General features: G+C 57.0%; 50 protein-coding genes. 16 read left to right on the top strand and 34 right to left on the bottom strand.

Going from position 1 to position 49081, the window contains the following annotated elements:
- From HQL76_13380 to HQL76_13465, 18 genes are all read right to left on the bottom strand, one after another.
- Positions 1-1486: PriCT-2 domain-containing protein (locus HQL76_13380; GenBank protein MBF0110156.1), on the bottom strand; the 1486-nt coding region annotated here is incomplete at its 3' end.
- A gap of 11 nt (positions 1487-1497) precedes the next feature.
- Positions 1498-1803 carry a helix-turn-helix domain-containing protein gene (locus tag HQL76_13385; GenBank protein ID MBF0110157.1) on the bottom strand — a complete coding sequence of 102 codons (306 nt, stop codon included), beginning with the start codon at positions 1801-1803 and terminating at the stop codon, positions 1498-1500.
- 123 nt (positions 1804-1926) lie between these two features.
- Entirely contained in the window at positions 1927-2640 is a 714-nt protein-coding gene (locus HQL76_13390; GenBank protein MBF0110158.1) for a hypothetical protein, read from the bottom strand.
- A gap of 83 nt (positions 2641-2723) precedes the next feature.
- Positions 2724-3011, bottom strand: coding sequence for a HigA family addiction module antidote protein (locus HQL76_13395; GenBank protein MBF0110159.1), 288 nt, complete (start codon positions 3009-3011; stop codon positions 2724-2726).
- Positions 3008-3298, bottom strand: a complete 291-nt coding sequence (locus HQL76_13400) for a type II toxin-antitoxin system RelE/ParE family toxin (GenBank protein MBF0110160.1) — start codon at positions 3296-3298, stop codon at positions 3008-3010. Before HQL76_13400 ends, HQL76_13395 begins: the two co-directional genes overlap by 4 nt.
- Positions 3299-3428: 130 nt before the next feature.
- Positions 3429-3869: a type II toxin-antitoxin system MqsA family antitoxin gene (locus tag HQL76_13405; protein MBF0110161.1), complete on the bottom strand. Its 441-nt coding sequence runs from the start codon at positions 3867-3869 to the stop codon at positions 3429-3431.
- Positions 3866-4177, bottom strand: a complete 312-nt coding sequence (locus tag HQL76_13410; protein ID MBF0110162.1) for a type II toxin-antitoxin system MqsR family toxin — start codon at positions 4175-4177, stop codon at positions 3866-3868. The genes HQL76_13405 and HQL76_13410 overlap by 4 nt, the downstream gene beginning before the upstream one ends.
- Positions 4178-4210: 33 nt before the next feature.
- Entirely contained in the window at positions 4211-5050 is an 840-nt protein-coding gene (locus tag HQL76_13415; GenBank protein MBF0110163.1) for a site-specific integrase, read from the bottom strand.
- Between the two features lie 147 nt (positions 5051-5197).
- Positions 5198-7345 (bottom strand): urea transporter, encoded by a 2148-nt coding sequence (locus tag HQL76_13420; protein MBF0110164.1) that lies wholly within the window; start codon positions 7343-7345, stop codon positions 5198-5200.
- Positions 7346-7347: 2 nt separating this feature from the next.
- Positions 7348-8757 carry an alanine racemase gene (locus HQL76_13425; GenBank protein MBF0110165.1) on the bottom strand — a complete coding sequence of 470 codons (1410 nt, stop codon included), beginning with the start codon at positions 8755-8757 and terminating at the stop codon, positions 7348-7350.
- A gap of 14 nt (positions 8758-8771) precedes the next feature.
- Positions 8772-9863, bottom strand: a complete 1092-nt coding sequence (locus tag HQL76_13430; GenBank protein MBF0110166.1) for an ATP-grasp domain-containing protein — start codon at positions 9861-9863, stop codon at positions 8772-8774.
- Positions 9860-10135: a PqqD family protein gene (locus tag HQL76_13435; GenBank protein MBF0110167.1), complete on the bottom strand. Its 276-nt coding sequence runs from the start codon at positions 10133-10135 to the stop codon at positions 9860-9862. Before HQL76_13435 ends, HQL76_13430 begins: the two co-directional genes overlap by 4 nt.
- A 120-nt stretch (positions 10136-10255) precedes the next feature.
- On the bottom strand, positions 10256-11215 hold the full coding sequence (locus HQL76_13440) for an Rpn family recombination-promoting nuclease/putative transposase (GenBank protein ID MBF0110168.1): 960 nt from the start codon (positions 11213-11215) through the stop codon (positions 10256-10258).
- 56 nt (positions 11216-11271) lie between these two features.
- Complete coding sequence (locus HQL76_13445) at positions 11272-11934, bottom strand: tetratricopeptide repeat protein (protein ID MBF0110169.1); 663 nt, start codon at positions 11932-11934, stop codon at positions 11272-11274.
- A gap of 4 nt (positions 11935-11938) precedes the next feature.
- Positions 11939-12853, bottom strand: coding sequence for a hypothetical protein (locus HQL76_13450; protein ID MBF0110170.1), 915 nt, complete (start codon positions 12851-12853; stop codon positions 11939-11941).
- Positions 12854-13003: 150 nt separating this feature from the next.
- Entirely contained in the window at positions 13004-13636 is a 633-nt protein-coding gene (locus HQL76_13455) for an arylesterase (protein MBF0110171.1), read from the bottom strand.
- 44 nt (positions 13637-13680) lie between these two features.
- Complete coding sequence (locus HQL76_13460; protein ID MBF0110172.1) at positions 13681-14154, bottom strand: chemotaxis protein CheD; 474 nt, start codon at positions 14152-14154, stop codon at positions 13681-13683.
- Positions 14155-14156: 2 nt separating this feature from the next.
- On the bottom strand, positions 14157-15059 hold the full coding sequence (locus HQL76_13465) for a HAMP domain-containing histidine kinase (protein ID MBF0110173.1): 903 nt from the start codon (positions 15057-15059) through the stop codon (positions 14157-14159).
- A gap of 162 nt (positions 15060-15221) precedes the next feature.
- Between HQL76_13465 and HQL76_13470 the strand changes: the two genes are divergently transcribed.
- The 6 genes from HQL76_13470 (at position 15222) to HQL76_13495 (ending at position 19671) form a co-directional block, all read left to right on the top strand.
- On the top strand, positions 15222-15779 hold the full coding sequence (locus tag HQL76_13470) for a putative molybdenum carrier protein (protein ID MBF0110174.1): 558 nt from the start codon (positions 15222-15224) through the stop codon (positions 15777-15779).
- Positions 15780-15841: 62 nt separating this feature from the next.
- Positions 15842-16645, top strand: a complete 804-nt coding sequence (locus HQL76_13475; protein MBF0110175.1) for a class I SAM-dependent methyltransferase — start codon at positions 15842-15844, stop codon at positions 16643-16645.
- Between the two features lie 14 nt (positions 16646-16659).
- Positions 16660-17628: an acetoin utilization protein AcuC gene (locus HQL76_13480; GenBank protein MBF0110176.1), complete on the top strand. Its 969-nt coding sequence runs from the start codon at positions 16660-16662 to the stop codon at positions 17626-17628.
- 54 nt (positions 17629-17682) lie between these two features.
- Positions 17683-18111, top strand: a complete 429-nt coding sequence (locus tag HQL76_13485; GenBank protein ID MBF0110177.1) for a hemerythrin family protein — start codon at positions 17683-17685, stop codon at positions 18109-18111.
- A 122-nt stretch (positions 18112-18233) separates the two neighbouring features.
- Complete coding sequence (gene cobA / locus HQL76_13490) at positions 18234-19115, top strand: uroporphyrinogen-III C-methyltransferase (GenBank protein ID MBF0110178.1); 882 nt, start codon at positions 18234-18236, stop codon at positions 19113-19115.
- A gap of 289 nt (positions 19116-19404) precedes the next feature.
- Positions 19405-19671, top strand: a complete 267-nt coding sequence (locus tag HQL76_13495; GenBank protein ID MBF0110179.1) for a DUF1640 domain-containing protein — start codon at positions 19405-19407, stop codon at positions 19669-19671.
- Positions 19672-19681: 10 nt separating this feature from the next.
- Here HQL76_13495 and HQL76_13500 read toward each other — a convergent pair whose 3' ends face one another.
- From HQL76_13500 to HQL76_13550, 11 genes are all read right to left on the bottom strand, one after another.
- On the bottom strand, positions 19682-19984 hold the full coding sequence (locus HQL76_13500; GenBank protein MBF0110180.1) for a hypothetical protein: 303 nt from the start codon (positions 19982-19984) through the stop codon (positions 19682-19684).
- 3 nt (positions 19985-19987) lie between these two features.
- Positions 19988-21655 (bottom strand): GAF domain-containing protein, encoded by a 1668-nt coding sequence (locus tag HQL76_13505; protein MBF0110181.1) that lies wholly within the window; start codon positions 21653-21655, stop codon positions 19988-19990.
- A gap of 96 nt (positions 21656-21751) precedes the next feature.
- The gene (locus HQL76_13510) at positions 21752-22132 is read right to left on the bottom strand and encodes a response regulator (protein ID MBF0110182.1); all 381 of its coding nucleotides are present in this window, start codon (positions 22130-22132) and stop codon (positions 21752-21754) included.
- 110 nt (positions 22133-22242) lie between these two features.
- The gene (locus HQL76_13515; GenBank protein MBF0110183.1) at positions 22243-24690 is read right to left on the bottom strand and encodes a hybrid sensor histidine kinase/response regulator; all 2448 of its coding nucleotides are present in this window, start codon (positions 24688-24690) and stop codon (positions 22243-22245) included.
- Positions 24691-24712: 22 nt separating this feature from the next.
- Complete coding sequence (locus HQL76_13520) at positions 24713-26098, bottom strand: protein-glutamate O-methyltransferase CheR (protein ID MBF0110184.1); 1386 nt, start codon at positions 26096-26098, stop codon at positions 24713-24715.
- Positions 26086-27570 (bottom strand): hypothetical protein, encoded by a 1485-nt coding sequence (locus tag HQL76_13525; protein ID MBF0110185.1) that lies wholly within the window; start codon positions 27568-27570, stop codon positions 26086-26088. Before HQL76_13525 ends, HQL76_13520 begins: the two co-directional genes overlap by 13 nt.
- Positions 27571-27618: 48 nt before the next feature.
- A complete protein-coding gene (locus HQL76_13530; GenBank protein ID MBF0110186.1) occupies positions 27619-30072 on the bottom strand; it encodes a bacteriohemerythrin in 2454 nt (817 codons plus the stop codon).
- Positions 30073-30159: 87 nt separating this feature from the next.
- Positions 30160-30702, bottom strand: a complete 543-nt coding sequence (locus tag HQL76_13535) for a hypothetical protein (GenBank protein ID MBF0110187.1) — start codon at positions 30700-30702, stop codon at positions 30160-30162.
- A gap of 5 nt (positions 30703-30707) precedes the next feature.
- Positions 30708-31244, bottom strand: coding sequence for a purine-binding chemotaxis protein CheW (locus HQL76_13540; GenBank protein ID MBF0110188.1), 537 nt, complete (start codon positions 31242-31244; stop codon positions 30708-30710).
- Between the two features lie 381 nt (positions 31245-31625).
- Positions 31626-31898 carry a hypothetical protein gene (locus tag HQL76_13545; protein MBF0110189.1) on the bottom strand — a complete coding sequence of 91 codons (273 nt, stop codon included), beginning with the start codon at positions 31896-31898 and terminating at the stop codon, positions 31626-31628.
- 164 nt (positions 31899-32062) lie between these two features.
- The gene (locus HQL76_13550; protein MBF0110190.1) at positions 32063-33082 is read right to left on the bottom strand and encodes a threonine-phosphate decarboxylase; all 1020 of its coding nucleotides are present in this window, start codon (positions 33080-33082) and stop codon (positions 32063-32065) included.
- Positions 33083-33267: 185 nt separating this feature from the next.
- Here HQL76_13550 and HQL76_13555 point away from each other — a divergent pair, with 185 nt between their 5' ends.
- From HQL76_13555 to HQL76_13565, 3 genes are all read left to right on the top strand, one after another.
- A complete protein-coding gene (locus HQL76_13555; protein ID MBF0110191.1) occupies positions 33268-34614 on the top strand; it encodes a cobyrinate a,c-diamide synthase in 1347 nt (448 codons plus the stop codon).
- Positions 34607-35380, top strand: a complete 774-nt coding sequence (gene cobM / locus HQL76_13560; protein MBF0110192.1) for a precorrin-4 C(11)-methyltransferase — start codon at positions 34607-34609, stop codon at positions 35378-35380. The genes HQL76_13555 and cobM overlap by 8 nt, the downstream gene beginning before the upstream one ends.
- Before the next feature lie 78 nt (positions 35381-35458).
- Positions 35459-35695, top strand: coding sequence for a hypothetical protein (locus tag HQL76_13565; GenBank protein ID MBF0110193.1), 237 nt, complete (start codon positions 35459-35461; stop codon positions 35693-35695).
- A 133-nt stretch (positions 35696-35828) separates the two neighbouring features.
- On the opposite strand, the gene HQL76_13570 is transcribed toward HQL76_13565, so the two are convergent.
- Entirely contained in the window at positions 35829-36185 is a 357-nt protein-coding gene (locus HQL76_13570; protein ID MBF0110194.1) for an H-NS histone family protein, read from the bottom strand.
- Positions 36186-36480: 295 nt separating this feature from the next.
- On the opposite strand from HQL76_13570, the gene HQL76_13575 reads away from it, so the two are divergent.
- Positions 36481-38727 carry an NADP-dependent isocitrate dehydrogenase gene (locus tag HQL76_13575; protein MBF0110195.1) on the top strand — a complete coding sequence of 749 codons (2247 nt, stop codon included), beginning with the start codon at positions 36481-36483 and terminating at the stop codon, positions 38725-38727.
- A 102-nt stretch (positions 38728-38829) separates the two neighbouring features.
- On the opposite strand, the gene HQL76_13580 is transcribed toward HQL76_13575, so the two are convergent.
- The 3 genes from HQL76_13580 to HQL76_13590 form a co-directional block, all read right to left on the bottom strand.
- Entirely contained in the window at positions 38830-39036 is a 207-nt protein-coding gene (locus tag HQL76_13580) for a hypothetical protein (GenBank protein MBF0110196.1), read from the bottom strand.
- Positions 39037-39081: 45 nt separating this feature from the next.
- Positions 39082-39327 (bottom strand): hypothetical protein, encoded by a 246-nt coding sequence (locus tag HQL76_13585; GenBank protein MBF0110197.1) that lies wholly within the window; start codon positions 39325-39327, stop codon positions 39082-39084.
- Positions 39328-39903: 576 nt separating this feature from the next.
- Complete coding sequence (locus tag HQL76_13590; GenBank protein ID MBF0110198.1) at positions 39904-41034, bottom strand: FAD-dependent oxidoreductase; 1131 nt, start codon at positions 41032-41034, stop codon at positions 39904-39906.
- Between the two features lie 201 nt (positions 41035-41235).
- Here HQL76_13590 and hrcA point away from each other — a divergent pair, with 201 nt between their 5' ends.
- The 6 genes from hrcA to HQL76_13620 all read left to right on the top strand — a co-directional run bounded on the left by hrcA (position 41236) and on the right by HQL76_13620 (position 47678).
- Positions 41236-42336, top strand: coding sequence for a heat-inducible transcription repressor HrcA (hrcA, locus tag HQL76_13595; protein ID MBF0110199.1), 1101 nt, complete (start codon positions 41236-41238; stop codon positions 42334-42336).
- 81 nt (positions 42337-42417) lie between these two features.
- Entirely contained in the window at positions 42418-43074 is a 657-nt protein-coding gene (gene grpE, locus HQL76_13600) for a nucleotide exchange factor GrpE (protein MBF0110200.1), read from the top strand.
- Between the two features lie 195 nt (positions 43075-43269).
- Positions 43270-45183: a molecular chaperone DnaK gene (gene dnaK, locus HQL76_13605; protein ID MBF0110201.1), complete on the top strand. Its 1914-nt coding sequence runs from the start codon at positions 43270-43272 to the stop codon at positions 45181-45183.
- Between the two features lie 7 nt (positions 45184-45190).
- On the top strand, positions 45191-46333 hold the full coding sequence (dnaJ, locus tag HQL76_13610; GenBank protein ID MBF0110202.1) for a molecular chaperone DnaJ: 1143 nt from the start codon (positions 45191-45193) through the stop codon (positions 46331-46333).
- Positions 46334-46423: 90 nt separating this feature from the next.
- On the top strand, positions 46424-47248 hold the full coding sequence (dapB, locus tag HQL76_13615) for a 4-hydroxy-tetrahydrodipicolinate reductase (GenBank protein MBF0110203.1): 825 nt from the start codon (positions 46424-46426) through the stop codon (positions 47246-47248).
- A gap of 79 nt (positions 47249-47327) precedes the next feature.
- Positions 47328-47678, top strand: a complete 351-nt coding sequence (locus tag HQL76_13620) for a hypothetical protein (GenBank protein ID MBF0110204.1) — start codon at positions 47328-47330, stop codon at positions 47676-47678.
- A 231-nt stretch (positions 47679-47909) separates the two neighbouring features.
- Here HQL76_13620 and HQL76_13625 read toward each other — a convergent pair whose 3' ends face one another.
- The gene (locus HQL76_13625; protein MBF0110205.1) at positions 47910-48587 is read right to left on the bottom strand and encodes a helix-turn-helix domain-containing protein; all 678 of its coding nucleotides are present in this window, start codon (positions 48585-48587) and stop codon (positions 47910-47912) included.
- Positions 48588-49081: the final 494 nt, after the last annotated feature.

Here is a 49081-nt window from a genome sequence, read left to right on the forward strand (position 1 = left end):
TGCCGATATCAAGACCGGACCGAAGGGACGCGCCATCGTGACCGGCGGGGAAGGAACGGCAACCCGTTGTATGGGACACCCGGTTTTGCAAACGACGCTGGTGATCCTCCATGCTGACGTAAAGAGCGTCTCCCCGCTCGGCCCACAACGAGCCGAGCGCATTTTGGCCGTAGGCGACAGACAGACCCAGGTGAAGCGCCAGCCAGGACTTGCCGACCTTCGGCTTGCCCGCCAGGATGAAAACACCTTGCGGCAACAGGTCACGCACCGTCCAGGAAACCGGGTCGAAGTGCTGTGCCATCAGGTCCGACATGCTGAAGGTGGCTGGTGCTTTCTCCTGGTTGGCAGCCTGTTGGCTCGGCCCAGGATCGGCCTCCACTTTCCGCGCCTTGGAGATACACTCCTTGACCGCCTCCGACCCATGAAGCCGCGCTAAATCGTTGAAATCGTTGGCTCCATCTGGCCGATCCGGTCCGAAGTCCGGGACGGCCAACCGTGCGCCGATGGCCCGTGCCGCTTCGGTGGCGAGCCTGTCGGGTTCCCCCGTGGTTTTATCCAGGTCGGCCAGGAGGACGATTCTTGCTTCCGGATCGTGCCTTCTCATATTTTTTGCGACAGCCAGGAGGTTGCCATTCGAGAAGGTTGCCACCCCAATCGCTCCAGGAACGGCCTGCGCCGCGCTTAACACCGTGGCAACCCCTTCCCCCACCGCGAAGACAAGCCCCGGCAAATCGCCCTCTGGAAGGACTTGTGTGGCCCAATACCCGCCCGCTTTCCGGCCCCCCGCCAGGGAAGACTTTCGACCTTCACCGTCGATCATCTCGATGGAAGCCAAAACGCCATCCGCCTTGATCGGGACGACCAGGATCCGGTTACCTTGAAGCGGTCCGGACTTGCCCCTCGGCGAGTAACCGATGATCCGCTTCAGTTCGGAAAGGGAAATTTCCTGCAAAGTTTGAGTGGAAGAGACGGATTTCCGAACCAGGTAAGGATTGTCGTCCGCCGCCGGGTCTGCTCCGTCCAAAATCAAACGAGCCATTTCGGCTGCCTGCCGGTGGCGGTCGGCATCTCCCTGGGGAAGGGCCGCTTTGCCCGGCCGCGCCCCGGTGATCGGGCGTAGTCTTTCGGCCTCGTTTCCGGCCCCACGCCACCCGACATTCCGCGCCATGCGGAAAAGGGTTTTGATCGTGATGCCGCCATCTGGTTTGATCGAACGCCACACGTCGCGGGTATCCGCCGGGTTGTAGGACGCCCCATTGGAAGACCAGGAATCGAAAACTTGAAAGCCTTCGTCTCCAAGCCCGGCTTTCAGAGCCATGCCGATCCGCACCCACTCGTCCCGGTCAACATTTGGCGTCAAAGCGGATAAGGCGCTTTTGATTTCTTCCAGGGAAGATTTTTGATCGTGCTGTGTTTTTGCGGTAGTATGGGGCCTGAAATTGTTTTGATTGCCCGCTGCCCCCAGAGGGCTTTTTTGTGGGTTCATGGCGGCCCCGCTCAACCAGCCACCTGAAGCCGCTTCGGTGGTCTGCCACGCCGCTTGCCGGACGGGGTGGTTCCGCTCGTTGCTGGTTGTGACGGAATGTTTGCCGCCAGACGCGAACGCAAGCTGTCGGCCTCAGACGTGCTTCCAACCAACCGCGCCGTCGCCCATTCGTGCAAACTGGATGTCGGGTAGAGAACACGCGATCCCAGCTTGCAAAACTTCGGCCCCTGTCCAAGAAGGCGATATTTTTCCAGCGTGGACGCGCCAAGACCAAGGAATTCCGCCGCTTTTGCCGTGTTCAACAACATCTCTGTCATTTTTCTTCTCCTGTCGTAAGAACGATGGCTGCCGGGGGATCAGTCCGAAAGCCGAAAACGTTACGTAACGCTGGAGAACATGTAGCTTGAGAAAAAAAACAGTTTCAACTACCCGAAATGTCCTCAGACACGATTATTTCGGGGGAAGGATGGGTGTGTGTTTTTCAATTCGCGGTAAAGATTACGCAAGGCGTTTTCGATGGTTTTCGGGGTAGGCGTTTGTTTGCCGGGGAACTGTACCTCTGCCCATTCGGACAGGTAGCGAGCCTCTCCCTCCAGGGTAAGAATCATTTCTTTACACTTGGCACGACGTTCCATCTCTTGTTTAACAGCGGCTATCAGGGAGCGGCGGCCCGGAAAGGAGGCGCCAGTTTCCGGGGGCGTCATCGGTGGAGGGGAGGTTATGAGTGAGAATACCAATCCAGCATAAAGAATATTTTTCTGGTAATCATATACTGCATTCTTTTCGTAATCGATGTTGGAGAAGGCCCATACGGAAGGAGGGATCATTTCACGTTCTTTACTTTGAGGGTTGGGAAACCCATACCCTACAATGTCACATCCACTCGTCAGAACGTTTCTCAATAACGAATATCCCTGATTTAGAATTTCATTCCTTAGATCATTCATTATCCCGATATTTGCCTGATGTCGTTTTTCCTCTTCCAGGGTATACCCTTCATAATGTAATGAATCGATATGGAAGCAGTCTTCTATGTATATTCCTTCCTCAGCGCGATTCATTTTCTCACCCAATGTTGTTCCATCCACAAGTTTGGAAGCATTGAGTAGAGAATTCAACAGATCGTTCACTGTTGGCCATTCGGGTTTGGTCACGGCATTACCCCTTCTGGAAGGTAACCCGGCCAGGGGGTGAAGGATTCCCCTTTTTCCGCCGTCGCGGTAGACTGGGTGTCTCGTTAAGCGGTCAGCGCGCAGACATCCCGCTCTATCTCATTGCCGATCTTCTGTAACACCACGGAAAGGTCATACTGTGTCTGCATATTTAGCCAGAACTCCGGCGTTGTACCGAAAAACCGGGCCAGACGGATGGCGGTATCGGCAGTGATTCCACGCTGTCCGTGAATGATGGCCCCGATGCGCGTTGTTGGAACCCGCAAACGCATGGCCAGCGCATTGGCATTCAGATTGTGGGGAACCATAAATTCTTCACGCAGTACCTCCCCAGGATGAGTTTTGATTCTCATGGCTTACCTCCGTGGTAGTCCACAATCTCGACATTGAAGGCGTGGCCATCACGCCATTCGAAACAGATGCGGAATTGATCGTTGATGCGGATGCTGAACTGCCCTCGTCTATCCCCCTTCAGAGCCTCCAGGCGATTGTTCGGCGGTTGCCGCAAATCCTCCAGGGAGTGCGCAGAGGCCAACATGTCCAGCTTGCGCAACGCTACCTTGCGGACGGCTTCAAACCGTGCTACGTGATCGCCGTCGTTGAACTGCTCAGTCGGTTTGCCCCGGAAGCTCTTTATCATACGCTTACCGTACAACGCTGCTCAATCAACAGCAAGCGCAAACTGAATTCACCCTCGGCTTGCTTTCCGGCCAGGGGGTGAAAGGTGTCCCCTTTTCCGTTGGCCGACGTAGGCCGGGCGTTCGGTGGGCTTACCTCAAGGCAAGCGCCGGTTCGTGATCCATGACACGGGGTTCATCCCGCAGCAAAGCCAGTTGTCCGGGATTGGCTTCCAGCAGTCGCAGCAGATTGGAAACGGCACGACTTACCAGAACGTCTCCCTGTTCATATTTGTGGAAGGCGTTGGGACCGCCACCGATCATCTGACTTGCCTTGCGTTGCGACAGCCCCAATTTTTCCCGAATGGCCCGAATGCGTGCAGGTTCAAGCAAACCCTCAGCGCGAGCCTTCAGGAGATTCAAGGCGCGGTCGGAAACGTTCATGTCCTTGCCGGAATGGACACTCTCACCGCATGCGCAATACCACCCTGGCAGGTCCAGCGAGATGGACTGCTCCTTGTAGCTCAACGCCACCGGGCGTGACGCTCTGGTCATGCTCTGTCCGCATTCGTGACATTTCATCAAGTCGTTCATTTGTTTCGCTCCTTGAAGGAGAGCAACCGGAATTCCGTTACCACGTCGGCAGTGAATTTCAGGTAGACCACCACAGCGCCACGGGGAACATGGTAGACATCCTGCCAGGTCCGATAATCCGTGTGGGATGTCATGGATTTCACAAAATGTCTGCGCTTCATGGTCTGGATGGTGGCCACGATTTCATCCCGTCCGCATCCCATGGCCGCCGCCGTCCGCAAGGCGGTTCCGGTCACGCTCAAACGCCCCGCCATGGCGAATACCCTTTTGAAGGCATCCAAATCATAGGTGGGGGTTCGTTTGTCCATGGGCTTTAAGATACAACCATTATGGTTGCATAGCTATAGGGGTTGCGCTTTTTTGATCAGCACTACATCGGCCTTGGGAGTGCCATTCAATGCGGCGGCAATCTGCCCGGAAATCTTGTCGGCGGCAATCTTGAGGGGATCGGCGGACAAGTGGGCATATCGGGCGGTCACGGTTGGGGTCTTATGGCCCAGCAATGCGCCCACGATAGGCAACCCCATGCCAGAGATTACCCCCACCGACGCGAACCCGTGGCGGGTGTCGTGAATGCGCACGTCGGACAACCCGGCCCGTTCCCGGATTTTGCGCCAGATACGCGGAAGCCCCACCAGGGATTGACCATCGACGGCACCGGGAAAGCAATACGAGTTCCCCTGGATGCGTGGCAGACTGGACAAAAGTTCCAAGGCTGCTGCTCCCAGGTGGACCACCTTGAATCCGGTCTTGGAGTCGGGCAACCGCAGGCATCCACGCTCGAAATCCACATGGGACCATTCCAGGGTCAAAACCTCCCCCCTCCGCATGCCGGTCAACAGCAACAACCGAAGCGATGCAATGGCAACCGGGTTCACTCCTTCTTGCTCCATCTCCTGCATGACCTCCCCCAAGCGGGTCAACTCTTCCCCGGTCAGGAACCGTTCCCGCCGTTGCCCGGCATATTTCCTTACCCCATGCACGGGGTTGTCCTCCCGCAAGCCGCGTTCCACGGCAAAGCTGAAGATGGCCCCCAGGAGTCCCATACAACGGGTTGCCGTTCCTTCCCCGCCGGTCACGATGGCGCGTCCCTTCGGTCCGGTCTTGATATCGGCAGCCGTCTTGCCCGCAGCCACGTCGATCATAAACCGTTGCACGTCGGCACGGGTGATTTGATCCATCCGCTTGCGCCCCATCAATGGCACGATATGCCGGGCAATCCTCCGGCTTGCTTTCCGGCCAGGGGGTGAAAGGTGTCCCCTTTTCCGTTGGCCGACGTAGGCCGGGCGTTCAGTGGGCTTACCTCGATGAGGGTAGGATCATTTCCGTCAATCGCCAATCTTTTTTTCCCACCCCACGATACCGTGGTCCGATTGCATGCCATGGCGGACGAGCGTTCCCTGCATGGTTTCCCGGGGGGTGACGAGGGAAAGTCGGAGCCACCCCAGGCTTTCCGACAGGTCGGCTTGGCCGTGACACGACCACAGGCTTTTTCCCATCCAGGTGACCCGATGTTCCACCCGTTGTTCCCAACAAAGACCGAGGGGCTGCCAGAGGCGGTCGTACAGGCTTTCTTCCTTGAGAAATCCCGGAAACAACCAGTTCAGGGTCCGAAGCCACCACGGCAGGGGCAACCAGTGGACGGGAATGGAATCGTGCCAATGAATCGCTTCCTCGCATAGCGGCGTCAGGGCAGTCGTCAGCAGCAGGGCGTCAAGGCGGGGGTCGCCCTTGTCACGTTGGTAGAAGGCAATCAGCGTATCGGTTTGGACAAAGGCGACACGAGTCCGTTGGTTGACGACAAGCCAGGTTTCACCGGCAAGATCGATCGCGACGGTCATCTTGAGTGGGGCATGACGCCCCGAAAAGGCATAGGTGAAGGAACGACCGACGGCACGGTACAGGGAATGGGCGAGCAGTGGGCCGGGGCGTGGATGTCCAACGGTGGTTCCTTCCGTGGGGATGTGGTCGAGGCTGTAGCAGGGACTTGGCTCCATGGGGATCAGGGTATGGGTCAGGTGGAAGGGTCGGGTGGGGTTGCCCAGCCAGGGGCCTGTCTGCACATGCATGTGGAGATGAGGTTGCACCGACCGGCCCGAGTTGCCGCATCGGGCCAGGATCTGGCCCGGGGTGACGGTCGTCTGGGGGCTGATGGTCAGGCTTCCCTGACGCAGGTGCGAAAGCAGCAGGTGATCGGTTCCCGACAGGGCGATGAGGATGAAATTGCCCCAATTGTTGTTGGTGTCCATGGTCCCGGGAGGGGTATCGGGAAGGTCATCGCGGCAGGCGACGACCAGACCGGTCACCGGGGAACAAATGGCTGCGTTGAAGCAGTGATAATCGGTGCATTGCCGGCCATCCCCCCTGTAGGCCAAACCATCGACGACCTGATGAAAATCGAGGGCATGGCGCCATTCTCCCTGATGGGTATGGGCGCCGTCGAATCCCTGGTAGATCTGCCAGGCACCAAAAAAAGGGAGTCGCAGGCCAATGCTCCCCTCGGCGACACCTCGGGCCTCGGCAAGGGCGGTGGACGCTGCCACCGCCTCGGGAATCCGCGGTGTATCGAGCCAGTAACGGCTCCAAGGTTCGCCTGAAATGGGGCTCAGGGCGACCATGATGAACCAGGTGGTCGCGACGAAAGGGAGCGACAGGGGCGGCAGTCCCAGGAAATAAAATATATTGAAGGCGGCAAGTGACAGGAGGCCGGCAATGGCCGCACCCATGCCCGCCACAAGAAAGGGTCGATTTCCGGGGCGGGCGAACACTCCTCCGGTCATCAGGGCTGTCAGCATGGCGGCGGTACTGGCGAGGGACAGCGGCAACGAATAGGGCGTCACGCCAAAAAGCGCAAGCTCCGTTCGGACGACGACATAAGCCGAAAGAATGATGAGAAACAGACGCCGCGAGGAGAGAAAAATAGCCAATCCTACCAGGATTCCACCGACGGGAGTCGGAGAAAAATAGATCTGTCCCGTGGCGATGAGCCAGGAAAGAACCGGGGTGGGCAACCATTGGTAAAGCCAGAGATCGACAGGATTGGCCGCAGGGGCAACGGCCCAGGGAAGGGCCAGGGCGCGACCGAAGGCATAGACGGGAAGGCCGGCGAGAAACAGGGGTGCGGACAGAATCGGAAGTCCCTTGGGGATGCTGACCAGCGCATGGATCAATCGGCTCGCCAGCGTGGCCAGCAGACCGGAAAGGGTCGCCAGGGCGAAACTTTCCGGAGTCGCCGCAAAAAAAGTGCCGACCATCAATCCGAGGAGGACACCGTTGACCACATCCAGATCGTAGACCTGATTCGGGAGCGCCAATCCCTTGCGGCAGGACAGGCTGACGATGCCGCCCCAGAGGCCCAGGATTCCCACCGCCGGGTTGACGAGGGTCGCCGCAACCAGAAGCCAGTGGGCCTCGGGGGATCGGAAATAGAGAAACGAGCCGTAGGCCTTGAGGAGTGTGTGAAAAAAAGGTCCCAAGATCACTCTTTCGCGGGTTGGGGCACGGACGACCAGGGACCGGTGTTTGCGTTGAGGTGGTGGGGCATGCGTTCGTGTACGCACAGGGAGGCGAGCGTTTCGCCCTGGCGGATCACCTCGTGCGTTCCATGGGGACCGACCAGAATGATCGGTGGACGCAGTTCGATGAATTGCAGCCATTGGGTGTTGTTGTAGGCCCCGACCGGATTGAAGACCAGACGGTCCCCGACCGCCAGTGGCGGAAGACTGACCAATTGTCGCATGACATCGATGTTCATGCACAGGGGGCCGAACAAGACCGTTTCCGCAAGAGGGCCATCCTTTGGCCGGACCAGTCGTACCGGATGATGATACCACAGGCCGGTCAACATCAGGTTGATGCCTGCATCCAGGATGACCCCGCGGCGACCATCGACAAGTCGCTTGGTGCCAACGACCGTGGCGACCAGGGACTGGGCATCATCGACCACCGCCCGTCCGCTTTCGAAAATCAGGAGCGGCTCTGGCCCCGATCGTCCTGCCAATCCCTGGTGCAATGCCGTTCCGATCGCTTCGGCGTATTCCTCGATCGGGGGAACCGCCTGTTCGGGGGGGGCATAGATGCCCTGGAGGGCGTTGCGTGAGGGAAAACCGCCGCCAATATCGAGCGACTGAATGCGCGTCACGCCATCGGTTTCAACTTCCTTCATGAAGTCGGTCATCAGACGAACCTGCTGTCCGTAGGCCCGGGGGTCGAGAATGAAGGTTCCCAGGTGGTTGTGCAATCCGTTCAGTGTCAGGTGCCGGCTGCATCGGATCCGCACCGCCGCTTCATGGGCCTGGCCATTTTCCAGATTGAATCCGAATCGGCTCCAGGGTTCGGTATGACCGGTATTGAAGTTGAGCCGCAGCGTGACCGGGACCTTCCGACCGGTCTCCTGGGCAATTGTTTCGATCAGGGTCAACTCATCCAGATGATCGACATGGATATGGGCCTCCTCGGCGATGGCCCGTTCCAGGATCGGACGCGGTTTGCAGGGACCGTTGAAAAGAATCCTCTCGCCGGGAACACCAAGAAGACGGGCCTTTTCATATTCCGAACGGGAGACCACCTCGGCCCAGGATCCTTCCTGGTGCAGGATGCGGCAAATGGCGCTCGTGATGTTGGTCTTGTAGGACCATCCATGCACGACATGGGAATGATGGCGTTCCAACGCCTTTCGGATGGTGCGGATGTTGTGCCGCAAACGTTGTTCGGAGGTGATGAAAAGCGGCGAGCCGTAGAGATTGACAAGGTCGTCGATTGGAATGCCGTCGATTTCCGCCCGCGCGGTCTCGCTGCGGCGATGACCGAATTTATTGACCGTTCCATGATGAAGGGGTTGAATCATGGGCGGTTCCCAGACGGGTGGGGTCGCTTCGGGTTTGTTCATGTCATGATGCTCGATCAGGCTCGGGGGTGGCGCTGGGGGTGGGTGCCGGTGGTGGACATGGCGGCAAGTCGTTCCAGATCGACGATGACCTCCTGGGCGTGGCGGATGAACAAGGTACCGGTTCGGGGCGTTGGCGCGAATGGCAATCTTTCACCGGCCATCAACGACAGCAGTAAAGCTGGAAGATTGCGTTGGACGCCATGGCTGAGATAGATCCATGATGGAAAACGGGGGTTGAGTTCCACCAGATACAGCCGTCCATCTTCGCCGCGAAGGGCTTCCACCTCCAGGGGACCCCGCCATGTCAGATGGGTGCTCAAGGTCTGCGCCATGGCTCGAAGTTCATCGTCATCGATGGTGATTCCGGCCCAGGCCTTGCCTTTGTCGGTAATCGCCCGTTTGCGCATCATCACCGGCGCCAACAGGGTTCCGGAATCGTCGCAAACCGCCGTCAGATTGATTTCGTGTCCCGGAACAAACTGTTGTACCAGGATCGGATATCCCCACTGACCGGCGATCCGGTGCGTGACCATCCGCGCCTCGGCGGGATGATGAACCACCTGGGCGTCATAATACAGTCCCTTGATCATCAAAGGAAAAGACCAGCCAGAATCCTGGCAGGAATCGAAAAAGCCGGGATCATTGATCGCACGTGTTTCCGGAGTCGCCATACCCGTGGCTGCGCACAGGGAAGGGAGTCGATCCTTGCCACGCGCCGCCAGACTCCGGTGGCTGGGAAGAAGGGTTGCAATCCCCCAGGAGTCCAGGGCCGGCAGGAGGCGCTGAAAATTGGTCAATTCCGAATCAAGGCACGGGATGATGGCATCGATGGGGCAGAGGCCCTGGATCTCTTCGAGCCGGTCGCGCAGGGATTCCTCACCCATCGAGGGATAGGGTAGAAGATGGGATTGGTCACACGAATCATCATACAGACCGGCATCGAGCGCATCATACCCCAGGCCGATCAAACGACCGCGAAACCCGGAATATTCTCTCAGGCAGCGGGCGACCGCCATTCCCGGACCCGGATTGTCGGGGCGGGCATTCATGCCGGTGATGGCTATGGTCCAGTGACGCCAGTCGGTGGCGCGATCTCCCGATTTCATGCCAGATTCCGTGCCAATTGCCGGATGAAGCCTTCCACCGACCCCAGGGCAACTTCACGGGCGACGCCGTAACTTCGTGACAGTGCCATGGCGGTATCCTCGGCGGTAGCTCCTCCCTGGAGAAGTTCCAGCGCCATCAGTCCGGTAGCGTTGACGGTAAAGCTTTGGCCACTCTTCGGATCGAAAACGTAGCCGTTGCGGCTGATGGCCAGATTTTCCAATCGGACTGGATCCATGGGCGGCGCAAGGGTGGATGGACCGGGATTGAACATGGGATTCTCGTTGAAGGTTGCCGATTTTCAAATTCTACTTTGTCACATTCAATATTTTAATCTGCTTCATATATTGATATAATTGCATATTTTTTTATAATGCGGATAATAGAATAAATTTTAGTGACAAACGTCGTGCGGCGAGTCGGCCTTGAAGATGTTGCCAACCCAGGCGGTCAATTCGTCCAGAGTGGCAGTGGCCACTTTCCGATGGATGGATTCCGGCACCGATCCGAAACGTGCCTGAAGTAATTGGAGTAGCGCCTCGGCCTTGCCTTCCTGTTTGCCTTCCTGTTTGCCTTCCTGTTTGCCTTCCTGTCGGCCTTTCTGCGCGCCCTCGATCAACCCTGCGCCATAGGTGGATTCCACCATGCTTGCCTGGAAGTGCAGATCCTCCTGATAGCGTTCGTAGGCCAGCCGTTCCGCCTCTGGCAGGTTCAGGAGGTCGAACAGCTCCTTGGCTTTGAGTAGACCCTGCGCTGAAAACTCATCCCGGATGTCACCCGTCTTGAGAAAGTAGACCCACTCGTCCAGACTGGTCCGTGCCACTTCGTTAAAGCGGTTGACCTTGATCAGATAGAACTCCGGGAAAATTTCTTGCACGGTTTTACGGCGGAACAAACTTTTCTGCCCTTCATTGAGTTGCAGTTCGTCCTGGAGGTGCATACCGTGGAACGAAGTCGTGCCATGATAAATATAATCCATACCTTGGCCAAGATCGAAATACAAGATACTGATTGATATGATTCTTGGAATTTTTGCATAGGCATCGCCAGCCTGCAAATGCTCCGTGACCGCCTTGGACGAAGCATAGACAAGACGCTGCAGGTAGTCGTGTTCCCGTTCGAATTGCAGCTCGATCAGGATCAGTTCACCCTGGCTGGTCCTGACTTTCATATCGACGCGATTGTACTTATCGAGCGGGCCATCCTGATTGCTTTCACTTTCGAGGATTTCGAGGATTTGCACGTCGGTCATGAGCAACTCGCACAACAGCCCTTCCAGCACGTCAAAATTGGCCTTGCTGCGCAACAACCGTTTCAAGGCCCAGTCGAAGGTGATCAGACGGCGTTGTTTCATTTCCGGGACACCATGATTTCGGTAGGGTCATTGTGTGGCGCATGGTATTGCCAAGGTCATTTTCCGTTAAGGTATGCGTTTGCCTCGATATGGTTGGGAATCCGGTTGAGCACGTTCAGATAGGCCTCCCGTGCCTGTTTGGGCTGATTGAGCCACAGGTGTGCCCGGGCCATGTAGACCAGGGCGTTGGTGTCGGAGGGGTAATGGGTTGCCAGGGTGGTGGCGTGTGTCAGAAGGTCGTTCCAGAGTTTTTGTCCCTCGTCGGCGACAAGAAGACGTTGCAGAGCGGTCTGGTTGAGGTGAGACAAGGTGAGGACCGACTCGGCGAAGGCGCCTGCCTCACGATGGCGTTGCTGGGCCAGAAGGGGCAGGGTGATGCCCAACAGCGCATCGATGGAGCGGCTGTTGGCGCGGATCGCCAGACGGTAGAAATGGATGGCATCATTGTGTTTTCCCTGAAGATAATGCAACCATCCCAGGCGCAGGAGAACCAGCTCCCGATCACTGCCCCGGGTATCCTGGAGGGGCAGCAGTATTTCGGCGGCATCGGCAAATCGGGAAGCGGTTTCCAGGGTGTAGGACTTGGCGAAAATATTTGCGGTGGTTACCCCTTCACGGGAACCTCCGGATGGCGTCGTGGCGGCTCCATGGGCCTCCGGGAACTGCCATGAGAAAAGAAAACCGACAAGAGCCGTGACGAGGATCAGGGATCGGATCATGGAATCACCAGTTGAGGGAATAGGAAAGATAGAGGGAGTTGCTGCTGTATTTATCGGCGATCGATTTGTTTTCGTAGGCTTCGTGCCCCCCCATGAGAAGGAGGCGCGCCTGAGTGCCGATGCGCCATTCCAGTCCCAGCGATGCCCCTCCCTGATGGGCATCGGCCAGATTATAGACCGAAGCCCCATCAAGATCGACACCGAAGATTTTCTCTCCCACCATGCCGCCAACTTTCAGGTTGTCGAGTCGCAGAAGGTTGTCCGGGCCAAACCAGTGATTCCATTTGATGTCCAGGGCCTGGGCATCTTCGAGACCCTGGGCGCGGGTGGGGTTGGAGACATCGATCAAGGTGGGTCTCAGCGAGATCCAGTCCAATTTTTCGTTGAAGGCCATGCCAATTGCGGGTGATACCTGCCAAACTTCAAGGTCTCCGTAATAATCGCTGAAGGCAACGGCGGCTTCTACATGCCAGGTCTGATCGAACGGTGTGAAGGAAATGACGGGGGCTGCGACCTTGACATCATCGGTGTCATGGGTTGCGTCGTCATTGTCGATCAGATGTCCATCGAGGCGGACGCCCAGGCGACCATGCCACAAGTCGGGCGTCAGGTTGATGCGGGCGCTGGCGAAGAACGCATCCTGCTCGATGTCCTGGGTCGGGGAGACGAATGTGACCGAGGTATGATTGTATCCCAGGGTCATGCCGTAGCGTTCGAACCAGTCGGTGGAGAAAAACAATCCTTCACTGAGGAAGCGTTCCCGCATACTCGAACCCGAGTAATCACCCGCCACTCCCTGGACCGTGAATCCGGGATACCAGTTTTTTTCGCCGGAGTTTCCTTCCCTCGCCATCAATGACCATGAGGAAAGAAAACAGAAGAGGGTCAGGGTGACCGGGAAGCATGAAGGATGGCGCACGGGAAAAACTCCGATCCGTAAAAAGTGAACACCGATGGCGGTTCCATCCGCCCCGTGTCCGTATGAGCGGTTTTTGTGTCGGGTGATGGTGGATCCGCTTAAGTCCTCGGATACGTCACTATAATTTCAAATGATGGCTATATCAAGCAATCATGTCGTCTGGGCAAGGGTTGCCATAGGGGCGTCGGGTCCTGGGGCGGGAGGGGCTGGGGATATGGTTTGGGGATGGAGGAGGGGGTGAATGATGGTCCACGCATGATCGAGGACCCGTCGATAGCCTGCTTCATTGGGGTGGATATTGTCCCATTGATTGAACCTGGGATTTTCAAAGATCCCTTCGAGGAAAAAGGGGATCCGGTGGATTGGATGCCTTTCGGCCAGAGCGGGGACGATCGCGGCGAATTCTTGTCGTTTTTTCCGGGGAAAATCGCTGGGAAGTTCGAGCCCTCCCAGAACGACCGGGATGAGACGCGGCTGTAATTTCTGGATGATGCGTTCCATAGTGTCGTGGATGACCTCCATCGAAACGCCCATGAAGGCATCGTTCAGACCGATGGTGACGATGGCCATGGCGATGGGGGTGCGCAGCAGAGGGTCCAGGCGCCGCAACACGCCCTGGGTGGTGTCTCCCGATATTCCGGCGTTGATGACCCGATGGGGAAATTCGAACTCGATCAAACGCCGTTGCAACAACGCAGGATACGAATGTTCCCGGGAAACGCCAAACCCTTCGGTAAGACTGTCGCCGAGGCAGAGGATGAACAGGGGCGTGGTTGGATTCATGGCATGGCCGGGGGGCGTTTTGGACTGGGATGAAAAAAAATGGCCTATTGTGGGGCCGCCTTTTTCATCAAAATACTGCCATCGACGGTATTGAAAATCACTTTTCGGCTTTGCGTGCCGCCAATATCGGAAGCGGCGATCGGAATCCGCGCCTGGGCCAGATAGTCCCGGGCGACCTCGATGTTGCGTTCGCCGACATTGAGTAAACCGCTGGAACTCTGGATGACGGCGGCCCCGCCGAACACCTTGGCAATCAGATTGCGTTGCTGGCAACCGATCTCCAACAGGTTTTCGATCAATTTCTCGATGGCGATGTTGCCGAACTTGGGCGAGGGGAGCCCGTCGCCGTTCCAGAGTGGCAGTTTATAGTGGTTCATTCCGCCTTTCTTCAGGGTTCGGTCCCACAGGCAGACGGCAATGCACGACCCGAGAACGGTGGTGATGATGTAGTCGCCATTTTTCGCGAACAGGGCCCCGGGCAATAAAAACGGCTTGTTGTCTTTGTCCCCGCTTTGCATGACTAGAAAGCCTTGACCTCTTCGTCGTCAAAAAAGAATTCATTGCCATCGACGGAAAAGGCATCCGCTTCCGTGTTGGTTTCCACTTCAGGGATTGAAATGGAAAAGATGGTACCTTTGCCTTTGGCGACCGAATCCACCGTGATGTTGCCCTCCATCATTTCCACCAGGGCCTGGACGATGCTCAAGCCCAGACCATGCCCCTTGTGACTTTTGCGCGCCCCTGATTCCAGTTGGACGAACCGGTCGAAAATGGTGTGTATTTTTTCGGGATCGATACCGGGTCCGGTGTCGCCAACGGTGACGTTCAGGCGACCGTTGACGATGTGGGCGTTGATGTCGATGGCGCCGTTCTCATGGTTGAATTCAACGGCGTTGGACACAAGATTGCTGAGAATCAGGCTGAGTTTCTCGGTATCGGTCTTGAAAAGAAGCGGTTGGTTTTCATCCTCCTGATCGGGAACCGTGACCGAAAGATTCTTGTCGGCGATCAGGTGCTTGAAGGAATCGATGCTGTCGCGGACGAGGGTGCCGACATCGGTCAGGGAAATCTGCAATTGGGTTTCGCCCGATTCCATTTCGGCGGCGGCGAAAATGTTGCGTAATTGAAAGTCGAGGCTGAAGGCCTCGGAATGGATCGATGTGGCGATGGACTGAATCAGTTCCTCGGGAATGGCCCCTGATTTGAGTTGTTCGGAAAGCCCCAGGATCGAGGTTAGAGGGTTGTTGATCTCATTCTTCATATGAGATATAAAGTTGCTTTTGATCTGTTCCGAGGCTTGAAGTTTTTTATTGACCTCTTCCAGTTTGCTGGTCACCATCTTGACGTCATAAAGGGCCTGCTTGGTGGCATCGAATCGTTTTTTCAGTTCCTGGATGAGTTCTTCGTCCGACAATCTGGCCATTGTGTTCGCTCCCGAAGTTGGCCTGCCCTGGTATGTTGGGACGCATGCTACATGATGCGGTTTCGACAATCCATGGATGATTTTTTCGTTGAAAAAAAATGAAATCGATGATCATAATCATCGACGAGGATAAAAATTTATGAACGGAGGCTGGTGACGATCATGGTTGTCAAGATCATATCGGGAGGTCAGACCGGGGTGGACCGTGCGGCGTTGGATTTCGCCATGGCAAGGGGGCTCACGGCGGGTGGATGGTGTCCGAAGGGGCGACGGGCGGAGGATGGGGTCATTCCCCGACACTATCCCTTGATGGAAACTCATCGGGAAGATTATCCGTATCGTACCATTCTCAACGTCAAGGATTCGGACGGGACGCTGATTCTGTTCACCGGGACGTTGCGTGGTGGCAGCGCTCTGACCGATCGGTTCGCCCGGGAAAACAAGGTTCCCTGCCTGTCGATCGATCTTTCCGGGGAACACGATCCTTCCCTGGTCGCGGACTGGGTCTGTACAAACCGCATCCAGGTGCTTAACATCGCCGGACCTCGGGAAAGCGAGAACCGGGGGATTCATGGGGCAGCATTTCGGTTTCTCGATTGTTGGTGGCGGCGTCAAACCGATAAACTTGCCGTCACCGCCATCGGGTTTCCCCGACCGGTGGGCAATGAGGGTGCGATTGCCCGGACCAAAGACCACATTTCCTTGTTTTTTTCCCGTTGATCCATTAGTGTGCCCCTCATTGTCGGTTCATCACCCATTTCGACAGACAACGGGAGTGGTTCATGGAAAAAGCCTCGGCAGCGGAAGTTACGGGCTCCTGCGCCGCCTTGGAGGAGAACGCCACCGCGTTTTTTCCCGATTCGGCCCGTTCATCCGCCGCCACCAGGGACTTCTCTTCTTTTTCCTCCAGGGTCGATCCCGACATCCCGGCGTATCTCCAGGAAACCTACTGGTGGGCCTATCTGCATCCGGTCGGCGTCCGTGTCTTCGAACGACAGTGGATCGTCAACTTCATTCTGTGGGGTAACTTTGCCCGCCTTCGCGACGAGGTTTTGCGTGAACTGGGTGGAACCATTTCCGGGCGCATCCTTCAGGTCGCCTGCGTTTATGGCGATTTCACCCCTTCGGTGGCGGCCAGACTCGCCTCCGGCAGCCGTTTCGATGTCGTCGATGTCGCCCCGGTGCAACTGGAGAATGTCGCCAAAAAGCTCCACTCCTTCACCAATGTCACGCTTCATCGTCAGGATTCGACCCGACTTGAATTCGAAGAGGGACTGTTCGACCATGTGGTGGTGTTCTTTCTTCTTCATGAACAGCCTATGGAAGCACGCAGAGAAACGGTTCGGGAGGCGCTGCGGGTTGCCAAACCGGGGGGGAAGGTGATCTTTACCGACTACCATCGACCCGGACCGCTCAATCCGTTTCGCTACATCATGACTCCGGTCCTCCTGACCCTGGAACCTTTTGCCATGGATCTGTGGCAGCACGAAATCATCGACTGGATTCCCGAGGGGATGACTGTCCGATCGGTGCGCAAGGAATTGTTCTTCGGAGGACTCTACCAGAAAGTGGTCATCACCCGCTAGTATTGGAGGGAACCATGGCAAGAACCGCCAGCGTCTATGTGGGCAAGGAAATCGGCGACTATGGCTTTGGTGGAGGCCATCCTTTCGGGCCCCACCGCATGGAGGCGTTCTGGTCCGAGGCGAAGACTCAGGGTTTGGATCGCAGGGCCCTGGTGCAGCGTCCGGTTCTGGCGGGTCGGGAGCTGCTGGAAAAGTTTCATACCAGGGAATATGTCGATCTGGTCGAGGAACGGTCCAAGACCGGCGAGGGATACCTTGATTACGGCGACACTCCGGCCTTTCCGGGCATCTTCGAGGCCGCCTCCCATGTGGTTGGGTGTACCGTCGATGCCACCCGGCGAATCATGAGGGGGGAGTTTTCGAGCGCCTTCATCCCGATTGCCGGACTGCACCACGCCCGTCGCGATCGGGCGGGCGGGTTTTGCGTTTTCAACGATGTCGGGGTTGCCATCCACTGTCTTCGTGACGAATTCGGAATCCGGAAAATTGCTTATGTCGATATCGACGCCCATCATGGCGATGGAGTGTTCTACGGTTTCGAATCCGATCCCGATCTCCTGATCGTCGATCTCCATCAGGATGGGCGTTCCCTTTATCCGGGGACCGGGCATGCCCATGAGACGGGAAAAGGGGCAGCGGCGGGGACCAAGATGAACATTCCACTCCCTCCGGGTACGGGCGACACCCTGTTCTTCCAGTCCTGGCCCAAGGTGGCTCAGTTTCTGACCGATGGAAAACCGGAGTTTATTTTCTTTCAATGTGGTGCCGACTCCATTGCCGGCGACCCGATTACCAACATGCGCCTTTCTCCCACGGCCCATTATCATGTCGCCTTGCGGTTGGCGCAGATTGCCGAGGCCCTTGGTCATGGCCGGATTGTGGGGGTGGGTGGAGGAGGTTACAATTCGGTCAATATCGGTCATGGATGGTGTGGGGTTCTTCGGGCGTTCATCGAGCACGCCGAATCGGGAAAAACAGCTTGAGTCCACGAGTCACAATCCAATGAACCGGGTGCGACGACGGTCGGGTGCAAGGGTATGACATCGCAATCTTCAACACGATCGGAGCGGTTGATCTGGGATGAAAACCTTCTCATCGGCATTCAGATGCCTGATCGGGATCACGAACAGATTGTTTTCTTGATCAATCGGGTCCTGGATGCCATGGCCGAATCCAGGCCCCAGAGTGAACTGTCCCATATCCTCGATTCATTGATCGCCTTTGCCCAGGAACATTTCCGCAGGGAAGAGGAACTCATGGAACGGTATGGTTATCCGGAACTTCAGCCTCATCGGGAGGTGCATCGCTTCCTGGAGAAGAAAATCATGGCCTACAAGACCGATTTCCTGACCGGTGGCGCCGAATTCGGTTTGGCGGCGGAGTTGATGAAGGATTGGATCGTGCTGCACATTCAGGGGGTCGATCGGAAATACAGTCGCTTTCTGTTGGCCAGGGGGGTCGTATGATGTGTTTTGCCGCCGATGATGCGGTCGGTTCTCCGGGATGTCGAGGTCGGAATGGGAGGGATGGCCATCCTTCGCGGAGACAGGTCCATTCCGGTTTGGGATCTTGAGCGACGATGACCGACATGATTCCCGGAGAGCAACCGATTTTTCTGCCCGTCCTGTCGGCGCAAAGGCCGGCCCCTGGAATGGTGGTTCTTGTCGGCGCGGGTCCGGGTGATCCGGAACTCCTGACTCTGGCTGCCTTTCGTGTTTTGCAACAAGCGGATGTCGTGGTCTATGACGCCCTTGTTTCTCCCGAAATCCTGGCGTTGATTCCACCAGAAACCGAACAGATGTACGTCGGCAAGCGGGGGGGGGTCCCCTCGATGAGTCAGGAGGAAATCAGCCGTCTCCTGGTACGCCTGGCGCGTGAAAATCGGCGTGTCGTTCGCCTCAAGGGGGGCGATCCGTTCGTTTTCGGACGGGGCGGTGAGGAAGCCTGTCATCTGGTGGCGCAGGGGATTGCGTTTCGCGTGGTTCCCGGCCTGACTTCCGGGGTGGCCGGGCCTGCCTATGCGGGAATTCCCATTACCCATCGTGATGTCAATGCCCATGTGGCCTTCATCACCGGTCATGAATCCAGGGAGCATCATCCCGCAATCGACGAGGATGGACATGTCAGCAGGATCGACTGGGAAGGGGTGGCGCGCACTTTTCCCGTCATGGTCTTGTACATGGCCATCAAAAACCTTCCCCTGGTGACCCAGCGGCTGGTGGCGGCGGGTCGTTCCGAGGATACGCCCATTGCCTTGATTCGCTGGGCTACCACCGTGCGGCAACAAACCCTGGTTTCAACCTTGGGGCGGGTGGTTGCGGACATCGCCAGACTCAATATCCGTCCGCCGGCCATCATTGTCATCGGCAAGGTGGTCGATTACCGTTCCCTGCTTGCCTGGTTTCCCGACGAATCCCTCGATGTCGAGGAAAATAGATCTTACGATTATTGGAAGAAAAAAGAAGGCTGATTCTGCTTTGTCACATTCATTGAGAGAACTGAATTTCCGTCATATGTCAAGCCTCGAAAACCTTGAACATTGAGTTGCAGCAAATTTAACGCCACACGGAAATAGGGGCGCAAAAAAGCCGCCATGGCGATTGAGGGCGGTTGTCCGTCATGCGGATTGTGGAGATTACGAATCTCTGGTCCCGACCGCCATGCCTGATGGCTGGTGAATGTCAAACGAAAATTTTCGCGAATCTGGATTTGGTTGTGGTATGCTGATTTCGACATCAATGCTGTCTGGAGATTCGGTCATGACCGCCATCACTTTTGACACGCTCAAATATGCCAACCGCCTCAAGGCTGCCGGTTTTGAATCCAGACAGGCTGAAGCCCTGGCGGATGCCCAGGCAGAAGTCAACGAAAAAGCCATGGGCGAATTGGTGACGAAGGAATATCTTGATGCCAGGTTGGAAAAAGATCTTTCTCCCATTCGCACCGATTTGGCGGTCATCAAGTGGATGTTGGCATTGATCATCATCGTGACGGTTCTTCCGGCCTTGAGATCGCTGCTCGGATAAAAATAGACGTTCATGCGCGGTCTCCTTTTTTGCAAGAGGCCTCTGCGGAACTCATGAACATGAACAGCGATTGAACTTTTTTGGGGAAGTTGGCAGGGATGGCGGGGACTGGTTGTTTGACAGTCTCCGCCTTTCGCGTTGATGGATACGGGATTTGGTACTTGTCGGTCTTGCGGATCGACGGCAGGACTTCGGACATGACCCATTTTCGAAAGCAGTGAGGGACCGTGCCCTGGGTGGTCTTGACCTGCTCCTTTTGCGGAAATTGCCGGAGCGTGAACACTTCTTGGCGTTGCGGGGTCAGGTCCTGCAATAATCAAGCTTTCATACGGTTTGCATCATGAGCGCGAGCAACATAGCCTGGGATCGACCCCAGAGGGACTTCGTCGATCTGTCCAGGACTCAAATAGGCCTTGGCGTATTCCAGATAGATTTTCCGATCCATGAATACCTGGAAAAGATCGGGGTCGATATGGCCACTTTTTTTCATGAAACCGAGAATCTTCAGGGATTCGGAAAGGGTCTTGGCTGGTTTGTAGGGACGATCCGCGGCAGTCAGTGCCTCGAAAATATCGGCGATGGCCATGATGCGCGCCCCGATGGACATCTGCTCCCGCTTCAAACCTTCGGGATAGCCGGTGCCGTTCATGGTTTCGTGGTGCGAACCGGCCATCTCCGGAACATGGCGCAAATGCTTGGGAAAGGGGAGTGCGGACAACATTTTTTTGGTGACGACGACATGATGGTTGATGACCCGCCGTTGCTCCTGGGTGAGTGTCCCCCGCGGTATGGAAAGATTATACAACTCGTCTGCATCAAATAATGGTTGTCGCACCCCGGAGCCATCGGTCCACCAGTACTTTTTGCCGATCTCACGCAGCCGCTCCAGGCGTTGCTCGGTCATGAAATCCTCACCCTTGTTGACTTTCCTGATGAACTCGATATCCTCCTCCAGTTGCCGCAACCGTTGGTCCAGATCCGGTGTTTCCTGTTCCGATTCGGATGAACCGCTTCCCTCCGTTGCGGACGTTTTTTTCTTTAATTGTTCGATTTCCCATTCCTTCCGCACCAGTTCCATGCGCAACTCCACCATGCGGATCCGATCGACGATGGTTTCCAGTTTTGTCGTTTTGTCCACGACATGTTCCGGAGTCACCACCTTGCCGCAATCGTGCATCCAGGCCGCCATGCGGATTTCGTTCATTTCCTCGGTGGTGGGATCGAAATGTTTCAAATCGCCAAGATCACTCTCCTTGGCGGCCCGTGCCAACATTTCGGCGATCACCGGAACTTTCTCGCAATGGCGAGCGGTGTACGGGGATTTGTCGTCAATGGCGCTGGCGATGGTCTGGATGAAGGATTCAAAAAGTTTTTCCAGATCGCTGATCAACGTGCGGTTGGTCATGGCCATGGCCGCCTGGGAGGCCAGTGATTCGGCAATTCTTTGATCGGTCGTCCCGAAAGGGACAATCTGCCTGGTTTTACCATCGGTGGCATTGATCAATTGCAGGACGCCGATGACCTCGTTGTCATGGTTTTTGAGTGGCACGGTCAGAAATGAAATCGATCGATATCCGTTATTTCGATCGAACGCACGGGTCCCGGAAAAATCATAACCCTCCGCTTCATAGGCGTTGGGAATGTTGATCGTCGTCCCTTGAAGCACCGCGGATGGCGCCACCATTTCCAAGTTGGGCACGCCGTCGGAGTAGAGTGGAATTTCGGGAAACCCGATTTCGATTCCCGTGGTGCCTCCCTTGGCGATGTTGAGCGAATCGGTGCGGATGATCTCGAATTTCAGGGTATTGCGTTCGGTCACAGTGTAGAGGGTTCCCGCGTCGGCACGGGTCAGTTCTTTGGCCCCGACGAGCACCTCTTCCAGAAGCTTTGGAAAATTTTTTTCCGCCGAAAGGGCAATCCCCAGTTGGTTGAGCTTCTCCACCCGGGCAAGATAGTCTTCGACGTTCTCGGAATTTTGTTTCATCAGGGGTTCATCCATACCCGAACCTTCACCCATGACCGGGATTCCCATGCGCAAACTTTCTTTCATCATCGAGGTTGCCATGAAACCACACCGCCCTCAGGGGACGCACCGCCGCAAATGGGGTTCGATTTCCGCGGCGAGGGTTTCAAGGTCTTCATTTTTGCGCACAAAATCCTCGGCGCCCGCGCGAAAGACAAAATCCATGGCCGCTTCCGGGTCCACGGAGGACAACATGAGAATATAGGAATCGGGAAATTCCTTCTTGATGATCTTGGAGGCATCGATTCCGTCCATCTCCGGCATTTCAATATCGGTCAGAAGCATGTCGGGTTTGTGTTTTCGATACAGTTCCACCCCTTCCTTGCCGTTGGCGCCCTGGGCCACCACATGGGCATCCAGATTTTCCAGAACCATCTGCACCATGTCACGAATGGTTTCACTGTCATCGACGATCAGGACCCTTGGTTTTGCGGACATGCTTCATCTCCTTGTAGTATTGTAGATCAATCAAACAGAAAAGAGTCTCGATCCTGATCCTGATTTCGCAGCGATACTACCTTGTTCTGACACATATCGCAATTGAAGGATCATTCACCAAACTCCAAAAGGCTTTGTACCGTATCCAGGAGACTGAATTCATCGAAGGCCCCTTTGACGATATAGGCATTGGCACCAACGCGGATACCGCGCTGTTTGTCCTCCTCGCGATCCCTGGAAGTGACGATGACGATGGGGGTATACCGGTGCATGTCCATGGAGCGCAGTTTTTCGGTCAGGGAAAAGCCGTCCATGCGGGGCATTTCCACATCGGTGACGATCAGGTCGAAGGGAAACTGGCTGGCCATGTCCAACCCCTCCTGACCATCCTTGGCCAGACTGACGTGGTAATCCTTGGACTCCAGGATGTCCTTTTCCAGTTCACGGGTGTTCATGGAATCATCCACCACCAGGATTCGCCGGCGCGTTTCGTCGCCCAACCGCGATGCCAGCGAACGTCCAACGGGCAAGCGGCTCTGATGGAGACGCTTGGCCATCTGGACGATGGTGGCGGAATCGAGCACCATCACGATCTGATTGTTGCCCGAGATCATCGCCCCGGTTACCAGGGGATTGTCCTGCATGATCTGGGGCATCGGTTTGAGAACCATGACGTCTTCGTCCAGAATTCTGTCCACCACGAGGCCGAGTGTCTCGATTCCGTTGGAGACGATGAGGATATCCAGTCGGACCATGTCTTCCCAGGGCCGCGCCGGCAGTTCCAGAAGCTCTGCCAGGCGGATGACCGGGACCACCTGGTGGCGCAGACGGATCGCCCGTCGTCCCACTACCTGAATCACGTCTCCGGCCTCGAAACGGGCCACTTCCAGGATCGAGCCGGAAGACATCGCATAAGGCCGCTGCGCCACCTCGAACTGCAACACCCTGAGGGTCGCCATCGAAAGGGGCAGGCGCAACGTGAATCGTGTCCCCCGTCCTTCTTCCGATTCCACCTCGATGGCGCCCCCCAGAACATCGACAATGTTCTTGTGGACCACATCCATGCCCACGCCACGTCCCGAAAAGTCGGTGATGATCTGGCTGGTGGAGAGTCCAGGATGGAAAATCAGTTTGAGAATTTCCGAACGCGGTCTGGACTCCAATTCCTCCGCCTTCATCAAACCTTTCTGCAACGCTTTTTCCTTGAGCCGCGCCACGGCGATTCCGGGTCCGTCGTCGGACAACTCGATGACCACGCTGTTGCCTTGTGGCCATGCCCGCAGGGTCACCGTTCCCGTGTCCGGTTTGCCGGCCAGAATACGGTTTTCCGGCGTTTCCATGCCATGATCGAGGCTGTTTCGCAACATGTGAACCAGGGGATCGCCAATGGTCTCGATGATGTAGCGATCCAGCTCGGTATCTCCCCCCTGAATATTGAGTCGCACTTTCTTCTTCAATGCCCGGGCGGCATCGCGGACCAGCCGTGGGAAGGTTTCGAACAGGGAAGAGAGCGGCAACATCCTTAATTTCAGGGAACGATCCTGCAACTCCATGGTCAACAGGTCCAATCGATCCGCATCCTCGACCAGCAAGGCGCGCACCCGGTCCAGCATTTCGGCAAGTTCCCGGGCTTTCTGCTGAATTTGTTCGTGGCGAACGCTTCCCGCCCTGTCCGATACCATGGCGGTGAATGTCCCATCGAGGTCGGTGTGGATGTGCTGCGCCAGGGATACCGCCTGGGCCAGTCCCGACAATCGCGCCTTGATCCGGCTGCGAAAAGTGATCATCCCGCCACCGATCTTGATCAACTCGTCCAATTGCGACGCATCCAGACGGATCGTCTCCGTCGATTCTCCTCCTTTTCCTTTCGTGCGCGGCGGCGGCGGTCCCTTGGGCCCTTCGGATGGTGCCGGTTTGGGCCCGTCCTCGGACGACCGGGCTGGTTCCTTGTTGTGCGTGTCGGATTGATCGAATGCGTCCGGAATTCTTTGAGCGTCGGGTGCATCGATTTTTTCGACTTCCGGGGATTGTGCTACCGATGGAGCTGCGGGAGAACCGGGTCGTTCTTCATTTTTGACCGTCTCTTCAGGCGGGAGAACCTCCGGGGGGCGATCGCGATCCGGCTTTTCCGTGGTGGGCTGTGCCGATGGTTGATGGGATGGACGAGCGTTGATCTGTTCGAAGACCTCCGCCAGTCTCCGGGTCAACGATTCATCGATGGAGGCCAGCGGTGATCCAGTCGCCGCGGCCTCGACCTGGTCGGCGATCCAGTCGATTCCCCGATAGAGCAATTCCGCCACTTCCGTATCCACCGTCATGCGGCCTTCACGCAGCAGGCCGAAAATGTTTTCCATGCCGTGGGCCATTTCGGATATGGTGGTCAGCTTCAGCATCCGGGAGGTCCCCTTGATGGTGTGGGCCGAACGAAATACCGAATTGATCCGTTCCGCATCGTTGTCACCCTGTTCCAGGGCGGCGATGCCTTTGTTGATGTTCTCGATATGCTCCCGTGCTTCGGCGACAAAGCGTTTGATGAATTTGGACATGTCCAGGGCCATGGCCGCGTTTCTCCTCCCCGTGTCAGGTACGTTCAGGTCCAGGGGTAGCGGGCGATTGCACCCGAATCCGGCATAAATGAATGAGTTCTTCTTCCGACAAACTCAAGGGATGGAAAGGCAGTCCGGTTTCGCCGATGCCGAACTTTGCAAGGCGGGACAGGGCGGTTTGATACGATCGTTTGGCCATCGGCAACAGTCCCAGGGCAGTGAATGCCTCGCCCATGAAAAAATGCGGTGTCCATATTTTTGCATCGGCATAGGCCGCCTTGCGAAAATGGGTGATCATTCCGTCGTAGTCACCATCGTGCCGGTCCGCAAGTCCCATGATCAAATGGCTTTCCACCGCCAGGGCATCGATCTTCTGCATGTCGCGACAGTATTGTCGGGCTTCGGCAAAACGGTTTTGCCGTAACAATTGGCCAGCTTTCAGTCCAATTGTTTTCATGGGATCCCCCGGTGTGGTGGATGCCGGTGTTCCGTCGTTCATGGACGGGGCGACCGTTTCGCGATTGACGGGAATGGGAGCGGGCGGCGTCGCCGGAGTCGGGCTGGCGCGGCGCTCTTCCTTCTGGAAAAACAAAATCGAATTCCATTCCTGGCGCGCCAGGCCATGGCCGCCACCTTCGAGAAATTGGTTGTGGCTGAAGATTTCCGTGGCGCTTACCACCAGGGCCCCTCCAGGTCGCAGGAGTCCCGCCAGACGATGAAAGATCCGTTTCTGGGTGGGTTTGTCGAAATAGATGGAAACATTGCGATAATAAATCGCGTCCAGGTTGTTCAACGCTTCGGGAACAAGGTTTCCGGCAAGATTCACCTGGTGAAAGTCGACCCGATTGCGAATGGAATCGATCACTTGATGACGACCGTCACCGAGGGGGGTGAAAAACCGCTTGCGGATTTCAGGATCCAGACCGCGAAAGGCATACTCGTTGTAGATTCCCTCGCGGGCCCGGGCCAGGATGACAGGATCGATGTCGCAACCCATGACCTCCACATTGGCAAAGGCGTCCATTCCCAGGCCCCGCACCAATTCCATGGCGATGGAGTAGGGTTCATCGCCGCTGGAACAACCGGCACTGAGAATCCTGAACCGTCCCTGGCCACGCCGCCGCGGATACAGCAATCGCGACAAGAGTTCCAGCTGCCCTGCCTCACGAAAGAAATAGGATTCGTTGACCGTGAGCAGCGCGGTAAGCTGGTCCAGTTCTCCGGCCTTGTTTTCCAGGATGTTTTTGTAATGATCCCATGATTTGCACCGGGTGGCGACCAGGCGTTCCTTGAGCCCGGTGACCAACAGGGTTTCCCTGTTGCCGACAAAGATCAGGCCGCATTTTTCCTTCAGGTAACGTTTGAAGTGCTCCAGGCGTTCCGGCCCCAGGTTTTCGAGTTTCCGATTCAGAGGGGCCATTTTCCGTACACCTGTTTGATGACAAGCATGCCCAATTGCTCCGGGGTTCCCACAGCGTCGATCAATTTTTTCTCGATGGCGGTTCCCGGCATGCTGAAGACCATCGAACTTTCCCGGTCCTGTGCCAGGGTGTATCCACCCGCGTTCTTGATGGCGGCAATTCCCGCGACGCCATCCTGTCCCATACCGGTCAGGATGACTCCGATGGCCTGGGAACCGTATACCCGGGCCGCGGAACTCAGAAGCCGGTCGCAAGAGGGGGTATAAACATCGTCGGTTCTTCTTGGTGACAAGACAATCACTCCCTTGTCTCTGATCTCCATGTTTCCGGTTGCCGGAGCGAGATGGATGGTTCCCGGGGTGACCCGGGTTCCATGTTCCACGACCGCCACATCAAGTCGGGTGGCGCGACGGAGCCATGTTTCCAGACCGTCGATGTAGTCGGGATGGATATGTTGGGCGATCAGTACCGGATGACGGAAATCGCCGGGCAGCGCCGCGAGGAAGGTGACCAACGCCTTGGGACCGCCCGTGGAACTGGCAATGGCCAGGACTCCGGGAGGTTGGTTGCCGGCTTCTTTCGCGGTCGTCTCCGACTTTTGCGGCGTGGGAGGGGGCCAACCTGGAGCGGCGTGGCGGTCGTTCCATGTTCGGGAAGCTGTTACCAATCGTTCGATGAAACTGTCGCCATGGACCCGTGAAGCTTCGATCACTTCCCAGGCGCCGCGTTTCTTGGCCTGAATGCAGGTATCGTCGTTGATGGAGGAACACAAGGCCATCAACGGCAATTTGAATCGTTCCACCAGCAGGGTGATGGTCTCCAGGCCAGCCATCGCCTGTTGGTCGAGGTTGACCAACAGGACATCCGGGCGAACCCGAAGGGCCGTTTCCACCGCATCGGTCCCATACCCTGATTGCCAGACATGGACGATCCGGGGGGACCGGGTCAGGAATTGTGCCAGGGAGACGCTGCCGCCCACCAGATGTACCTGAATGGCGACCGATTTTCCTTGAACGACCACTTTTGGTTCCTCGGAGCGTCCCGGAATCGCCGCTTCGACCTTGACTGCGGATGGCAACGCCGTCGATTGGGCTTCTTGGAAGGCATCGTGAATCATCCGTGCCAGATTTTTGCACGCAGCGACGGAGAACAACTCTTCCCTTTCGAACACTGCCAGGGCCCCCGCATCCATGGCGCGTCGCGATGCCTCCGGATCACCGGCCACAGCCATGGCAATGAAGGGAAGGGATCTTTGATGCAGTTGGTCGATGACCTGGAATCCGGCGGGATTGAGGTCGTCCACCTCGACAATGACCAGATCCGGTGATCCTTCCAAGGCCTGCCGCAAGACATTCGGCCTGAAATCGACCCAGTCCGCCCCGACAAAGTCCGGCGATTCCGTGAGAACGTTGCCAAGTTTCTCACCGAAGAAACGGTCGTCGCAGACGATTACCACCCAGATGGAAGCCATGTCGCCAATCTCGACCCGAATTTTGTCCCTGGATGTGGTCCAAACCCCTTATTCATCCAATTTCTCATTGATGAACCGGCCATATTGTTTATCCACCTTCATGATGTGGCTGATCAGCCAGTTGCGCAGAAAACCCAACAAGGCGTTGGCCACGGACAGATCTCCCTTGTCCACCTGTTCGATGAAGGCGACAACCCGCTCGATCACCTTCTTGTGTTTGTCCTTGTGGCTGGCGGCATCGGGATAACCGGCGGAGGTGAACAATTCTTCCTCCTGATTGAAGTGAAACAAGGTATATTCCCTGATTTCCGGGAGGACCAGTTTTACCCCTTCTTCCGCACGACCGCTTTGGATCTTGCCGGCCAGAAGGTTGATGAGTTCAACGAGCCGCTTGTGTTGTTTGTCCATTTCCCGGATTCCGACGCTAAGGTTGTCGTTCCAGGGAAAGAAATCGTTGCTGGAGCTGATGGTGCCCTCCAGGCGGGTACTGCCGTCGAGTTGGAAGAAGGCGATGGAATTTTGCAATTCCGAGGCGCTGTCGGAAAGGGCCGAAGCGGAAGTTCTCATGGTGGTGGCGGCGCTGACGTTGCTGCGGATGACCTGATCGAGCTGTTGGACGGCGATGTTGATTTGTTCGAGCCCCTGGCTTTGTTCACGGGAGGCGATGGAAATCATCCGCACCAGTTCGGCGGTGTGCTGGATGTCGGGAACGAGTTTCTGGAGACTGCGTCCCGCCTTGACCGCGACCTCGACGCTGGAGGTCGAAAGAGCGGTGATCTTGGCGGCGGCGGATTGACTGCGTTCGGCCAATTTGCGCACCTCCGAGGCCACGACGGCGAACCCCCTGCCATATTCTCCGGCGCGGGTCGCTTCAAGGGAGGCGTTGAGGGAGAGAAGGCTGGTCTGGTGGGCGATTTCGTCGATGATGGAGATTTCCTCGGCGATTTGCTTCATGACATCGACGGTTTCGGAGACGGCCTGGCCGCTGACCACTGCTTCATTGGCCGAGGCCCTGGCGATTTCTTCGGTACTTTGGGCGTTTTCGGTGGTTTTTTGAATGTTGACGGTCATCTGCTCCATGGAGGCGGCGGTTTGGGTGATGGAGGCGGCCTGTTGGATGGCGCCATCGGAAACCGTCTGGGAATTGCGGTTGATGCGGTCGCTTTCCTCGACGATGCGACGGCTGATCTGAATGACCGAACCGACCGATTCACGGAGGTTTTCCACCATGTTGCCCATGGCGGCGAAGATGCCCGTGGCGGCGCCATCGCTCCTGAAACTGGAGAGATCGCCACCGGCAAGGCGATCGACATAACGTACCACCGCTTCCGGCTCGCCGCCGAGTTGCGTGACCAGGTATTTTTGCAGATCGTGGAGCGATTTGTAGACCCCCTCGGAGTGTTCATCGACCGCCATGCGGACGGAAAAATTGCCCATGGACATCTGTTCCGCCACCATCATCACTTCCGGCGGTTCCGCTCCCAACTGGCGGCGGACGTTGGCGAGCACCATCAGTCCCAGGATCAGCGTGACTCCGACGATCAAGACCGTGAAAACCAGGTAGGCGATGGAGGCGAACGAGGCCTCATTACGCAGAAGGTTGGCCGTGCTTGCCAGATCCTGAACGACCTGGAGTTCAATTTCCTTGAGCAGGTTGATTCGATGCGTCATGGTGTCGAACCAGTATACCGGATCGACCCCGAATCCTCCCGATTCCATCTTCTCGATGGCATTGTTGCGCATCCGTTTGATTTCTTCCATCGCTTCGCCGGAAAGCTTGTTGCGAAACAGGGTGGCCTGATCTTCCCTGGCGAATGAGAGAAAAATTTCGTCATAGATTCCTTGTTCCGCCATCAGGGTCATGAACCTGGTGCGCATGGCCTTGGGAAAAGTGTCGCCGGCAAAGACGCTGCCGAGAAGGGCCCGTTCCAGACCGGCGCGTTCCTTGCTGTTGAGCAGATTCAGGTAGGCAGTGGTCTGGGCCATCATCTGGGGGTGGGTGGCGGTGACGACGATTTTTTTCAGGAGGTCCATCAACGACTGGTTCAAACCGGTGTAGAAGTCGATGGCGGCATCGATATCCATCTTGCCGCTGTCCACCTGCCAGCGAATGTCGTTGAGGCGATCGATCTTTTCGAGTCCTTTCTTTGTCAGATCCTCGAAATCGGCGTTGGTGACCATGGGGTTCTGGGTGCGCAGGAAGTCTCTGAACTTGAGCGTTTCGGTGTTGGTCAATTCCCGTTGTTTGATCAGGTCATCCTTGAATTTGGCCCCTTTGCTTCCCTGGAAGCCGGCGGTCATGCCCCGTTCCTTCTGGATTTCGTGCATCAGGGGACCGACCTGCCGCGCGGTTTTGGCCATGGCGCCGTAGGTGTCGATTTCCACCAGCATCATCCGTTTGGTCCAGACGGTATCGGCTCCATAGAAGATCAACGCGACCAGTGGTCCCAGAAAAAGGAGGAGAAATTTGTTTTTCAGGTTCAACCTGTTGATAAAGTTCATGGCACCCTCATGCCTGTGTTCATGGATGGTATTTTCCCGTGATCGATGACCACATGAAAACCACGGGATGCGCGGCGGACCGCATGGTCATCGGATTGCCCGTGCCAATCCGGACACGGGGCGGGCCGTGCTGCCGAGGTCGATATTGGGTGGATCGATGGCTCGTCGTTTTTTTATCTGATTGGGCAGTGGCATGTCTCTTTGCGTGGTTTCGATGCGGACAAGTTCGGTGAGATCGATGACGAAAACCATCTTTCCGCCGATTTCGACGATGCAGGAGATACACTTCAGGGAAGGGTACCATCGCATCAGGGATGGTAACGGTTTCTTCTCGAAGGGATCAAGGCGGTGGAAATCGGAGATGTTGTCAATGAGAATGCCGATGTTTCCTCTGCCCGAACGTGGCAGTACCACCGTTGGCACCCGATAGGCGCCGATCAGGGTTCCGAACGAAAGTTTCTCGTGCAGATAGTGCAGGGTCACCTGTTCGGGAACATCGCCAACTGCCGTCAATCTTTGAATTTGATGACTCTCGATGCCAAAGGAGAATCCCTGAACGGAAAACACAAGAATTTCGTACCTTTTTGCATGTGACAGGTTGCCTTCCAGGGAAAGATCATCGTCGTTCATCGGCATTACCCATGACGGTCCGGATCGGAACGACCGCCCACCCGGGAGAAGATCCGTCCCATGTCGAGGAGGATTGCGTAACCGTTGCGGTAGGGGATCTGTCCGGTAGCCAGGGCGCTGACCTGTTCATTGAGTGTGAACATGACTTCCTTGAGTGCTTCCGGCGACATGTTGAGAATGTCCTCCACCGAATCGACGAGAAATCCGGAGACGATACCTTCATGGTTGGCGACAACGATGCGTTGCCGCGAGCGGGCCGATTGCAGTTTTTCCAGTCGCAGAAGGTGATGCAGGTCGATCACCGATTCGATGCCGCCGCGTACATCGATCACGCCCAGAAAGCAATCGGGGGCGCCAGGGACGCTGGTGATGGGCTGGGCTGGGAGGAGTTCGCGCACCTCGGCGCTGTGGCAGGCGAAAAAGTGTCCGCCGATGGAAAAGACCATCAGTGCCAGGACATCCTCGCCTTCCGAGAACAATCTTTCGCCGTCTTCATGGCTGTCCATGGTCCGCGCGGAAGATTCCTTTCGGTCCGCACCCATCGCCAGGCACTCCTTATCTTCAGGTTGAAAGTCCGTTGCGGCCAGTGGACCAGAAACGCGGGCGTCTCATTCCCAATCCACACCCCTGCCAACGGTTTCACAAGGAACCATGTACATATCGGGACAGGGGCCGTTGGTCAAGATGCAAAAATGTCATCCAATGAATGGCGACGAGGATGTTTTTTCCCCACGTCTCGATCCGATGTACCTTGAGCGGGGGAGGGGTCTGAATGGTTACCTCGTGGCAAACAAGCCGCTCTTCCCGGATTCGAGGAAGGATTTTCAGGAAACGATCATGGGGGAGGGCAATGTCGCTCATGCAAAGGCATCAACCACGGGTTGCCCCAGGGAGAATCCTTGGAGAAAGTCCGAGTCGGTATTTCAGGATTGGGTTTTGGGATCCCCGGTCGGATTACCCGAAGAATTGGCCGCGGCGCTGTTTTCGTATTCGGCGCGGGCCTCGGGCGAAATATTGACGACGACCGCGGCATCGTTTTCTCCCTTGCGGACGGCCCGTTCATCGCTGGTCTCGGTTCGTTCCATCTCCGTGACCTGGGTCTGCCTGGCGGCTCCGGTCACGTCGGGACTTTTGCGATAGGCCGTCAACATGGCCTGCATGGTGTCACCGGCGACAGCATCGATACTTGTAGCCATGATCGTTTCCTTATGAGCAAGAAGAATTGACGATTTCCAGTGGATGCGCCACGCAAGGCGCTCCGTCCAACGCCCGTTCACGCCCCATTCACCTTGGGGCATGTGGGTGATGTCCACTTCCATAAGGTCAAATATACAACATTCGACTCGATAAAAAACAGATTTTACGCCGGTGATTCATTTTTTTTCGTCACCATCCCGATTGAACCGATCCGTTTCAGGCCCGTGGCAAGACGGAGCCAATCCATTTCGGTTCCGGGCAGTCCGAAGCGAAGCCCGCGCGGGGCATCGAAGCGTCGGACCAGAATTTTTTGATGGGCCAGGGCTTCCCATACCCATGCACTTTCCTCGTGGGGGACCCATTGAAACAAGGCGGTCCGTGCCGCCACATCCAGTCCATGGTCCTTCAGAAGAGTCGTCAGGCGTTGGGCATTGTGTTGCAGGGATTCCCGGACCCGGCATTGCCAGGAACGGTCGGTCAGTGCCATTCTGGCCAACCATCGTGAGGGGCCTGCGACATTCCAGGGCCCCAACTGTTCCCGCACCGACGCCAATACCGGTCGTGGACCAAGAAGAAAACCGACCCTGGCCCCCGCAAGACCAAAGAATTTGCCGATCCCGCGCAATACCAGAAGCCCTTCCCGTCCGGTATCCGCCGCCAGACTCTCGTTCGTCTCGGCATCCATGAAGGCTTCATCGACGATCAACCAACCGCCATGATTGTTGAGCCGTTGCCACCAGGAAAGGAGAGTCGTTCGTGACAGCCTGCGGGCCGTCGGATTGTTGGGATTGACCACGACCAGGACTGCCAGTCGCTCCAACAACGATTCGGTCATCCGGTCGATTTCCATGAGATCGAACCCCCCCCTGCGCCAGGCATGGGCATGCTCGGCATACGTGGGTGACAAAACAGCCACCGCGCCGTCACGCGCCCGGAGTGTCGGAAGGGCCTGAATGATGGCCTGGGACCCCGCCGCGGGCAACAGGTCCGTGCAACCGAAATACGCCCTGGCCGCTTCTTCCAGACCATCCTCCGCCTCGGGCAGCCGGTTCCATGCCGCCACGGGAATTTCCGCGGCGGGATAGCCGTTGGGGTTGATACCGGTCGAAAGATCAAGCCATGAGGAAGGATTCCCGCCGAATCGCGCCGCCGCCTCACGGATTCCACCGCCATGCTCCAACACATGCCTTTCCTTTGCGGGTAAATGCGATCCCTCGTTCCCCGGCGATCGACAGCGGCGTGACGATCTTGCAACGCGGATGTATGACCGATCGCCGGATCGAAAGGAATCATGGCATCGGTTGCAACCGGAGGCAGGGATCAATAAAGTGTTTGTCGATGCCCTTCTATGGAGAACCTAGCCTGTCCATGACCATTGCACCAGGATTTATCATTGCCGCCCCGCAGTCCCGTTCAGGGAAGACCACCGTGACCCTTGCGCTCATGGCCCTGCTGAAACAAAAGGGAATTCCCGTGGCTCCATTCAAGGCGGGACCCGATTACCTGGATGGCGCCTGGCACCAGATCATTCTTGATCGTCCTTCCTATAATCTGGACACGTTCATGGTGGGATCCGCGGAATGCTGTCGTCTGTTCCGGGAAAAACGGGGCCAGGCCCTGGGGATCGTCGAGGGGGTGATGGGTTTGTTCGATGGCCGAACTGGCGTCGGTGGTCCCGGATCGACCGCGGATCTGGCGCGACAGCTGGGACTGCCGGTGTTGTTGGTGGTCAACGTCCGCGGCATGGCGGGATCGTTGGTCCCCCTGGTCCAGGGCTTCGTGGCGGCGGCGGAAGGATTCGAAATCGCCGGGATCCTCGCCAATCATGCGGGGAGCCGGAATCATGCGGATCGTCTTGCGGGTTGGCTGGCTGAGTATCGGCTTCCCCCCTTGATCGGTTGGATGGGGCGGGAGGAAGATCTGGCACTTCAGGAACGGCATCTGGGACTGACCCTTCCCGGGGAAGCGCCTATTCCTCCGTCATGGGATCGTCTGGCCCGGTCTCTGCATCTGGACTGGGATCTTTTTTCTGGATGTTTTCAGGTTCTTCCGGAGGTCGCTTCAACGGTGGCGTCCGTGGCGGCCTCCTCGGCACACACGCCTCTCGAAGGAAAAAAAATCGCCATCGCCCAGGATGCGGCGTTCACGTTCATCTATGCGGCCAACCTGGAATGTCTCGAACGGATGGGGGCTTCGCTCCATTTTTTTTCGCCGCTGGCGGGAGATTCCCTTCCCCGGGACAGTGATGCGGTCTGGCTGCCGGGTGGCTATCCCGAGGTGCATGCCCGGCAACTTGCGGCAAGTCCGACCCTTGGCATGCTGCGGGATTTTGGCCGGAGTGGCGGCTTCATTCTGGCCGAATGCGGCGGCATGATGGCTTTGGCGGCGTATCTGGTCGATCATCGGGGAGATTCCTGGCCCATGGCGGGTTTTTTTCCCATGCGCACCGTCATGACGTCACGCCTGGCCGGTCTGGGGTATCGCCAGGAACGGTCCGGGGTGCGGGGACATGAATTTCACCATTCGATCCGCGAACCCTGTCCCCTTCCCCCCGCATTTGTCGTCGATCGCGGCGATGGTGGGCTGTTTTTGCACAATGTTCGAGCATCCTACGTCCATTGGTATTTTCCATCCGCCCCCGACGTGGTTGCTTCTTGGTTGGGATCATCGGCTTGGCCGGGCGCAAGCGACAGGGAGATTGTTGAACATGGGTAAACTTTGGATTGTCGGTGCGGGACCCGGCGCGGTCGATCTGATCACCGTGCGCGGACGGGAAATCATCATGAGGGCCGATGCCATCCTCCATGCCGGTTCCCTGGTGAGTCCCAGACATCTGGAGTTTGCTCCGGCCCACTGTGAAATGGCCGATTCGAGCGGCATGACCCTTGAGGAGATGGTGCGTTGGCTTGGAGAACGGCTGCAACGTCTGCCGAATGTCGTCCGGTTGCAAACGGGTGATCCCTCACTGTATGGCGCATTGACGGAATTGACGACGCCTCTGCGCAAGGTGGGGGTGGACATGGAAGTGGTTCCCGGAGTTTCTTCCGCCATGGCCTCGGCGGCGGCGGCCATCGAAAGCCTTACGCTTCCCGAGGTGACCCAGACGGTGATCCTGACCCGGACGGAAGGGCGCACTCCCATGCCGGAAAAGGAAAAACTGCACCTTTTGGCATCCCATGGAGCCACTCTGTGCATTTTTCTTTCGGCCACCCTCCTCGACACGGTGACCCGTGAACTGTATCGCGCCGGATGGTCCGGACAACAGCCGGTCCTCGTGGTCCACAAGGCCTCCTGGCCCGGAGAGGAACGGATCATCCGAACAACGCTCGAAGACATCTCCCGTTCTTGCCGGGAGGCGGGAATCGGCGGTCAGGCGATGATCATCACCGGACCGGCGTTGAATGCGGCCCAAAACGAGGACAATCCTGTCTCGCGTCTTTACGCCAGCGATTTTTCCCATGGATTCCGGAAACAAATGTGACAAAGTGGAATGAGGACGTGTGAATGTATTTCCCGAATGTACGGGAATCGGGCCAACCTGGTTTATTGGAGGAGAAAAATGATTCCGGAAGTCTTTGTCGAGGGTATCGGAGAGATGAGCTTCAATCTGGGAATGGTGCGGATGAATCTTGTCGGTCTGTCGCAGACAGACAAGGATGACAAGGGAAACCCCGTTCCGGAGAACCGGCAGCAGGTCATCATGTCACTGCGGGGATTTCTGGTATCGTTGGCCGCCATGCAGAACATGGCCGATAAACTGACCGAGGCGGGGGTGTTGAAGAAAAAAGAACCATGAAGAGGATGACGCCTCCAGGGGGGAGAACCCCCTGGAGGTTCAGGGGGTAAAGTACCTGGGGCCAAGGACTATAAAGCGATCGAGCGGTCAGGGCCATGAAGTCACGAGAACCGGACTGGAAAACATCGTGATCTCAGGATTGATTTTCGATACGGAAGGCTTCACGATTCTGTCCTTTTGCCTCATATTCACGCAGCCATTTCGGGGTAGGTCCCTTGCCGCTCCATGTTTGATCGGGAATTTCGGGGTTGCGGTATTTGGGAGGCAGTTTCATCCCTTTGTCACTGCGGGTCATGCGTCCGGTTTGGTTTTCGATGAAATCCTCGATGGATTCGAAGCCGGCAACCTTGGCCAGTTCATTCATCTGGGAACGAATTTGTCTGGATTTCTCGCGCCGTTTACGTTTGATGACCCCTTCGAGTTCGGAACTCAAGGAGACCAGCTCTTCGAGCGGCATTTCTTCAAAATTGGAACTGTGTATGGTATTCACTGTACTTTTCCCGATTGATGGAGACGGACGAGACTGTTCACGATTGCGATCGATCAAGGATTGAAACCGATCAGCAATGTGATCATCCAACCATTTTGACCATTCATAAAATACCCTCTTTGGAAAGGACCGTCAATGCGTTGAACAAAGACTATGGAATTTTTTCAGTCGCGATGCAGGAAATGGATGTGTATGGATTGAATGGGAGGGTGTAGCATGGAAGATGACGGGGGGACCTCACGGGTTTTTCCAATAACCGAGGCTACAACAAGTACTGTCACGTTTGGAGGCGAACATGTCGGAACAATCCAGAACCGTTTTCCCGGACATCATTTATACCAAGGTCGATGAAGCCCCGGAACTTGCGCGTGCGTCGTTGCTCCCGATCGTTGCCGCTTATTTGAAAAAAGGCGGGATCGTGGTGGGAACGAAGGATATATCGCTGGCGGGGCGCATCATTGCCGCGTTTTCTGAAAGGATGGGGCCTGAATCGAGACAGGAGGACGATCTTGCATTGTTGGGGGAATGGGTGACCACGAAGGAAGCCAATGTGATCAAGCTGCCCAATATCAGTGCTTCCCTGCCGCAATTGAAAGGGGCCATCCGTGAACTCCAGGGGCAGGGTTATTCCGTTCCGGACTATCCGGAACAGGTGAACACTCCGGAAGAACGTGAAATCCGGGCGCGATATGACGCCATCAAGGGGAGTGCGGTCAATCCGGTCCTCAGGGAAGGCAATTCCGACCGTCGGGTTCCCCGTGCGGTCAAGGAGTATGCCCGGAGGAATCCCCATTCGATGGGGGTATGGCATCGTGATTCCAGGACTCGTGTCGCGACCATGGCGGGCAATGATTTCTTCGCCAATGAACGTTCCGTGATCATCGCTCCCGAGGACGCGGGCGCGGGAAGAATCCTGTATACCGGAATGGATGGTCGGAATACCGTATTGAAAGCGGGGATTGCATTGCACGATGGGGCGGTCGTCGATGCCACCTTTTTGGGTCGGAACGCCCTGGTATCGTTTCTCCAGGAGCAGATCACCGCCGCCCGGGAGGAAGGACTCCTTTTTTCGATCCATCTCAAGGCGACCATGATGAAGGTGTCCGATCCGGTGATCTTCGGGCATGCCGTGGCGCTCTATCTGCGCGAGGTGTTTGAACGGCATGAGGCAACGTTGGCCGGACTGGGGGTCGATCCGAAGAATGGCATTGGCGATCTTCTGGCCCGGATCAAAACCCTTCCCGCGGATGTCGGGGGAGCAATCGAGGCGGACGTTCGCCGTTGTCTGGAACGGTCTCCGCCGTTGTACATGGTCGATTCGGACCGGGGGATCACCAATCTTCATGTCCCGAGCGACGTCATCATCGATGCCTCCATGCCGGCGCTGATCCGGGCGGGGGGGAAGGGTTGGGGACCGGATGGCCAAGCAAGGGATACGTTGTGTGTCATTCCCGACAGCAGTTACGCCGGGGTTTACCGTGCCGCCATCGAGTTTTGCAAGAGGCATGGCGCCTTTGACCCGGCGACCATGGGAAGCGTGGCCAATGTCGGGCTTATGGCGCAGCAGGCGGAAGAATATGGCTCCCATGGCACCACCTTCGTCGCGCCGGGACCGGGGACCATCGAAGTCGTGGCATCTTCGGGCAGGGTTTTGCTGCGTCATGAGGTCGGGGAGGGAGATTTGTGGCGTCTTTGTCGGACCAGGGATGAGGCGATTCGCGATTGGGTCCGATTAGCCGTCGAACGGGCGCGACTTGGCGCCATGCCCGCCATTTTCTGGTTGGATGAACATCGGGCCCATGATGCCTGCCTGATCGCCAAGGTGCGGGCGTATCTCCAGGATCACGATATCAGCGGTCTGGACCTGTCCATTCTTCCTCCCGAGGAGGCAACGCGGATTTCACTTGACCGGTGCCGTAAGGGTAAGGATACGATTTCGGTGACCGGCAACGTGTTGCGGGATTACAACACCGATCTGTTTCCCATCCTCGAGGTGGGGACCAGCGCCAAGATGCTTTCCATCGTCCCCTTGATGAATGGTGGTGGTCTGTTCGAAACCGGGGCGGGAGGATCGGCTCCCAAACATGTGCGGCAGTTTGTCGATGAGGGGCATTTGCGTTGGGATTCCCTGGGTGAATTTGCCGCCTTGGCCGCATCTCTGGAGCATCTGAGCCTGATCTCCCGGTCTCCGAAGGCGGCGCTCATGGCCAGGACCCTTGATCAGGCGACCGGGCGGGTATTGCTCGACAATCGTTCGCCCAGTCCGCGAACGGGTGAACTGGACAATCGCGGCAGTCATTTCTTCCTGGCCTTGTACTGGGCCGAGGCGTTGGCGAAACAGGATGAGGATCCCGAACTCAAAACAGTCTTTGCGCCATTTTTCGACCAACTGAATCGTCATCGGGATCAAATTCTGGCGGAACTGAATGCCGTTCAGGGACGACCTGTCGATCTGGGGGGCTATTTTCATCCCGATCCGGATAAACTGGCGGCCAGCATGCGTCCCAGTCCCACGTTCAACGCCCTGGTGGCGTCGTTGTAGGCCGATGAAACATTTTTGTGGGTCCAGGGGGATCATCCCCCTGGTGGGGTCCAGGGGCAAAGCCCCTGGTGGGGTCCGGGGCGAAGCCCCGAGGATCCGGCGTCAACCAACCGGCTCTCCGACCCAAATGGTATCGCGTCCAAAGGGATCGGTCCGCTCGAATTGCCGAATGGTCGCGTGGGGGAATCCCTGGATGCATTTGACCTTTCCGGTCGGACGAAATGCCTGATATTCGAACCATTCCCGGGAAAAGGAGATGGCGGACAGTTCCCCGGAGGATTGCTTTGCATAAAGAGTGACAACTTCCATGGTTTTTCTCTCGCGATAGATCGGGTGGCCGAGTTCCCTGAACCATCAGGGAATGAATCGATACGTCATCAACTTGATCGTTTCAGGACCTGTGTCCTGTCGAGGCGTCCTTGAAAACGTTTGCTCCATGCGCCGTTCGACCTGTCCCAAGAGCAGTTCGAAGCGGTTGTCGCGTTGGCCGGCGATGTTTCTTTGCTCGCCGGAGGTCCGGGCGATGGAACCAATGGCCTGAGGTTTCCAGGGGGTGGACGGGGGAAGGGGAACGTTTTTCGGGAAGACTGGAATTTGCATGGCACCCTCCGTCAGGCTCTTGAAGTCCGAATCGGAAGCGGCAATGCATTTTCTGGCCCATAGTTATTTCTGATGATATTTCAAACAGTTAATCAATCATGGAGCCGTCGGGCATCTCTGGAGAATGCCAAGAGTCCGACACGGTCTCGAAGGAAAGGGGAATCGGGCGCCTGGAAAGGGGGGGGGCCGGGCCACCGAAAACAAAATGCCACGGGAATCCCATGGCATTGAATGAGCGACGAAACGAATAGGGTGAATCGGCGGACGCTAGCGCCGACGGAAGCGCCTCGGGGGTTGGATACGGACGGGCACCAGGACCGCCTGGAAACGGGGGGTCGGTTGGAGCCATTGCAGAACCGCTTGAACCCAGGAGGCAAGAAATGGGATGCGCATGGCGGGCATGTCTTTCTGGTTGAGGATGAAGTCTGACACCATGGATCAATCTAGCAGAATCGGGGCAAAAGGTTAACCGTTTTTTTCACCCCGCCGGGGGTCAGGGATCGATTTTTCATGAAAAAGGGACCGGAAAGGGGGCCGACGTGGCGTATTCCGGTCCCTTGAGATACGAAATGGGACTTATCGGTACTGTCGCAGGCTCCACCATTCCAGTCCCTGTTTGACCAGGTGCATGGCGTACAGGGGCGGGAGGATCAGGCCGAAACGAGGGAACCTGGAGACGAAAATACCGGTGTTTTCGGTATCGACGATGCAGATCAGTTCGGTGCGGAAGGTGTGGACCGCTTTTTTGCCATGGAGTTGGGCAAAAAGGTTTTCGGCGGCGGCCGTGGCCTGCAACCGGGCCATGTGCGCCTGTTTGGCCCGCCAGTCGGGACCGGGAAAACTGCCGGCATCACCGGCGACATAGACATTTTGTGTTCCCTTGACGCATCCCGTGGACTCGGCCTCCAGGAAGCCTCCCGGAGACAGGGGGAATCCGGTCTTGGCCAACCAGGGTTGCCCGGTCATGCCGGGAATGAACAGGGTCATGTCGCTTGCGACCCGCCCCCCTTCCGTTTCGATGCCATCGGGCTTGAACTCCTTGATCTTGTGCCCCAGATGAGTGGCGATGCCCTTTTTTTTCATGGTGGCGAGCAGTCCCGTGACGGCCCTGGCCCCGAGACGTTTTCCCGGCTCGGCCATCGGACTGAAGAAGGTCAGCGCGAATTTTTTTCTGCGTCCGATGCGGCGCAGATGGTTTTCGATGCAAAACATGAACTCGAACATCGGTCCGCCGCGGACGGCGGACGGTTCGTTGGGATTTCCGGCAAAACCGAAGGCAAGGGTGCCGCCCCGCATCCGTTCGAGGAGCTCCCGTACACGCAGGGCATCGGTAAGATGGCAGGGCAGGAGGGCATTGCGTTCGATCCCGGGGGCTTTTTTCAGGTATTCCGCTCCCGAGGCGATCAGCAGGGCGTCATTGGCGATGGGACCGGCGGATGTGTCGAGAATGCGTCCGCCATTCCGGGCCCCGGTGGCCCGGGCGGCGATGAACCGGACGCCCATCCGTGCGAAATACGATTCCAGTGGGACATGGAGGCTACGGGAAGACCTTCCTCCCGTGGGGATCCAGATCAGGCTGGGTTGATAGAAAAATTCCGCCCTGGGCGCGACGACGGTCAGATCCAGCGTGCGTCCCGTGTCCAGTGTACGCAATCTGTCGATGGCCGCGAGCGCGGCAAAATTTGTTCCAACGATGGTGACGTTCACGTGTTCGAAGTTCCCCTGTGTGCATTTGGACTTTTTGAATCCATGGAGTTTCCGTTGGCGGGAGGATATTAAGGCATGCGTTGACACACTTTCCAGGGATTGTTATCTTTCAAAGTCTGGTTCATGCAACGGGGTGGGCATGCGATGGATGCCGGACGCGCCACCGTGCCTGTTTCATTCACGGGATCTTGACGTCAAACAATGTTGACACAACGGCATCGGGACATTCTGCAACGTGTGGTTCACGCCACCATTTACCAGGGGGAGGCGGTTGGTTCGAAAACCCTGAGTGGGATGGATGGCCTTGATTGTTCCTCCGCCACCATTCGCGCCGACATGGCCCAACTGGAGAAAATGGGCTATCTGATCCGGGATCACGCCTCGGCGGGTCGGAGGCCGACGCAAAAGGGGCTCCGTTTTTTCGTCGATTCCCTGCTCAAGGTGGCGCCACTGTCCGACAGCGACAAGGATCGCATCATCGCTGCCTGCACCCCTGAGATTCATGGATTCGATCTGGAGCAGACCCTGTCTCGGGTCTGCCGGGTGCTTGCGGCGATGACGCCCAACGCCTGCATCGTCCGTCTGCCTCGATTGGCCGATGTCGCCATCCATCGGGTCCAGTTCATCGAATTATGCGCCGATCGACCGGGGGAATTTCCGATTCTGGCCCTTCTGGTGTCTGAATCGGGCCATCTGAAAAGCCGGGTCATCCGTCTCCAGTCTCCCCTGCGGCAGAAGGAACTGGATGCCTTCGGCGAAACCCTGAGCCGTGAAATGCGGGGCAGGACCTTGACCGAGATCAAAGACGCCTTGCTTCGTGAACTGAAGCGGGGCGAGCGGATGTATCATGATCTGTGCCGCACTCTTTTGGCAAACCCCGTCCTGACCGCCGCAAGCGATGCCCTGATCGTCAACGGACGGATGAATCTCTTGGAGATGGGGAATCATGGCAACCTTTCGGGCAGGGAACTGGGAAGGATGCGTGATCTTCTGGCGGTCCTTGAGGAAAACCGCAGGCTGATTCATCTTCTGGACGAATGTGACCGACAGGATGGGGTTCGATTGTTCATCGGTTCCGAAAATGGGATCGTGCGGGATCATTCGTGTTCCGTGGTGGCGGCGCCGTTTTCCGGTTCCCGTGATCTGATGCCGGGGACGGTCGGGGTGCTGGGGCCGGTACGGTTGGATTATGCCCATGTCATTCCCCTGGTCGATTTTACCGCCAGGACGCTGGGGGCGTTGTTGTCGGAACGTCTTCTTTCGGGGAACCGGGAGGGGAACCTGGGTTGGACTCCGACGTAATGATGTCCGGATCGATGTGTTCACTTGTTGAAATGGATACCTGTTTTTTTCATCAACTCCAATGCGACGCTCTGAAGGAAAATGACTGACCCAAATCAAACCAATGGCATCAAGGAGAATCACCCTTTCCAGGCCGAGGTTCCCGTGGACGGGGAAGGTTTTTCGGCCCGGACGGATCATGAAGGCGATTCGTTGCCGGGGGAGGAAGAGTCGGAAGCGGGGGCTGTTCCAGGCGAGTCCCCATCATTGCCGGGGGAAGTGGACCGGCTCGTGGGACGGGTGGAAGAACTGGAAACCGCGCTTGCCGCCAGCCGCGACGAGACGCTGCGCTCCCTGGCGGACATGCAAAATCTTCGCCGCCGGACCGCGCGGGAGGTGCAGCAGGCGCGGGATTTCGCCGTGGAGGGCTTCGCCCGGGATCTTCTGCCGGTGGCGGACAACATGGAGCGGGCATTGTCCGCCATGCCCGAGCGCGAGGACCCGGCCCTGAAGGCGATGGCCGAGGGGATTCGTCTGGTCCAGGCGGAACTCGACCGGGTTTTCAAGCATCATGGGGTGACCCGGATCGAAGCCGTCGGCAAGCCTTTCGATCCCAATCTGCATCAGGCAGTGCAGCAGGTGGCGGTATCCGCCGCCGATTCCACCCCACCCGGCGCGGTTGTTTCCGAGCTGCAATCGGGTTATCTCCTCAATGGGCGCCTGCTGCGCGCTTCCATGGTGGTGGTCGCCAAGGACTAAGGAATGAATCGGAGTCGATCCGACACCCTTGGGAATGCCGGGTCTTTAGAGTGATTAAAGTTTGCACGGGTCTTGACAAATGAACCCGGCGTTCCCATATCAACGACGTAGTGCGCGGATCGTATCCGAAACAGTCACGGCGGGCCGGTCGCAAACCGGTCGCCATCATGGAACCAAGTGGAAAGGAAGCATGCGATGGGCAAGGTCATTGGCATCGATCTGGGGACGACGAACTCCTGCGTGGCCATCATGGAAGGTGGCGATCCCAAGGTGATTGAAAACAGCGAGGGGGTCCGCACGACGCCGTCGATGGTGGCCCTGACCGCGTCGGGGGAACGGCTGGTGGGGCAGGCGGCCAAACGTCAGGCGGTCACCAATCCGAAGAACACCCTGTTCGCCATCAAAAGGCTGATTGGTCGGCGTTACGATGATCCGATGACCCAGAAGGACAAGGGATTCGTTCCCTACGAAATCGTCAAGGCGGACAATGGCGATGCCTGGGTCAACTTTGGCGGCAAGAAGGTCAGCCCATCCGAAGTGTCGGCGATGATTCTGCAGAAGATGAAGCAGACGGCGGAGGATTATCTGGGAGAGACGGTTTCCGAGGCGGTCATCACGGTGCCGGCCTATTTCAACGATGCCCAGCGCCAGGCCACCAAGGATGCGGGTCGGATCGCGGGACTGGAGGTGTTGCGCATCATCAACGAACCGACCGCCGCCGCTTTGGCCTATGGTCTGGACAAGAAGGGGGGGCAGACCATCGTCGTCTATGACCTGGGTGGCGGAACCTTCGACGTTTCGATCCTGGAGATCGGTGACGGGGTTTTCGAAGTCAAATCGACCAACGGCGATACGTTTCTGGGGGGGGAAGATTTCGACAAGACGATCATCGACTGGCTGGCGGAAGAGTTCAAGCGTGAACACGGGATCGATTTGCGCAAAGATACGATGGCGCTGCAACGGTTGAAGGAAGCGGCGGAAAAGGCCAAGATCGAGCTTTCCAACAGCATGCAGACCGACATCAATCTTCCTTTCGTCACTGCCGATGCCTCGGGACCGAAGCATCTGAACATTGCCCTGTCGCGGGCCAAACTTGAAGCGCTGGTCGATCATCTGATCCAGAGAACCCTTGAACCCTGTCGGATCGCCCTGAAGGATGCGAAGATCACCGCCCGGGATGTCAACGAGGTCATCCTGGTCGGGGGGATGACCCGCATGCCCAAGGTGCAGCAGGTCGTAACCGAATTTTTCGGTCGCGACCCCCACAAGGGGGTCAACCCCGACGAGGTGGTGGCCATCGGAGCGGGCATTCAGGGTGGGGTGCTCAAGGGGGATGTCAAGGATGTCTTGTTGCTGGACGTGACGCCGCTTTCCCTGGGGATCGAGACCCTGGGCGGTGTCTTTACCAAACTGATCGACAAGAATACGACCGTCCCGACGAAGAAATCGCAGGTTTTTTCGACCGCCGTGGACAATCAGCCGGCGGTGACCATTCGCGTGGCCCAGGGAGAGCGGGAACTTTTCAATCACAACAAACTTCTGGGTCAGTTCGACCTTGTGGGAATCGCCCCGGCGCCGCGTGGGGTGCCGCAGGTCGAGGTCACTTTCGACATCGACGCCAATGGTTTGGTCCATGTCAGCGCCAGGGACAAGGGGACGGGCAAGGAGCAGTCGATCAAGATTCAGGCCTCGGGCGGTCTGTCGGATGCCGAGATCGACAAGATGGTGCGCGATGCCGAGGCACACGCGGAGGAGGATGCGCGCAATCGCAAGCTGATCGATCTGCGCAATCAGGCCGACTCGGTGATCTACAGCACCGAAAAAACCTTGAAGGAGCATGGTGAAAAGGTCGATGCCGCGATCAAGGGACAGATCGAGAAGGCCATTGCCGATCTTAAATCGGTTTCGGGTGGCGATGACGCGGCGGCCATCGAGGCCAAGACCCAGGCATTGATGGAAATCTCGATGAAGTTGGGCGAGGCGGTTTACAAGGATGCGCAGGCCTCGGGACCGGGGGGGGCGCAGGCCGGACCCAAGGGCGCTCCGGGTGGGGCGGACAATGTGGTGGATGCCGAATTCGAGGAAGTCAAGGACGGCAAGAAAGATTGAGACCTAGATGCCGAAAGATTATTACGAAACCCTGGGGGTGGGGCGTGACGCCAGCGAGGATGAAATCAAGAAAGCCTATCGCAAGCTGGCGATGCAACTCCACCCCGATCGCAATCCGGGAAACAAGGATGCCGAGGCCCAGTTCAAGGAGGTCAACGCCGCCTATGAGGTCCTGAAGGATGCCAAGAAGCGTTCCATCTACGATCAGTTCGGCCATGCCGGTCTGAGTCAGGGGGGGGGCGGGGGTGGTTTTTCCGGTGACGGCTCTGGTTTTTCCGGCGGCTTTGGTGATATTTTCGAGGAATTCTTCGGTGATATTTTCGGCGGTGGCCGCGGTGGCCGCGAGCGGGGCGGCGGACCGCAGCGGGGTGAGGACCTGCGTTATGACATGACGGTCACCCTGGAGACCGTCATGAACGGAGCGGAAGAGAAGATCCGGATTCCCACCATTGTCGAATGTGACAGTTGCAAGGGGACGGGGGCCAAACCGGGGTCGTCTCCCGAGACCTGCCCCACTTGTCAGGGGATGGGACAGGTTCGTACCCAGCAGGGATTTTTCTCCATAGCCCGAACCTGTGCCGCCTGTGGTGGCCGTGGCAAGATCATTCGCAACCCTTGCGGCGCCTGCCGCGGTCAGGGGCGCAAGCGGGCGGAAAAGACATTGACGGTCAAGATTCCTCCCGGAGTCGATACCGGGACGCGGATTCGCCTTTCCGGGGAGGGGGGGGCGGGACTGGTCAATGGTCCGGCGGGGGACCTGTATATTTTGATCGATGTGGCGCGGCATCCGATGTTCGAGCGGTATGGTGTCGATCTTTTGTGTCAGGTGCCGATCACCTTTACCCAGGCCGCTTTGGGGGGAAAACTGGAAATTCCCAGCCTTGGCGGCAAGGCGCGTCTGGTGATTCCCGCCGGTACGCAGACGGGGAGCCGGCTGGCATTGCGCGGCAAGGGGTTGCCCCATTTGAACCGTCCGGGGGTTTATGGCGACCTGGTGGTCGAGGTCCGGGTGGAAACGCCGGTGCGGCTCAACAAGCGGCAAAAAGAGTTGTTTGAGGAATTGGCCAGTTGCAGTGACGACGATTCCCATCCCGATTCCAAGTCCTTTTTCGATAAGGTAAAGGATTTTCTCGATAAAATGGCCAGTTGAACCCAATCTTGGGGCGTTGCCCCAAACCCCACCGGGAAGGGGTTCCCCCTTCCCGGACCCATCCATGAAATTAAAACAACGGAATAGAATATGACCGAGAGTCTCATCGCGATTGCCGGAGCCGGGGGCCGGATGGGGCGGATGCTGGTGCAGTCGGTTCTGGAGCAATCAGGGTGCCGTTTGGTGGCGGCCAGCGAGACGGCCAGTGCGACGAACGGTTCCGATGTCCTTGGGCGTGACGCGGGAAGTGTCGCCGGGGTGGGGATGGCGGGGGTGCTTATCGAACCTCGGGCGGAGCATCTTTTTGCTCCGGGCCGTGTGGTCATTGATTTTACCACACCCCAGGCGACCTTGTGCCATGTGGAACTGGCCCGGGCGACACGTTCAAGCCTGGTGATCGGGACGACCGGTTTGAAGGAGGATGGGGTGGCGCTGATCGCCGCGGCAGCCCAGGAGATTCCTATTATTTTTTCTCCCAATTTCAGTATCGGTGTCAATTTGATGATCCAGGTTGCGGCCCAGGTGGCCCGGACCCTGGGTGAATCGTTTGACATCGAGATCATCGAAGCGCACCACCGGCACAAGATCGATGCTCCCTCGGGGACGGCCCTGGGGCTGGGTCGGGCCATAGCCAAGGCGCGCGGTTTGGTGTTCGACAAGGCGGCGGTTTATGCCCGGGAGGGGCATACGGGTGTACGTGGCGCCGATACCATCGGGTTTGCCACGGTTCGCGGTGGCGACATCGTCGGTGATCATACCGTTCTTTTTGCCGGAGAGGGGGAACGGTTCGAGCTGACGCACAAGGCTTCTTCGCGGATGACGTTTGCCCGAGGGGCGGTCAAGGCCGCTTTATGGCTGGCGGGAAAACCTCCGGGACTCTATTCAATGGGCGATGTCCTGGGGTTCCACTCCTGAACCTTGGCGGCATTGGTGGGATGTAAACATGCAACCTGCCATATATATGGCAGGTTGCGGGAACAAAGGAACTTTGAACATGGAATCGGTTGCAATTGCCTCGATCAAGCCGGGAAAGACGGTGACCCTGGAATTCGGCAACAAGGAGGTGATCCTGACCCGCCTTCCCGAACCGCGCAAGTTCAAGATGGAAGACTGGTTTGAGGATGAAGCCGAGATTTTCATTCTCGAAGACACCATCGAAGAGGATGAACCGTTGCACTATACGCTCGAACCGGTAGACGATCCCGAGGCGGTCCTGTCGCGCAATGCGGGGCTTTTCGGTATCAAAAGCGCCGTGCATGATTTCCTCGGACGGGTTGTCGGCGGCATCGAGATGGAAGAAGATGACGATGAAGAAGCCGATGACGCCGATGATGCTGACAAGTGAACCTTGACATGATCTACTGCTGACCGGTCATTTTTTTCGCAGGGGGGGACGGGATGCGCCAACAGGGTTTGGCGTTCCTGTCCTTGATTGTGCGCCGGTCCACCCTTGACGACGACCAATCCTCCGGTTGATCCTGTTTCCGCTCCGTCATCCCACAAAAGTGTTTGATGCGATGCTGTCGCCGTGCGGCGCGGTGCGCCTGTTTCATTTTGAGAGCGATCCTGAATCTGCTCAGGAATGGTATTCCTTGTATTTGCACACCAGGGATCCAAAGACCTGTAATTCACCCTTGACTTCGATCAATGGGTAACGCGAGTTCAAAGGTTTTAAATATCGTTGTTCTCCATGCAAAATAAACTGTTTGAAGGTAGGCCGATTCATTCCTTCGCGGGCGACCAGGAACCGATTGTGGGAGGCATCCCGTTTGGGGTCGATGATGATGATTTCCCCTTCGAGGAATTCCGATTCCATGGAATCATCGGCGACTTTCAGGGCAAACGCGCGATCGCTGGCATTTGGGGCGACCGGGATCCAGGATGTGACGTTTGGAAAGAAGTGTTCCATGGAGGGACCTTCGAATTTGATCAGTTCATCCCAGGTGGTCAAAGGGATGCGACCGATCAGAGGATAAGAATGATGGGGTACGCCGCCCTCGCCGATGCCGTGAGAGTCGGCCAGACAGGAGGCGATGCCGGGCAGGGCCATTTCACCGCGACCGGTATCGAGCCAGATGGGATCGACGCCGCAGGTCAGGGCGATGGCAATGGTTTTTCGGGAGGAGCGGGAACCACCTCCTTCGAGTTTGTGGATGGCGGTTTGACTGATGCCGACCCGTTCGGCCAGTTCCTTTTGCGTGATGCCCGCATGTTTTCTCGCCAGTTTGATACGCTCATTCAAGGTAGTGGACATGGCAAAGTGACTCTTTTGCTTGAGTTTTCCGGTTTGTCTTGAGGACGTCGATTTATGAAAACGGATATATTTATTATTTCTGACACACAGTCATCAACGTCCGGAACCCACAGGGTATATACCAATAAGCCTATAACGGGCGAAAGTCAAGATGAAAAATCGACGTTTTTATGGCGAAAGTTCTTCAGCGTTTCCCGATGGAAAAGTCCAGGAACCTTCGATTTCCTTGATGATGACAATGATGAAGATTCGACGAGGCGATCAACCTGAGTCTGATCGGTTGGGGGGAGGCAGGACTGAAAGGAGAGGGGAAAAATTGAATTTGTATTACTTTGATCTCGAAAGTGAAGCCCATCGAGATCGTGCCGGAGGGCTTCCATGTGAGTATGGAAGGATTTTGTTTGATATGTGAAGATTTTCGATGTGATGCATGTCTGTCCGGACCGTGCGGATTGGATGCAGGGCTTGAACGTTTTCCACCGAAGCATGATTGG

Source organism: Magnetococcales bacterium (assembly GCA_015228815.1).
In the GTDB taxonomy this organism is placed as follows: Bacteria; Pseudomonadota; Magnetococcia; order Magnetococcales; family UBA8363; genus UBA8363.

Excerpts from the sequence above, each read along its gene's own strand:
- HQL76_13385 (MBF0110157.1), bottom strand. The coding sequence starts at position 1,803 with ATGACAGAGATGTTGTTGAACACGGCAAAAGCGGCGGAATTCCTTGGT.
- HQL76_13395 (MBF0110159.1), bottom strand. The coding sequence starts at position 3,011 with ATGAGAATCAAAACTCATCCTGGGGAGGTACTGCGTGAAGAATTTATG.
- HQL76_13400 (MBF0110160.1), bottom strand. The coding sequence starts at position 3,298 with ATGATAAAGAGCTTCCGGGGCAAACCGACTGAGCAGTTCAACGACGGC.
- HQL76_13405 (MBF0110161.1), bottom strand. The coding sequence starts at position 3,869 with ATGAACGACTTGATGAAATGTCACGAATGCGGACAGAGCATGACCAGA.
- HQL76_13410 (MBF0110162.1), bottom strand. The coding sequence starts at position 4,177 with ATGGACAAACGAACCCCCACCTATGATTTGGATGCCTTCAAAAGGGTA.
- HQL76_13415 (MBF0110163.1), bottom strand. The coding sequence starts at position 5,050 with ATGGATCAAATCACCCGTGCCGACGTGCAACGGTTTATGATCGACGTG.
- HQL76_13425 (MBF0110165.1), bottom strand. The coding sequence starts at position 8,757 with ATGAACAAACCCGAAGCGACCCCACCCGTCTGGGAACCGCCCATGATT.
- HQL76_13430 (MBF0110166.1), bottom strand. The coding sequence starts at position 9,863 with ATGAAATCGGGAGATCGCGCCACCGACTGGCGTCACTGGACCATAGCC.
- HQL76_13435 (MBF0110167.1), bottom strand. The coding sequence starts at position 10,135 with ATGTTCAATCCCGGTCCATCCACCCTTGCGCCGCCCATGGATCCAGTC.
- HQL76_13440 (MBF0110168.1), bottom strand. The coding sequence starts at position 11,215 with ATGAAACAACGCCGTCTGATCACCTTCGACTGGGCCTTGAAACGGTTG.
- HQL76_13445 (MBF0110169.1), bottom strand. The coding sequence starts at position 11,934 with ATGATCCGATCCCTGATCCTCGTCACGGCTCTTGTCGGTTTTCTTTTC.
- HQL76_13455 (MBF0110171.1), bottom strand. The coding sequence starts at position 13,636 with ATGAATCCAACCACGCCCCTGTTCATCCTCTGCCTCGGCGACAGTCTT.
- HQL76_13460 (MBF0110172.1), bottom strand. The coding sequence starts at position 14,154 with ATGCAAAGCGGGGACAAAGACAACAAGCCGTTTTTATTGCCCGGGGCC.
- HQL76_13465 (MBF0110173.1), bottom strand. The coding sequence starts at position 15,059 with ATGGCCAGATTGTCGGACGAAGAACTCATCCAGGAACTGAAAAAACGA.
- HQL76_13470 (MBF0110174.1), top strand. The coding sequence starts at position 15,222 with ATGGTTGTCAAGATCATATCGGGAGGTCAGACCGGGGTGGACCGTGCG.
- HQL76_13475 (MBF0110175.1), top strand. The coding sequence starts at position 15,842 with ATGGAAAAAGCCTCGGCAGCGGAAGTTACGGGCTCCTGCGCCGCCTTG.
- HQL76_13480 (MBF0110176.1), top strand. The coding sequence starts at position 16,660 with ATGGCAAGAACCGCCAGCGTCTATGTGGGCAAGGAAATCGGCGACTAT.
- HQL76_13485 (MBF0110177.1), top strand. The coding sequence starts at position 17,683 with ATGACATCGCAATCTTCAACACGATCGGAGCGGTTGATCTGGGATGAA.
- cobA (MBF0110178.1), top strand. The coding sequence starts at position 18,234 with ATGATTCCCGGAGAGCAACCGATTTTTCTGCCCGTCCTGTCGGCGCAA.
- HQL76_13495 (MBF0110179.1), top strand. The coding sequence starts at position 19,405 with ATGACCGCCATCACTTTTGACACGCTCAAATATGCCAACCGCCTCAAG.
- HQL76_13505 (MBF0110181.1), bottom strand. The coding sequence starts at position 21,655 with ATGAAACAAAATTCCGAGAACGTCGAAGACTATCTTGCCCGGGTGGAG.
- HQL76_13510 (MBF0110182.1), bottom strand. The coding sequence starts at position 22,132 with ATGTCCGCAAAACCAAGGGTCCTGATCGTCGATGACAGTGAAACCATT.
- HQL76_13515 (MBF0110183.1), bottom strand. The coding sequence starts at position 24,690 with ATGGCCCTGGACATGTCCAAATTCATCAAACGCTTTGTCGCCGAAGCA.
- HQL76_13520 (MBF0110184.1), bottom strand. The coding sequence starts at position 26,098 with ATGGCCCCTCTGAATCGGAAACTCGAAAACCTGGGGCCGGAACGCCTG.
- HQL76_13525 (MBF0110185.1), bottom strand. The coding sequence starts at position 27,570 with ATGGCTTCCATCTGGGTGGTAATCGTCTGCGACGACCGTTTCTTCGGT.
- HQL76_13530 (MBF0110186.1), bottom strand. The coding sequence starts at position 30,072 with ATGAACTTTATCAACAGGTTGAACCTGAAAAACAAATTTCTCCTCCTT.
- HQL76_13535 (MBF0110187.1), bottom strand. The coding sequence starts at position 30,702 with ATGAACGACGATGATCTTTCCCTGGAAGGCAACCTGTCACATGCAAAA.
- HQL76_13540 (MBF0110188.1), bottom strand. The coding sequence starts at position 31,244 with ATGGGTGCGGACCGAAAGGAATCTTCCGCGCGGACCATGGACAGCCAT.
- HQL76_13545 (MBF0110189.1), bottom strand. The coding sequence starts at position 31,898 with ATGGCTACAAGTATCGATGCTGTCGCCGGTGACACCATGCAGGCCATG.
- HQL76_13555 (MBF0110191.1), top strand. The coding sequence starts at position 33,268 with ATGACCATTGCACCAGGATTTATCATTGCCGCCCCGCAGTCCCGTTCA.
- cobM (MBF0110192.1), top strand. The coding sequence starts at position 34,607 with ATGGGTAAACTTTGGATTGTCGGTGCGGGACCCGGCGCGGTCGATCTG.
- HQL76_13565 (MBF0110193.1), top strand. The coding sequence starts at position 35,459 with ATGATTCCGGAAGTCTTTGTCGAGGGTATCGGAGAGATGAGCTTCAAT.
- HQL76_13575 (MBF0110195.1), top strand. The coding sequence starts at position 36,481 with ATGTCGGAACAATCCAGAACCGTTTTCCCGGACATCATTTATACCAAG.
- HQL76_13580 (MBF0110196.1), bottom strand. The coding sequence starts at position 39,036 with ATGGAAGTTGTCACTCTTTATGCAAAGCAATCCTCCGGGGAACTGTCC.
- HQL76_13585 (MBF0110197.1), bottom strand. The coding sequence starts at position 39,327 with ATGCAAATTCCAGTCTTCCCGAAAAACGTTCCCCTTCCCCCGTCCACC.
- hrcA (MBF0110199.1), top strand. The coding sequence starts at position 41,236 with ATGTTGACACAACGGCATCGGGACATTCTGCAACGTGTGGTTCACGCC.
- grpE (MBF0110200.1), top strand. The coding sequence starts at position 42,418 with ATGACTGACCCAAATCAAACCAATGGCATCAAGGAGAATCACCCTTTC.
- dnaK (MBF0110201.1), top strand. The coding sequence starts at position 43,270 with ATGGGCAAGGTCATTGGCATCGATCTGGGGACGACGAACTCCTGCGTG.
- dnaJ (MBF0110202.1), top strand. The coding sequence starts at position 45,191 with ATGCCGAAAGATTATTACGAAACCCTGGGGGTGGGGCGTGACGCCAGC.
- dapB (MBF0110203.1), top strand. The coding sequence starts at position 46,424 with ATGACCGAGAGTCTCATCGCGATTGCCGGAGCCGGGGGCCGGATGGGG.
- HQL76_13620 (MBF0110204.1), top strand. The coding sequence starts at position 47,328 with ATGGAATCGGTTGCAATTGCCTCGATCAAGCCGGGAAAGACGGTGACC.
- HQL76_13625 (MBF0110205.1), bottom strand. The coding sequence starts at position 48,587 with ATGTCCACTACCTTGAATGAGCGTATCAAACTGGCGAGAAAACATGCG.